Origin of the sequence: Streptomyces flavofungini, from assembly GCF_014650815.1 — a bacterium.
GTDB lineage: Bacteria > Actinomycetota > Actinomycetes > Streptomycetales > Streptomycetaceae > Streptomyces > Streptomyces flavofungini.
The window spans coordinates 171582-229252 of sequence record NZ_BMVR01000001.1; the positions used below are offsets into that span (position 1 = coordinate 171582).

At 73.4% G+C, this 57671-nt stretch carries 43 protein-coding genes and 3 tRNA genes (2 of these 46 cut by a window edge); 24 read left to right on the forward strand and 22 right to left on the reverse strand.

Translation table 11 applies throughout. From position 1 onward, the window contains the following. Positions 1-814, reverse strand: the start of a protein-coding gene (locus IE274_RS00740) for a S8 family serine peptidase (protein ID WP_190113561.1). 2984 nt of this gene lie to the left of the window's left edge; only the first 814 of its 3798 coding nucleotides appear in the window; it begins with the start codon at positions 812-814; the stop codon falls past the left edge of the window. Between the two features lie 233 nt (positions 815-1047). Between IE274_RS00740 and IE274_RS39195 the strand changes: the two genes are divergently transcribed. Genes IE274_RS39195 through IE274_RS00760 form a run of 4 tightly spaced genes read left to right on the forward strand, consistent with a single transcriptional unit; the run spans position 1048 to position 9192 of the window. Then, a complete protein-coding gene (locus IE274_RS39195) occupies positions 1048-1572 on the forward strand; it encodes a CU044_2847 family protein (RefSeq protein ID WP_229909066.1) in 525 nt (174 codons plus the stop codon). After that, positions 1569-3518: a VMAP-C domain-containing protein gene (locus IE274_RS00750; protein WP_190113562.1), complete on the forward strand. Its 1950-nt coding sequence runs from the start codon at positions 1569-1571 to the stop codon at positions 3516-3518. Before IE274_RS39195 ends, IE274_RS00750 begins: the two co-directional genes overlap by 4 nt. Before the next feature lie 27 nt (positions 3519-3545). After that, positions 3546-4661, forward strand: a complete 1116-nt coding sequence (locus tag IE274_RS00755) for an AAA family ATPase (RefSeq protein ID WP_190113563.1) — start codon at positions 3546-3548, stop codon at positions 4659-4661. Next, positions 4648-9192, forward strand: a complete 4545-nt coding sequence (locus tag IE274_RS00760) for an SAV_2336 N-terminal domain-related protein (protein WP_190113564.1) — start codon at positions 4648-4650, stop codon at positions 9190-9192. Before IE274_RS00755 ends, IE274_RS00760 begins: the two co-directional genes overlap by 14 nt. A 7-nt stretch (positions 9193-9199) precedes the next feature. On the opposite strand, the gene IE274_RS00765 is transcribed toward IE274_RS00760, so the two are convergent. Then, positions 9200-10609 (reverse strand): MFS transporter, encoded by a 1410-nt coding sequence (locus tag IE274_RS00765; RefSeq protein WP_372447231.1) that lies wholly within the window; start codon positions 10607-10609, stop codon positions 9200-9202. Positions 10610-10926: 317 nt separating this feature from the next. On the opposite strand from IE274_RS00765, the gene IE274_RS00770 reads away from it, so the two are divergent. Beyond that, entirely contained in the window at positions 10927-11964 is a 1038-nt protein-coding gene (locus IE274_RS00770; RefSeq protein ID WP_190113566.1) for a rod shape-determining protein, read from the forward strand. A 127-nt stretch (positions 11965-12091) separates the two neighbouring features. Beyond that, positions 12092-13654, forward strand: a complete 1563-nt coding sequence (locus IE274_RS00775) for a GAF domain-containing protein (RefSeq protein WP_190113567.1) — start codon at positions 12092-12094, stop codon at positions 13652-13654. A 145-nt stretch (positions 13655-13799) separates the two neighbouring features. On the opposite strand, the gene IE274_RS00780 is transcribed toward IE274_RS00775, so the two are convergent. From IE274_RS00780 to IE274_RS00800, 5 genes are all read right to left on the reverse strand, one after another. After that, on the reverse strand, positions 13800-15866 hold the full coding sequence (locus tag IE274_RS00780) for an ABC transporter permease (RefSeq protein ID WP_190113568.1): 2067 nt from the start codon (positions 15864-15866) through the stop codon (positions 13800-13802). Positions 15867-15935: 69 nt separating this feature from the next. Next, entirely contained in the window at positions 15936-16784 is an 849-nt protein-coding gene (modA, locus tag IE274_RS00785; RefSeq protein ID WP_190113569.1) for a molybdate ABC transporter substrate-binding protein, read from the reverse strand. Between the two features lie 31 nt (positions 16785-16815). Beyond that, positions 16816-17217 carry a TOBE domain-containing protein gene (locus IE274_RS00790; RefSeq protein ID WP_190113570.1) on the reverse strand — a complete coding sequence of 134 codons (402 nt, stop codon included), beginning with the start codon at positions 17215-17217 and terminating at the stop codon, positions 16816-16818. Positions 17218-17372: 155 nt separating this feature from the next. Beyond that, a complete protein-coding gene (locus tag IE274_RS00795; RefSeq protein WP_190113571.1) occupies positions 17373-18170 on the reverse strand; it encodes a TauD/TfdA family dioxygenase in 798 nt (265 codons plus the stop codon). Beyond that, positions 18163-19392, reverse strand: a complete 1230-nt coding sequence (locus tag IE274_RS00800) for an MFS transporter (RefSeq protein WP_229909157.1) — start codon at positions 19390-19392, stop codon at positions 18163-18165. The genes IE274_RS00795 and IE274_RS00800 overlap by 8 nt, the downstream gene beginning before the upstream one ends. 354 nt (positions 19393-19746) lie before the next feature. On the opposite strand from IE274_RS00800, the gene IE274_RS00805 reads away from it, so the two are divergent. The 8 genes from IE274_RS00805 to IE274_RS00840 all read left to right on the forward strand — a co-directional run bounded on the left by IE274_RS00805 (position 19747) and on the right by IE274_RS00840 (position 27669). After that, the gene (locus tag IE274_RS00805) at positions 19747-20775 is read left to right on the forward strand and encodes an ABC transporter substrate-binding protein (protein ID WP_190113572.1); all 1029 of its coding nucleotides are present in this window, start codon (positions 19747-19749) and stop codon (positions 20773-20775) included. Further along, complete coding sequence (locus IE274_RS00810) at positions 20765-22000, forward strand: FecCD family ABC transporter permease (protein WP_229909067.1); 1236 nt, start codon at positions 20765-20767, stop codon at positions 21998-22000. Before IE274_RS00805 ends, IE274_RS00810 begins: the two co-directional genes overlap by 11 nt. Further along, a complete protein-coding gene (locus tag IE274_RS00815; protein ID WP_190113573.1) occupies positions 21997-22848 on the forward strand; it encodes an ABC transporter ATP-binding protein in 852 nt (283 codons plus the stop codon). The genes IE274_RS00810 and IE274_RS00815 overlap by 4 nt, the downstream gene beginning before the upstream one ends. Next, on the forward strand, positions 22848-23651 hold the full coding sequence (locus IE274_RS00820; protein ID WP_190113574.1) for a class I SAM-dependent methyltransferase: 804 nt from the start codon (positions 22848-22850) through the stop codon (positions 23649-23651). The genes IE274_RS00815 and IE274_RS00820 overlap by 1 nt, the downstream gene beginning before the upstream one ends. Further along, complete coding sequence (locus IE274_RS00825) at positions 23648-24469, forward strand: Rossmann-like domain-containing protein (RefSeq protein ID WP_190113575.1); 822 nt, start codon at positions 23648-23650, stop codon at positions 24467-24469. The genes IE274_RS00820 and IE274_RS00825 overlap by 4 nt, the downstream gene beginning before the upstream one ends. Next, entirely contained in the window at positions 24466-25641 is a 1176-nt protein-coding gene (locus IE274_RS00830) for a GHMP family kinase ATP-binding protein (RefSeq protein ID WP_229909068.1), read from the forward strand. The genes IE274_RS00825 and IE274_RS00830 overlap by 4 nt, the downstream gene beginning before the upstream one ends. Then, positions 25604-26596, forward strand: a complete 993-nt coding sequence (locus tag IE274_RS00835) for a pyridoxal-phosphate dependent enzyme (RefSeq protein ID WP_229909159.1) — start codon at positions 25604-25606, stop codon at positions 26594-26596. Before IE274_RS00830 ends, IE274_RS00835 begins: the two co-directional genes overlap by 38 nt. 92 nt (positions 26597-26688) lie before the next feature. Then, positions 26689-27669, forward strand: coding sequence for an NsdA family TPR-like regulatory protein (locus IE274_RS00840; RefSeq protein ID WP_229909069.1), 981 nt, complete (start codon positions 26689-26691; stop codon positions 27667-27669). On the opposite strand, the gene IE274_RS40165 is transcribed toward IE274_RS00840, so the two are convergent. Further along, positions 27666-28886: a hypothetical protein gene (locus IE274_RS40165; RefSeq protein ID WP_307822175.1), complete on the reverse strand. Its 1221-nt coding sequence runs from the start codon at positions 28884-28886 to the stop codon at positions 27666-27668. The two genes, IE274_RS00840 and IE274_RS40165, sit on opposite strands and share 4 nt — an antisense overlap. Before the next feature lie 165 nt (positions 28887-29051). Beyond that, a complete protein-coding gene (locus tag IE274_RS00850; protein WP_190113577.1) occupies positions 29052-29861 on the reverse strand; it encodes a PH domain-containing protein in 810 nt (269 codons plus the stop codon). 477 nt (positions 29862-30338) lie between these two features. Between IE274_RS00850 and IE274_RS00855 the strand changes: the two genes are divergently transcribed. Next, positions 30339-33455 carry a DUF11 domain-containing protein gene (locus tag IE274_RS00855; protein ID WP_190113578.1) on the forward strand — a complete coding sequence of 1039 codons (3117 nt, stop codon included), beginning with the start codon at positions 30339-30341 and terminating at the stop codon, positions 33453-33455. Between the two features lie 907 nt (positions 33456-34362). Here IE274_RS00855 and IE274_RS00860 read toward each other — a convergent pair. Beyond that, complete coding sequence (locus IE274_RS00860; RefSeq protein ID WP_190113579.1) at positions 34363-34770, reverse strand: PIN domain nuclease; 408 nt, start codon at positions 34768-34770, stop codon at positions 34363-34365. Continuing rightward, the gene (locus tag IE274_RS00865) at positions 34767-35000 is read right to left on the reverse strand and encodes a type II toxin-antitoxin system VapB family antitoxin (RefSeq protein ID WP_190113580.1); all 234 of its coding nucleotides are present in this window, start codon (positions 34998-35000) and stop codon (positions 34767-34769) included. Before IE274_RS00865 ends, IE274_RS00860 begins: the two co-directional genes overlap by 4 nt. A gap of 230 nt (positions 35001-35230) precedes the next feature. Here IE274_RS00865 and IE274_RS00870 point away from each other — a divergent pair, with 230 nt between their 5' ends. Beyond that, entirely contained in the window at positions 35231-35473 is a 243-nt protein-coding gene (locus IE274_RS00870; RefSeq protein WP_190113581.1) for a type II toxin-antitoxin system Phd/YefM family antitoxin, read from the forward strand. Further along, complete coding sequence (locus IE274_RS00875) at positions 35470-35916, forward strand: PIN domain-containing protein (RefSeq protein WP_190113582.1); 447 nt, start codon at positions 35470-35472, stop codon at positions 35914-35916. Before IE274_RS00870 ends, IE274_RS00875 begins: the two co-directional genes overlap by 4 nt. Before the next feature lie 1236 nt (positions 35917-37152). On the opposite strand, the gene IE274_RS00880 is transcribed toward IE274_RS00875, so the two are convergent. After that, positions 37153-38631: an MFS transporter gene (locus IE274_RS00880; RefSeq protein ID WP_269821359.1), complete on the reverse strand. Its 1479-nt coding sequence runs from the start codon at positions 38629-38631 to the stop codon at positions 37153-37155. A 659-nt stretch (positions 38632-39290) separates the two neighbouring features. Here IE274_RS00880 and IE274_RS00885 point away from each other — a divergent pair. Beyond that, complete coding sequence (locus tag IE274_RS00885; RefSeq protein ID WP_190113583.1) at positions 39291-40142, forward strand: NAD(P)H-binding protein; 852 nt, start codon at positions 39291-39293, stop codon at positions 40140-40142. Between the two features lie 516 nt (positions 40143-40658). Here the strand turns inward: IE274_RS00885 and IE274_RS00890 are convergent. The 5 genes from IE274_RS00890 to IE274_RS00910 form a co-directional block, all read right to left on the reverse strand. Next, positions 40659-41066 (reverse strand): PIN domain-containing protein, encoded by a 408-nt coding sequence (locus IE274_RS00890; protein ID WP_190113584.1) that lies wholly within the window; start codon positions 41064-41066, stop codon positions 40659-40661. After that, positions 41063-41296, reverse strand: a complete 234-nt coding sequence (locus tag IE274_RS00895; protein ID WP_190113585.1) for a type II toxin-antitoxin system VapB family antitoxin — start codon at positions 41294-41296, stop codon at positions 41063-41065. Before IE274_RS00895 ends, IE274_RS00890 begins: the two co-directional genes overlap by 4 nt. A 406-nt stretch (positions 41297-41702) precedes the next feature. Beyond that, a tRNA-Ile gene (locus IE274_RS00900) sits at positions 41703-41776 on the reverse strand. Between the two features lie 242 nt (positions 41777-42018). After that, positions 42019-42091, reverse strand: a tRNA-Asn gene (locus IE274_RS00905). A gap of 5 nt (positions 42092-42096) precedes the next feature. After that, a tRNA-Asn gene (locus tag IE274_RS00910) sits at positions 42097-42169 on the reverse strand. Between the two features lie 168 nt (positions 42170-42337). On the opposite strand from IE274_RS00910, the gene IE274_RS00915 reads away from it, so the two are divergent. The 4 genes from IE274_RS00915 (at position 42338) to IE274_RS00930 (ending at position 48186) form a co-directional block, all read left to right on the forward strand. Continuing rightward, a complete protein-coding gene (locus tag IE274_RS00915; RefSeq protein WP_190113586.1) occupies positions 42338-42637 on the forward strand; it encodes a YtxH domain-containing protein in 300 nt (99 codons plus the stop codon). A gap of 108 nt (positions 42638-42745) precedes the next feature. Next, positions 42746-44188 (forward strand): xylulokinase, encoded by a 1443-nt coding sequence (locus tag IE274_RS00920; protein WP_190113587.1) that lies wholly within the window; start codon positions 42746-42748, stop codon positions 44186-44188. Between the two features lie 345 nt (positions 44189-44533). Beyond that, the gene (locus IE274_RS00925; protein WP_190113588.1) at positions 44534-46267 is read left to right on the forward strand and encodes an ABC transporter ATP-binding protein; all 1734 of its coding nucleotides are present in this window, start codon (positions 44534-44536) and stop codon (positions 46265-46267) included. After that, a complete protein-coding gene (locus tag IE274_RS00930; protein ID WP_190113589.1) occupies positions 46267-48186 on the forward strand; it encodes an ABC transporter ATP-binding protein in 1920 nt (639 codons plus the stop codon). The genes IE274_RS00925 and IE274_RS00930 overlap by 1 nt, the downstream gene beginning before the upstream one ends. 92 nt (positions 48187-48278) lie before the next feature. Here the strand turns inward: IE274_RS00930 and IE274_RS00935 are convergent, their stop codons facing one another. The 5 genes from IE274_RS00935 to IE274_RS00955 form a co-directional block, all read right to left on the reverse strand. Continuing rightward, entirely contained in the window at positions 48279-49571 is a 1293-nt protein-coding gene (locus IE274_RS00935) for an RNA polymerase sigma factor (protein WP_190113590.1), read from the reverse strand. 208 nt (positions 49572-49779) lie between these two features. Then, on the reverse strand, positions 49780-51684 hold the full coding sequence (dnaG, locus tag IE274_RS00940; RefSeq protein WP_190113591.1) for a DNA primase: 1905 nt from the start codon (positions 51682-51684) through the stop codon (positions 49780-49782). A gap of 132 nt (positions 51685-51816) precedes the next feature. Beyond that, on the reverse strand, positions 51817-53079 hold the full coding sequence (locus IE274_RS00945) for an NAD(P)/FAD-dependent oxidoreductase (RefSeq protein ID WP_190113592.1): 1263 nt from the start codon (positions 53077-53079) through the stop codon (positions 51817-51819). A gap of 178 nt (positions 53080-53257) precedes the next feature. Next, the gene (locus tag IE274_RS00950) at positions 53258-54583 is read right to left on the reverse strand and encodes a deoxyguanosinetriphosphate triphosphohydrolase (protein WP_190113593.1); all 1326 of its coding nucleotides are present in this window, start codon (positions 54581-54583) and stop codon (positions 53258-53260) included. A gap of 107 nt (positions 54584-54690) precedes the next feature. Continuing rightward, complete coding sequence (locus IE274_RS00955) at positions 54691-55827, reverse strand: sirohydrochlorin chelatase (protein WP_190113594.1); 1137 nt, start codon at positions 55825-55827, stop codon at positions 54691-54693. A gap of 586 nt (positions 55828-56413) precedes the next feature. Here IE274_RS00955 and IE274_RS00960 point away from each other — a divergent pair. After that, a complete protein-coding gene (locus IE274_RS00960; protein ID WP_190113595.1) occupies positions 56414-56716 on the forward strand; it encodes a hypothetical protein in 303 nt (100 codons plus the stop codon). 118 nt (positions 56717-56834) lie between these two features. Next, positions 56835-57671, forward strand: partial view of a molybdopterin oxidoreductase family protein gene (locus IE274_RS00965; protein ID WP_268255549.1) — the 5' end (the start) only. Its footprint extends 1320 nt past the window's final position; only the first 837 of its 2157 coding nucleotides appear in the window; the start codon lies at positions 56835-56837; the stop codon falls past the right edge of the window.

Sequence of the window (57671 nt, forward strand, 5' to 3'; positions counted from 1 at the left end):
GGTGCGTGAGGTCGGCGCCGGTGTCGAGGACGGCGACCTGCACGCCCTTCCCGGTGAGCCCGGCCTCCCAGGCCTCGGGCGTACCGATCTGGGCGTTGCTCTCGGCCATGTCCGCCTCGACACGGCCGTCGAGCCAGATCTTCGCGATGCCTCCGCCGAAGTGACCACCGCTCCCCTGCACGGCCGCGCCGTCCCCGGCTGCCGCCCCGCCCTTCCCGGAGGTGAGGGCCCGCCAGAAGGCCGTGCCCCGCGCCGCCTTGAGCGCGGTCCCGCGCACACTCGGCAGCGAGCGCACCTTGTCCGTACCCCGCGGGGCACGCGCGTTCCGCGCCGTCCGCGCCGTGTCGTACGTGACGATCACCGGCGTCGTCGCCTTCGCGCCGCCCCGGCCCACGCCCTGCCGCAGCAGCTCCGTCACGTCGAACAGCCGCTTGTCCAGGGCGCCCGCGCGCAGATGAGGCCGCGCCTCGTCCGGTACGACGGTGACGTGCCCGTCGACCACGGAGGTGCGGACGGCCCCGCTCGCACCGGGCGGCCGCTCCACCGTGACGGTCTGCCTGCCCCCGCCGAGGGAGGTGACGGTGACCTCGTCGCCGGTGATGAGGGTGACGGTCCTCGGGCCCGCGGACTTCCCCGCGCCACGCGGCTGTTGGGCCGTGGCGTCGGCCACCTGGGCGGCGGCCGCAGGGGTGGCGGTGGCGGTCGCCGCGAGGCCGGACGGGAGCAGGGCCAGGGCGAGTCCGGCGGGCAGGATTCTGAGACGGGCGCCGCGGGCTCTGCCACGGTCTCTGGGGGCGCTTCGGGGTCTCGGCATCAAGGCGACCTCTCTTCGTCGGCTCCGGGTGGGGGGTGGCCCGGGTGCTGCGAAGAAGTGTCAGCCGCGTGGTGTTGCGGGAGAGTTGCCGGGGACTGGCGGGAAGCTGCCAGGGCGGCTTCCCGCCAGGTCGGCGGGTCGGCAAGAATGTCGGCGAACGAGCAGCGAGCGAGTGGCGAACCAGCGGCGAGCGAGCGGCGAACGGGCACACACCGGTTTTCTACGGGGGCGACATGGACGGTCTGGTGCAGTTCACGACGGAAGGCGGCGCGCACGTGGTGCTCGCCGACGTCGACGACGACGGCTCGGGCGCCCGCCTGGTGTCGCGCGGCGAAGGACCCGCCCTCGCCGCCCGCACCTTCGAGGCCTCCCTGGGGCCGGTGCGCACCGCCGCCGAGTCGGCCCTGCGGGTGTTCCGCGACGGCGACCTCGCGCCGGACTCCGTGGAGATCGAGTTCGGCGTACGGATGACGGCGGAGGCGGGGGCGGTGATCGTCAAGGGGTCCGGGGAGGGGCATCTGCTGGTGCGGCTCTCGTGGTCGCCGGAGGGGCGTTCGGATGGCTCGGGGAACTCGGGGAACTCTGGGAACGCCGCACCCGAGGCCCGGGGGAACTCTGGGAACGCCGCACCCGAGGCCCGGGGGAACTCAGGGCCCACCGCACCCGAGGCCCGGGGGAACTCAGGGCCCACCGCACCCGAGGCCCGGGGGAACTCAGGGAACGCGGCCTCGAACGGAGAGCCCACGCCCGCCTCATGAGCAGTACGGCCTGGCACGCCCGGGTGGAGTGCGGACGCGAGACCGGCGCCGGGTTCCTCGTGTCGGAGCGGCACGTGCTGACCTGCGCGCACGTCGTGCGGGACAGCGCCGCGGCCGGGGTCGCCGTCTCCTTCCCGCACCGCAGGGAACTCGGCGCGGTCGCGGCCGTCGTCGGCGCGCACGGCGGCTGGAGCGGCCGCGACGACCACTCCGGTGACCTCGCCGTCCTCGAACTCGACCGGGCCGTGCCCATTCCGCCCGCCGGTTTCGCCGCCCCCGACGACGCCTACCTGGAGCCCCGCCCGCGGCTGGTCGCCTACGGCTTCCCGCGCGGGTACGCCGAGGGCACCATCGCCGAGTACCGCGCCACCGCCGCCCAGCTGATCGCCGACGAATGGGTGCAGCTGGAGGCCTGGAGCGCGCACGGCCAGCCCCTCGCGCCCGGTTTCAGCGGCGCCGCCGTGACCCTCGCCGACAGCGGGCTCGTCGTCGGCATGGTGTCGGCGGTGGCCGGGGCGGCCGGGGTCCGCAACGGGCGGATGCTGCCCGCGCCGGTCATGGCCCGCTACTGGCCGCGCCTCGCCGAGCTGATCCCCGTCCCCGGCCGGGGCCGCACGGCCCGGCACCGGCTGCGCGCCCTCGTGGCGGACGCCGAGAAGGCGGGTCCGGCGGCGGGGCGGTCGGCGGCGGCCGCGTGGGCGCCGGAACGGCTCTACCTCGACGCGGTCGGGCCCCTGGGTCCGCCGGTGCCGCCGGGCGGGTTCACGTCGCTGTGGTCGGCGGCCTGGTACGTGCTCTCGGAGGTGGACGTGCCGGGGGCGGTGGAGCGGTTCGCGGACCGGCTTGCGGGGCTGGCGGCGGGGGGCGGGGCCGAGGCCGGGGAGTCGGGGGAGGCGGGGGGCGGGGCCGAGTTACCGGACTCCCGGGAGGTGGGCGCGTACGCGTTACGGGACGCGGCCCGCGGACGAGACGGGCGCACCCCCGAAGTGCCGGGCGCGGCAGCGGCACCGGAGCCCCCGTCAGCGCGGCACCGGCCCGGACGCGCCCCCTCCCCCTGGTCCCCCATCCTCGTCGAACTCGCCCGCAGCGGCGCCGGTGACGACCAGGTCCTCGTCGAGGTGTCCGCGTGCCGCGACGGGCACCGGCACCCGGTGGGCGCGCGCACGCTGGCCAAGGGCCGGGTACGGCCGTACGTCCAGGAGCTCATCGACGAGGCCTTCGGCCAACTCGCGCCGGACGCCGAGGAGCTGATCACCTTCGTACTGCCCCGGGAGTGGCTGAACGAGCCCGTGGCCCGCTGGGAGCGCAGCGCCGACGACCCGACGCCCCTCGGCTGCTCGTACCCCCTGGTGGTGACCGACCGGGCGCGTCGCGCGGGCGGCCTGCGCCACCAGCTCACGCGCACGTGGGAGCGGCTCGACGGCAAGTCCACGACGGTCGTGCACCGGGTCGGGTGCACCGACGGGGAACAGCCCAACAAGCTGCGCTTCCGGCTGCGGAGCGGGGACGTGGACCTCGCGGGGTTCGCCTCGCCGCCCAAGGCGGCGCGGGTGAAGCAGCATTTCGAGGTGTCGCTGAACGCGCCCGCGCCGGTGTTGCTGTGGGCGCGGGTGGGGTGCGAGCACGAGGGCAGGGGGACTGCCGCAGGGACCGGGGGCGGCGGGGACACCGGACCCGCCGACCGCACCACCGCGGCCGCGCCGGACGCCGACGGCACCGCGGCCGCACCCCCGTGCCCCGGCGCCGCCTTCCTCGACCAGCTCGCCGCCCACCTCTCCCTGCTCCCGCCCGCCGAACTCCCCCGCCACGTCCTGGCGTTGCGCGAGAGCGCCGACGCCGCCGACGAACCCGAGCTGCACTGGGCCCGGGACATCCAGCTCCTGTGGGACGACCCGCGCTGCTTCCCGGACGCGGCGGCCGCCCCGCTGCACTCCCCCGTCACCTGACCGTCCCGTACCGAGGAAAGAGTCCGCATGTCCCTGTGGCCCGTGTACACCGGCACGAGCGAGCCGCACGACGGCATCACGCGGCTGCCCCCGCCGCCGCCGTGGCGCGCCTTCGACGGCGGCCCCGTCCTCGACGCCCCGCGCGCGGACCGCTCCGCGACCTCCCCCGACCGCGCGCACCGCGCCCGCACCTACCGCGCCACCGACGAGTGCGTCCAACTCGTCAACGCCGCCCTGTACCTGCGCCGCCCCCTGCTCGTCACCGGCCCGCCCGGCAGCGGCAAGTCGAGCCTCGTCTACGCGGTCGCCCGCGAGCTGGGGCTCGGCCCCGTGCTGCGCTGGAACATCACCAGCCGCAGCACGCTGCACGACGGCCTGTACCAGTACGATCCGCTGTCCCGCCTGTACGCGGCGGGCCGCGCCGCGGCCGACAGCGCCGGGGGCGGCGGCGACTCCGGTCCCGCCGGCGGCGCCCCGGCGCCCGACGCCCCGCCGGCCGCCGACCCCGCCACCACCCCGCCGCCGCCCGACCGTACCGGCATCGAGGACCACCTCCGCCTCGGCCCCCTCGGCACCGCCCTGCTCCCCTACGCCCACCCCCGCGCCCTGCTCATCGACGAGATCGACAAGAGCGACCTGGACCTGCCGAACGACCTCCTGAACGTCCTGGAGGAGGGCCAGTACGAGATCCCGGAGCTGGCGCGCGTCGCCCGGCACACGCCGACCGCGTCGTTGCCCGCCGACGGCTCGGACGACCCCGTCACCGTGGCGAAGGGCCGGGTGCGCTGCCGCGCGTTCCCGTTCGTGGTGCTCACCAGCAACGGCGAACGCGAGTTCCCGCCCGCCTTCCTGCGCCGCTGCGTCACCCTGCGCCTGCGCCGCCCGCACGGCGAGCACCTGGAGGAGATCGTCCGCGCCCACCTGGGCGAACCGGACGTGCACGCCCGCGAGTTGATCGACCGCTTCGTGGCCCGCGGCAGCGGCGGCGAGCTGGCCACCGACCAGCTCCTCAACGCCATCTACCTCACCGGCGCGGCCGGACTGGAGGCCACGTCCCGGGACGAGCTGGCACGGCTGCTCATGCCGTACTTGAGCGAGGGCGCGGAGCACGCGCCGGACGAGGGGTCCGATGCGGGGTTCTGACGCGGCGGGGGGTGCGGGCGGGGCCCCGGACCCGGACGGCTCCGGGCGCGCGGGCGCTCCGGGGGCCGAGGACGGCCGGGGGCGCGCGGGTTCCCCGGGTACCGAGGGCGCCCCGGCGGTCGAGCGCGCCCCGGTCCCCGCCCGCGCCTCCGCCGTCGCCGGGCTCGCCGCCGTCCTCACCGGCGCGGCGGGCGGCGGCGACGGCCCGTCCGCCGCCGAACTCGCCGAACTCCTGTGGCTGGCCCGGCACCTGCGCCCGGAGCCGGGCCCCGGGGCCCCGGACGGGGAGACGGGCAGCGGCACGGCGTCGCAGCCGTGGGCGCGCGGCGGCGCGGGCGCGGGCGGCTCCGCTGCGGCGGCCCCCACCGACCCCGCTCGACCGGACGCGGCCCCACCGGACTCGGCGAACCCGACGGACCCGAAGGACCCCGCCTCCCCCCACCCCGGCCGCACGCCCCCGACCACTCGTCCCGCTCCACCCGCCGACTCCCGCATCCCCCTGCACCTCCCCGCCGGACCCCACCGCCCAGGCACCCCCGGGGACACCTCGGCCGAAACCCAGGCACCCCCAACTCCCCACACCCGCGCGGCAGTCGACGGCACCGCCCTCCACGTGCCCGTACCGCCGATGATCGCCCACCCGCTGGCCCTGCAGCGCGCCCTGCGCCCCCTCGGGCGCCGCGTGCCCGCGCCCGTCGGGCGGGTCCTGGACGAGGAGGCGACCGCGCACCGCATCGCCGCGCTCGGCGCGCACCCGCGCGGCTGGCTGCCGGTGCTGCGCCCGGCGGAGGAGCGCTGGCTGCGGCTCTGCCTGGTGTACGACGACGGGCCGACGATGCCCGTGTGGCGGCCGCTGGTGCGCGAACTGCACGCGGCCCTCGTACAGTCGGGCCTCTTCCGCACCGTGGAACTGCACCGGGCGGCGCCCGACGGCACGGTACCGGCCCGCGCCGCCGCCGCGCCCGCAGCGGGCCGCACCGTCGTCCTCCTGGTCAGCGACTGCATGGGCCCCCAGTGGCGGGAGGGCCGGGCCGGGCGCCGCTGGTACCGGACGCTGCGCCACTGGGCCTCGCGGCTGCCGCTGGCCGTGCTCCAGCCGCTGCCCGAACGCCTCTGGTCCACGACCGCGCTGCCCGCGGCCCCGGGCCTGCTCGCCGCCCCGCACGCCGCCGCGCCCTCCGCGACGTACACCTTCGACCCCTTCGACCCCTACGCCGCCGAGCCGTCCGCCGTCCACCCGGACGCCCTGCCCGTGCCCGTCCTCGACGCGTCCCCGCGCTGGCTGGCGAACTGGTCGTCACTCGTCGCCGACGTGGGCGGGCGCCGACTGCCCGGCTCGGTGGGGTGGCTGGCACCCCGTCCGGCGGCGGCGCTCGGTCCGGACGGGGTGGAGCGCGAGGACGTCACGCTCCTCTCCCCGCAGGACCTCGTCCTGCGTTTCCGCTCGACCGCGTCACCGGAGGCGTTCCGCCTGGCCGGACATCTGGCGGTGGGCGAGCCCCGGCTGCCGGTCATGCGGCTCGTCCAGGCGGCGGTGGAACGGCGCCCCCGCGCCCAGCACCTCGCGGAGGTCATCCTCAGCGGCATGCTCACGGGCACGCCCGACGGGCCACCCGGGTCGTACGCGTTCCGGGACGGGGTGCGCGAGGTGCTGCTCGGGACGGTGCCGAGGTCGGCGCGGGGGCGGACGCGGCAACTCCTCGCCCGGGTGGGGGCGTTGATCGACGAGCGGGCGGGGGTGGCGCCCGGGGAGCTGCGGGCGGTGGCGCAGGGGGTCGGGCGGAGCGCGGGGGCGGTGGCGGTCGAGGGGGAGCCGTTCGCGACGGTGCGTGCGGAGAGTGTGCGGCAGTTGGCGGGGGTGGGGGGGCCGGAGGGCGAGGAGGGGGTCGCGGGGCTGATCGGGGGGCGGTACCGGGTGACGGAGCGGCTCCGGGGGCGCGGTCCCGACCTGCTCGCGCAGGACACCTGGCAGGGCGACCGCACCGTGGTCGTGGCGCGCTACCGCGACGCGTCGCGGGACGCGCTCCGACGCTTCGAACCGCTGTGCCGCGCCCTGCGCGGCCTCAGCCACCCGAACGTGGCCGCCCTGCGGGACGACGGCACGCTGCGCGGGGTGCCGCACCTGATCCTGGAGCACCACGACGGGGAGACCCTGCGCGCCGCGCTCGAACGGCACCGGCACGGACTGCCCGCCCGCCAACTCATCGATGTGGTCCGGCAGTTGGCGGAGGCCGTGCTGGAGCTGCACATACACGGGATCGCCCACGGCAGGCTGTCGACCCGCCGCGTCGTCCTCGCCGACCACGGCCCCGTCCTCTACGGCTTCGACCTGATCGCCTGCGACGACACGAGCCGCGCGGCCGACCTCCGCGACCTCGGCCGCGTCGTGCACCTCCTGCACACCGGCACCTGGATGACCTTGCCCGAACAGCTCACGATCCCGCTCGACGAAGCGCAGGTACTACCGGAGCGCCTGGCGGACGAACTCCGCCAAGCAATGCGGGAGTTGGTGTCGGAGGACGCGGCACTCCAGGTCGCCGGTGCCGAGCGGCTCGCCCGCCTCGCCCCGCGCGAGGAGCACCCGCGCCGCTACGACCTGCTCGGCCCGCTCCGCATCACGCGCGACGGCCACCCCCTGGCCGTCGGCTCTCCCCAGGAGCAGGCCGTGCTCTGCATGCTGCTGCTCCGCGAGGGCGGGACCCTGCACGGCGACGAGCTGGCGGCCGGGCTGTGGAAACCCCCCGTCCGCCCCGACGCCACCCGCCTGGTGCGGACGTACGCGTCCCGCCTGCGCAACGCCCTCGGCCCGCGCTCCGTGGAACGTCACGGTGACGGCTACGCCCTGCCGGTCTCCCCCGACGACGTCGACATCGTGCGCTGCCGGAGACTGGCCGCCGACGCCGAGGAGGCCCGCGCCGCCGGGAACTACGCCCGCGCCCGCACGCTGGTCACGTCCGCCCTCCTGCTGTGGCGCGGCGACCCCCTGCCCGGCGTTCCCGGCCCGGCGGCGCGGGACACCCGCGCACGGCTGCGCCTGCTGCGCACGGCACTGCTCCGCACGCGCGCCGAACTCGATCTGGCAGCAGGTGAGTCGAGCCGGGCCACCGACGATCTCCGGGGCGCGCTCCAGGAGTTCCCCCACGACGAGGACCTCCACCGCCTCCACCTCGTGGCGCTCCAGCGCCAGGGCCGCATAGACGAGGCGATCTCCGCGTACGAGGAGTACCGCACCCGGCATCTGGCGGAACTCGGCGCCGAGCCCCCCGCCGTACTGCGGGAACTCCGCCAGGAGCTGGGCGGCCTGCGCGCGGCGGACGCGGCGGCGGGGACCGCCACCACCCTCGCCTTCTCCTTCACCGCCCGCCCCGGCTGGCAGGCGGACACCCTGATGAAGCTCAGCCGGACCGTCGCCCGGCTGCTCGGGCAGGGCGGCGCCGCGCCGGAGCAGTTCGAGCTGCTGCCCCGCGAGCGCGGCTGGGACGTGCAGGTCTCCGCCGAGGTGCCGCGCGCCCTGCTGCTCACCACGATCCTGCGCGAACTGCCCTTCATCGTGGGCGCGTACCCCGGCCTGGGGCTGCTCGTCACCGTCGGCGGCACCCCGAACCCGGCGGAGCCGCCGCCCGCCGACACCTCTGCCGGGCCGGACGCGGCGGTCGTCGTGATCCCGGGCGACGTCCACGACGAGCTGTACCGCGACGGCCGGGCGGACCTGACGCGCTTCGGGCCGGTGCCGGGATCGACCGCCTGGGTCTGCCGGATCGAGCCCGTCGCGGCCCGCCCCACCGGCGCGTTCCCCTCCCTCCGCGACACCCTCGACCAGGCCGACACGATCATCCTCGGCTTCGACGGCACCCTCACCCGGCTCTACGCCCCCGGCAAGGCCCGCGAGGCGACGCTCCGGCTGCTCGGCCTCGTCGTGGAGCGGCGCGACCCGGAGGCGGCGCTCGGCGGTGAGCCGGTGCCGCGCGTCGGGGGCGGCAGCGAGTACGTCCACCCGCTGGACGTCCTGCGCGCCTTCGCCGCCGAACGCCCCCTCGCCGCCGACCTCGCCGACGAGTTGGACCGCGTCGAGCGGCAGGCCGTGTTCAGCGCGAAGCCGGTGCCGCACGCCGCCGTACTCGTCCGGCTCCTCGCGGACGGCACCGGCTCCGGGCCCGGCTCGCGCCCCCGTACCCGCCCCCGCGCCGTGTGTCTGGTCACCGACACGGCCGCGCGCGCCGTGACCACGTACCTCACCGACCACGGGATCGACATCCCGCCGGAGCGCGTCCACTGCCGCACCGGCGACCTCACCCGGCTCCTCCCCGACCCGGCGGGCCTGCGCCGTGTGCTCGCCCGGCCCGGCACCTCCGCCGCGCGCTGCCTGATGATCGGGGCGACCGTCGCGGAGGCGACCGCCGCCGGAGCCCTGGACGTCCCGTTCATCGGGTACGCGCCCGGCGACCGCGCCCGGGAGCACCTGCTCGCCGCCGGGGCCCGGCACACGGTGGGCGCCCTCTCCGCGATCGTCGACGCCGTCCGCGGGACCTGATCGGCCGTCAGGCCTCCGGTGAGCGCGCGTCGTAGCGCAGAAAGGCCCGCCAGCGTCCCGCGAGCAAGGTCACGGCGAGGACGCACGCGACGCCGCCGCCGACGATCGCCGCCCGGGGCGAGACCGCCTCGCCGACCGCCCCGGCCAGGAAGTCGCCGAGCCGCGGCCCGCCCGCGACGACCACGATGAACACGCCCTGCAGCCGTCCGCGCATCGCGTCCGGCGTGGCCGCCTGCAGCATCGTGTTGCGGAACACCATGGAGATCATGTCCGAGCAGCCGGCGACCGCGAGGAAGAAGACGCCGAGCCACAGGTTCCGGGTGAGGCCGAACACCGCGATCGCCGTGCCCCAGGCCGCCACCGACACCACGATCATCAGGCCGTGCCGGCGGATGCGGCCCTGCCAGCCCGAGAACACCCCGCCGAGCAGCGCGCCCACCGCGGGCGCCGCCGCGAGCAGGCCCGCCGTCTTCGCGTCGCCGCCGTACCAGACCACGGCGATCGCCGGGAACAGTGACCGGGGATGCGCCAGGACCATCGCGCACAGGTCGGTGAAGAAGGTCATGCGGAGGTTGGGGCGGGTGGCGAGGAAGCGCAGGCCGTCCCGGACGGAGGCACGCTGCCGCTTGCCGCCGCCGTCCGCCTCGGCACCGCCCCCGTCACCGGCCTCGGCCCCTCCGCCCCTCGCCGTCTCTTCCGTCCCTTCCGTCCCCGGGCGCATCGCGGGCAGCCGCCACATCGCGTACAGCGCCGCCGTGAACGCCACCGCGTCGATGAGGTACGCCGACTGATAGCCCCACAGGCCCACGAGGAGGCCGCCGAGCATCGGGCCGACGGTGATGCCCGTCGTCATCGTGAGGGAGTTCAGGGCGTTCGCGGCCGGGAGCTGCTCGGCGGGGAGCAGGCGCGGGATCATCGACGCGCGGGCCGGGGCGTTCAGCGCGGCGCACACCGCCTGCAGCGCGACGATGCCGTACAGGAACCACACGTGCTCGTAGTCGAGCAGCGCCCCGCCCGCCAGCGCGACCGACAGGGCACACAGCCCCACCGCCGAGTACAGGCCGACCTTGCGGCGGTCCACGGTGTCGGCGACCGCGCCGCCGTACAGGCCGAAGACCACCAGCGGTACGAGGGTGAAGAGCCCGACCAGGCCGACGGCGAAGCTGGAGCGGGTGATGTCGTACACCTGGAGCGACACGGCGAGCGACGTCATGGCCTGGCCGACCCAGGAGATGGTGTTGCCGACCCAGAGCCGCCGGTAGTCGACGGAGGTGCGGAGCGGGGTCAGATCGGCGAATATGCGCCGCTTGGGAGCGGGGTCGGGGCCGGGTCCTGAGCCGGGGCCGGGGTGCGGGTCGCGGCGCGGGCCGGGAACATCCGCGTGGTCCCCGGCGCCCGGGACCACATCGACGGATATGAGAGGTTCGCCCTGCCCGGCCCGGTCGTCAGGCGCGTCTTCCGCGGATGCTCGTGTCACACGGGATGCTAACCGGCCCACCGGTGTCCCCCTCAACGCCTTTTCGACGCGGGCGGCCGTACCGCGGACCGCACCCTCCCCGACCAGGACGGAACCCGCCCTGGACCACGGCGGCCCGGATCCGGTGGGGAATCACCCGCCCGGCGGCACCCCGCCCGGCGCATCCCAGCGCGCGCCCCGCCCCGGGCCGCCGCACGATGCGAGACAGGACCGCCGTCCGGCGGTCCGCACGGTCTGCGCTCTCGGGAGGATCTGCCATGACCGTCAGCCTGGAACAGCTCCGTCGCTGCCATATCGCCGTCGACCTGGGGGCCGCGCGGACCCGCGTGTACGTGAAGGGCGCGGGCCTCGTCGTCGACGAGCCGAGCGCCGCCGCCGTCAACACCCGCACCGGCGCGCTGATCGCGGTGGGCCAGTTCGCGGAGCAGATGACGGGACGTACGCCCGGATACATCCGCGTCGTACGGCCCGTGTCCGGCGGCACCGTCGTCGACATCGAGATGTGCCAGCGGATGCTGCGGCACCTGCTCGGCGAGAAGCTGCGCCGCACGCTGCGCCGCAAGCCCCGGCTGCGGGCCGCCGCGTGCACGCCGCACGACGCGGACCCGCTGGCGCAGCGGGCGGCGGTCGAGACGATGGTCGGCCTGGGCGCGCGCCGCGTCGAGCTGGTGGACACCCTCATCGCGGCCGCGGTGGGCTGCGGGCTGCCCGTGGAGCGCCCGGAAGCCACCATGATCCTGGTGTGCGGCGCCGCCACGACGCAGGTCGCCGTGCTCTCCCTCGGCTCGATCGTGACGGCCGAGCGGATCCCCGTCGGCGGTGAGGCCATCGACCACGCGATCGTGCAGCACCTGCGCCACCAGCACGAGTTGATGCTGCCCTCGCAGTCGGTACGCCCCCTGCAGCTCGCCCTCAGCGGCAACGGCCTGACCGCGCACGGCCCGGAGTCCACCGAGATCCACGGCCGCGATGTGGCGACGGGCCTCGCCCGCTCGGTGCAGGTGGAGACCGCCGCCGTCCGCGACGCCATCCACACCCCCCTCACCGCCGTCCTCGACGGCATCGGCAAGGTCCTCCGCGACTGCCCGCCCGACCTGGTCGCCGACCTCGCCGACCGCGGCATCATGATGGTCGGCGGCAGCGCCCTGCTCCCCGGCCTCGACCAGATGCTCGTCAACGCGACCGGCATGCCCGTACGCATCGCGGAACGCCCCGACGTGTGCGCGGTCCTCGGCCTCGGTGCGATGCTCGAAGGCAAGATCCAACCACTGGTCCTCGACCCGCTGGCGGGGTGACCGGCGTCGGCTCGGGCGGGGGTGACCGGCTCGCGCCGGAGGGCCCCCGGGGCCGGGGGCCACGCACCGGTACCGGAGGACGTCCGGTGCCGGAGGGACCGCGAGCCGATGGGAGTACGCCGCCGCCATGACCGACGACGTCAGCGGACCGCCGCTGCCGCTGCTCCTGGACGCCGTCCTCAGCGTCGGCACCGAACTCGAACTCCGGGCCACGCTCCAGCACATCGTGGACAGCGCGGTACGTCTGACCGGGGCTCGGCGGGGTGTGCTGAGGGTGAGTGACGCGGGGGGTGGGGGTGCGGGGGACGTGTTCGCGGCGGGCGACATGCCGCTGCCCGATGACACAGCCACAGCCACAGCCACGGCCACCGCCACCGCCATGCCGTCCGGCACGGCCGCGTCCGCCGATGCCCCGTCCGGCGTGGGCCCGGGCTCGTTGAGCGTCCCCATCCTCGTGCACGACAAGGAGTTCGGCACCCTCCATCTCACCGCCGGGGCCGCCGGGGTGTTCAGCGACGCCGACCGCGGGCTGTTGCGGATCCTCGCCGGGCAGGCGGGGATCGCCGTCGGCAACGCCCGCCTGTACGAGACCGCCCGGCAGCGGGAACGCTGGATCGAGGGCGCCGCCGCCGTCACCACCGCCCTGCTCACCGGCGAGGCCGCCGCCGACGCCCTGATGACGGTCGCTCAGCAGGCGCGGCTGCTCGCGGGGGCAGCGGCCGGTGTCGTCCTGCAGCCCACACCGGCGGGCGGGATGTCGATCGTGGCGGCGGCTACGGATGGTGGGGGCGGCGCGGGCGGTGGGCTTTCGCCCGAGCGGCGCCGGCACCCCGCCGCTGCCGCCCAGAACGACCTCATCGGCACCACCATCGAACCCGGCAGCACCGTCCTCGAACAACTCCTCGGCGGCGAACCGGTGTTCATCGAGGACTCCGCGACCGACCCCCGTATGACGACCCGCGTACGGTCCCGCTTCGGGCCCAGCATGATGCTGCCCCTCCAGGCGGGCGGCCGCCTCATCGGCACCCTCGCGCTCCCCCGCCGCCGCGGCGACCACCCCTACACGGCCGTCGAACGGCTCCTCGCCACCCAGTTCGCCTCCCAGGCCGCGCTCGCCCTCGTCCTCGCCGACGCGCAGCAGTCCCGGCAGCGGCTCGCCGTCTTCGAGGACCGCGACCGGATCGCCCGCGACCTGCACGACCTCGTCGTCCAACGGCTCTTCGCCACCGGCATGATGCTGGAGTCGACGCGGCGCAGGGCCGGGGCGGCGCCGGTGGGGACGGCGCTCGATCAGGCCGTGGACGAGTTGGAGTCCACCATCCAGGAGGTGCGGACGGCGATCTTCGCGCTGCAGCAGCCGCCCGCCGACGCGCCGACCACCTTCCGGGGGAAGGTGCTCAAGGAGACGGCCGGGGCGGCCGCGGTCCTCGGCGTCCAGCCGTCCGTCCACTTCATCGGCGCGGTCGACACCCGCGTCACCGACCCCGCCGCGGGACGGCTCCTGCGGGCCCTGCGCCGGGCCCTCGCCGCGGCGTCCCGGCGTATCGCCGTCACGCGGGTCGATGTCGCCGTCGACGCGGGGTGCGTGCTGCCCGACGGGCGGGGTGGGGTGCGGCTCACCGTGTACGACGACGGGGAGACGGACGGGGTGAGCGCGGGGACCACGGTGACGTGGCAGGCACCGCTGTAGCTTCCTCGCCGGGGGCTCCCCGACCCCGCCCCTTTCCCCGAAACCGGTGGCTCCGCCCCCGGCCCCCCCGTATCGGCCTGAACGGCCTCGTCCGCAAGCGCCGGACAGGCTGATGGTGGGCCGGAGGGCGCGAGCAGGGGCCCGCCTACAGCGACACCACCGACACCTCCGTCGCCTTCACGCTGGTCCACACCCGGGCCCCGTCCGCGAGGCCGAGTTCGGCGGCCGCGGCAGGGGTGATCTCGGCGACGAGGTCGGGCGCGTCCGGGGAGGTGATGAGGACGCGCAGACGGCTCCCGGCGGCGGTGATCTCACGGACGGTGCCGGACCACACGTTGCGCGGGCTGCCCGCGGGCTTCTCCCGGTGGACGGACACCGCTTCGGGGGCGATGACGGCGAGCACCCGGGCCCCGGCGTCGAACGGGTCGGCGACGACGAGCCGCCCCCCGCCCGCGAGGGCGAGCACACCGTCGGAGGCCACCGCGCCGGGCCAGGCGTTGCGGCCGAGCATCCGGGCCACCCACGGCGACCGGGGATGCCGGGTGACCTCCGCGGGCGGCGCGTCCTGCAGGGCCCGCCCCTCGTCGAGTACCAGAACCCGGTCGGCGAGGGACACCGCCTCGACGGGATCGTGCGTGACGATGAGGCACACCCCGCCGAAGCCGTCGAGATGCCCGCGCAGGGTGTGCCGCACGTGGGCCCGGGTCGTCTGGTCGAGCGCGGCGAGCGGCTCGTCGAGCAGCAGCAGCCGCGGCCGCGCGGCGAGGGCCCGGGCGAGGGCGACCCGCCCGGCCTGTCCGCCCGACAGCTGCGCGGGCTTGCGGTGCGCGAGGTGCCCGACGCCGAGCCGGTCGAGCCAGGCCCGCGCGGCCCGCCGGGCGGCCGCACGGGGTACGCCCTGGGCCCGCAGCCCGTACGCGGTGTTGCCGAGGGCACTCAAGTGCGGGAAGAGCGCCCCGTCCTGGGGCACCCAGGCGACCCCGCGCCGGTGCGGCGCGAGGGAGGTGACGTCGGTGTCGCCGAGGCGCAGGTCGGCGTGCGCGCGGGGCGTGAGGCCGAGGAGGGCGCGCAGGAGGGTGGTCTTGCCCGCGCCGTTGGGCCCGACGACGGCGATGGTGGTGCCGGGTTCGGCGTCGAGGCCGAGCCGGGTGAAGCCGGTGACGTCCGCGTGCAGCGCCCAACTCCCGCCGGACTCCGCCGGCTTGGCCAGGGGGTCGGCACCGGGCTCCGGCACGTCGTCGGTCAATGACCCGTGCACGGCGTGGGGCTCCCGTACGCCGTCGGCCCCCGCCCCCCGTACCGCACCCGGATCCGGTACGTCTTCGGTGCCCGGATCCCCCGCGTCTCCCCCGGACGTGTCCGGCACCCTCCGCCTCCCGCCGTCCCCCGACGGCCCCCCGCCTCCAGTCCACCGCCCCCGCAACGCCACCAGCACCGCCATCGCGATGGCAAGGAGCAGCAAGGACACCGACGTCGCCGCCTCCGGCGAATCCTGGAGGAGCAGGTACACCTGGAGCGGCAGCGTCTGCGTCGTCCCGGGCAGGTTCCCCGCGAACGTGATCGTCGCGCCGAACTCGCCGAGCGCCCGCGCCCAGGTGAGCGCCGCCCCGGCGGCCAGCCCGGGCGCGACCATGGGGAGGGTGACGGTGCGGAACACCCGGGCGGGGGACGCGCCGAGGGACGCCGCCGTCTCCTCGTAGCTGGGCCGCAGCCCGGCGATCGCGCCTTCCAGGCTGATGACGAGGAACGGCATGGAGACGAAGGTCGCCGCGACGACGGCACCGTAGGTGTGGAAGGGCAGGACGACGCCGAAGGTGTCCTCCAGCCAGGGCCCGAGGAGCCCGCGCCGCCCGAAGCCGAGCAGCAGCGCGACCCCGCCGACGGTCGGCGGCAGGACCATCGGCAGCAGCACGAGCGACCGGACGAGCGCCTTGCCGGGGAAGGGGACCCGCGCGAGCAGCCAGGCGAGGGGCACCCCGAGCAGCAGCGAGAAGCCCAGCGCCCAGAAGGACACGAGGAGCGACAGCTTGAGCGCCTCGGTCACTCCTGGGCTGGTCAGGTGGTCGCCGAGCTGCCCCCACTCCGTACGCGCCAGGACCCCGACGAGGGGCATCAGCAGGAACGCGACGCCGAGCAGCGCCGGTACGGCGAGCACGAACGGCGCGCGCACGCGGCCCCCGCCCGGCCGCGGTCGGCTGCGGAAGCGCTTCATCGGTGGGTCCTGACGTACGGGGTGGGTCAAGGGGGCACAGAGGGGAGCAGGCGGGGCGCCCGGCCGAGGTTACGGCTTCTGGAAGCCCGCCTTCTGGAGGATCTTCTGCGCCTCGGGCGTGCTGAGCCACTTCACGAACGCGTCCGCGGCCTCCTGGTGGCCGGATTCCTTGAGGGTGGCGGCCGGGTAGGACGCCACGGCGTTCTGCGCGTCGGGGATGGTGACGGCGTCGACCTTGTCGGGGGCGGTCGCGGCGTCCGTCTTGTAGACGATGCCCGCATCGGCCTCGCCGAGTTCGACCTTGCTGAGCACGCCGCGCACGCTCGTCTCCTGGGAGACGGGCTTGACCTTGAGCTGCTGCGCGTCGAGCACCTGCTGGCTGTAGCGGCCCACGGGCACCTCGGGGGCGGCGAGCACGACCTTGAGGCCGCTGTCGGTGAGGTCCTTGAGGCTCTTGATCTTCTTGGGGTTGCCGTCGCGGGTGGCGATGACGAGGCGGTTCTTGGCGATGACGGTCGAGGAGCCGACGTCGGACTTCAGGCCGTCCATGGTCAAGGTGTCGGCGGTGACCAGCGCGTCGGCGGGCGAACCCTGCTTGACCTGCGCGGCCAGTTCCTGCGACCCGGCGAAGGAGAAAGTGAGCTCGGTGCCCGGGTTCTTCTTCTCGTACGTGGTCTCGACGGTCTTGAACACGTCGGTGAGCGACGCGGCGGCGAGCACGGTCAGGTCGGCCTTGGGCGCGGCACCGGCCGTGCCGCCCTTGTCGCCCTTGTCCTTCTTGCTGTCGCCGTCGTCGTTGCCGCAGGCGGCGAGCGGGAGGAGCAGCGCGGCGGCGGCCACCGCGGCGGCGGCGCGGCGCCCGGCCCGCGGGGAGCGCAGGGCGCGGGAGACGGTCGCGGCAGGGGAAACGGGGGACATGAGCGGGACTCCTAGGAAGGCGTTCGCGGGTTCAGACGCGGTCGATGTGCACGCTGGTGGACTTCACGCGGGCGGTGGCCTCCACGCCGACCTCCAGGCCCAGTTCCTCCACCGCCTCGCGGGTGAGCAGCGAGACCAGGCGGTGCGGGCCCGCCTGGATCTCGACCTGCGCGGCCACGTCGCCGAGCTTCACGGCGGTGACGATGCCGGGGAAGGCGTTGCGCGCGGACGTGTACGTGTCCTCGTCCTCGGTGGTGCCGGGGCCGTTCTGGGCCAGCTCCACGGAGAACGCCGCCAGGTCGCGCCCGTCGATGACGCGTCGCCCGGCGTCGTCACGCCGGGTGACGACCCGGCCGGCGTCGGCCCAGCGGCGCGCGGTGTCGGGGCTGACGCCGAGGAGCCGGGCGGCCTGACCGATGGTGTAGGACTGCATGTGCAGCACGATAAGCCCGTTTGCCTGGCAGTTGTAAAAGTTCGGGCGAAGCTACATCGCAGATGCGAGGTGGTGTTCCACCGGCTGGACGAAGCCCCAAGGCGGCCGCCGCACCGGCGCCGGGGTGCCGTGGCCGCCCGGCCGCCCGTGGTCCGCTAGCGCGCCTCCGTGCTCCTTACGGTCAGGATCCGCACCGTCCGCTCCCCCGCGTGCCCGTCCCGCCCGTGCCAGCAGCGGTAGTTGTCGAGTACGAGGATGTCGCCCGCGTCGAGCCGGAAGCGCGGCAGGCCGTCCTCCAGGCCGTGCACGGCCCGGGTGAAGCGGTCCAGCATGGCGGTCACGTGCTCGGCGTCCGGGTCGCGGTGCAGCGGCGCCGCGCCGTCCGTGCGCCGCACGACGCGGCGCCCGGTGCGCGTCCACTCCACGTGCCGCCCCACGCGCGGCGTCGCGGGCAGTCCGCGCAGGCCCGCCCACGCCCCGTACAGGTCCACGTCGTATCCCGTCAGGAAGTCCCTCAGCTCGGGGTCCGCCGTCGCGAGACCGTCCACGAACCGGCCCGCGTCCAGCGCGAACGAATGCCCGCCGGACGGGGCCGGGCGCACGCACCGCACGAAGACGTGGTCCTCGTCCGGGTGGCGGCGCCTGCTGGGTACGCCGCCGACGTCCACCCGCACGTCGAAGCTGTCGGCGTGCAGGTGGACGGGGCCGCCGTCCCGGGAGGTGCGCAGCCGCTGCGGGTACAGCTCGCGGAGCCGGGCGCCGAGGACCTGCGCGGCGGCGAGGGTGAGGGGGTCGGCGCCGCCGGTGCCGTACGCGGACAGCACGACGGCGCCGTGCTCGGCGAGCAGCGCGGGCGCCTCGTCGACGCGGCCGGGCGGGACGCGGGGCGGTTCGATGCCGTGGCCGGGTGCGGTGGCCGGCCGGTGCTCGGCGGCCGACAGGTGATCACTCATCTCGTACGCCTTGCCGCGCGAACCCGCGCGCACTCGGCACCAGCGCCGCCGCCGCGGGCGCCGCGAAGCACAGCGCCGCGCACACCGCGAGCACGGGCCGGGGCCCGAAGTGCTCGATGGCCGGGGCGATCAGGGCGAGCCCGGCGGGCGCGAGGCCGTAGGACAGCATGAAGTCGAGGGACGAGACGCGGGCCAGCTTGTCCGGGGCCACCTCGCGCTGTGTCGCGGTGAACCAGGGCACGTTGAACAGCTCGATGCCGATCCCGGCGACCGCGTACGCGGCCACGACGACCGCCCAGTGCACGGGAAGCAGCAGGCTCAGCGGCGCGAAGCCGTACAGGCCGAGGCCCGCGAGCGCGGCCCAGCCCTGCGCGCGGGGGCGCCAGCGGGCGACGACGACGGCACCGCCGAGCGCGCCCAGGGTGTACGCGGTCATGGCGGCCGCGAGGACGAAGCCGGTGTCGTACGTGTCGCGGCTGACCAGCGGGAGCGCGACGCCGGTCGCCGAGTAGCCGGTGGAGATGACGACGGTCAGCGCGCCGAGCCCGGCGAGGAACCAGGGGTGGCGCCGCGCCTCGCGCAGGCCCTCGGCGAACTCCGCGAAGAACGACGGCCGTCGGCGTACGCCCTCGGCGTCCACGCCGTCGACACCGCCCGCGCCGTCCGCGCCGTCGGCCTCCGCCGCCCCCTGCCGTCCCGCGCCCGGCCCCGGCACCAGCGCCGCCACCAGCCACAGCACCCCGATCCCGAGGAGCAGCGTCCAGGTGTCGAGGGCGACCGCGAGCAACGCCGTCAGGGACGGCCCGGCGAGCGTGGTGGCCCGTACCGACAAGGTCATCGCCGCGTTCGCCGCCTGGCGGCGGTCCTCGTCGACGACTTCGGCGGTGAGCGCCTGGAAGGCGGGGCGGCAGGCACCCTGACCCGCGCCCGCGACCACGGCGGCGGCGATCATCAGTGGCAGCGACCGCCCGAGGCCCAGGGCGAGGAGCGGGGTCGCGGCCGCGGCGGCGAGGCCCGCCCAGAGGACGACGCCGCGCCGCGAGTACCGGTCGGCGAGGACACCGCCGACGGCGACGGCGACGAGGAAGCCCGCGGTACGGGCGGCGAGCAGCAGGCCGAGGGTCGCCGCGCCGATGGTGCGGTCGAGGACGGCGAGCCCGAGGACGAAGGGCAGCGCCCAGGTCGCGAGCCCGGACGCGGTGGTCGCGCCCCAGAGCCGCAGAAAGCCCAGATCCCGCAGCACCCCCGGCCCTCGGCCCGCCCCGTCGACCGCATCGGCCCCGTCGGCTCCCTCGCCCCCCTCGGCCTTCCCCACCCCGTCGCCCGTCCGTATCGGCGTAGTCGTCACGTCACGTACTCCTCTCTCCGGCCGTCCGCACGGACCTCTCCCGGCCCCCGGACGGATCTCGAAATCGTTATGCGGCCCCGTCCCGGCACCCAACTGACCTGCGAAGAGCGGTAGTTGACGATGCCCCGTGAGCCGCCGCCGAGCGGCGGAGCCCACCCCGGGACCCTTTAATGAAAATGATTGCCATTACAGTACCCTTATCGCGTCCCACCCGAGACCGGAGGTCCCATGCGTCACCGCCACCCCGCCCGCTTCGGCATAGCCGCCCTCGCCCTCGCCCTCACGGCCGTCGGCTGTTCGTCCTCCGACGGCGGCGGCTCCGCGTCGGACGACAAGGCGGGCGGCCGGGAGACGACCGTCACGAGCTGCGGCCGGAAGCTGAGCTTCGACGTGCCGCCCGAGCGCGCCGTGGCCCTCGACCAGTCCTCGACGGAGGTGCTGCTCGAACTCGGCCTCCAGAACCGCATGGCCGGTACGTCCAACCTGAAGACGAAGATCGCGCCCGAGTACAAGAAGGCGTACGACAAGGTCGACGTGCTCAGCCCGAAGATCCTCACGAGCGAGCAACTGCGCGCCGCGACACCGGACTTCACCCTCGGCGGCTTCACCGACTACTTCACCAAGGACCGCGTCGGCACCCGCGAGGAGCTGGCCGGCCTCGGCCTGCCGTCGTTCGTGAGCGCGGTGGACTGCCCGAAGCAGAACGCCGCCGAGGGCACGAAGTCACCGTTCGAGCTGCTCTTCCAGGACTACCGGGACCTCGGCCGGATCTTCGGCGTCGAGCAGCGGGCCGCGAAGCTGGTCAAGGACCAGCGGGCCACGCTCGCCGAGGCGGCGAAGACCGCGGACCGGGTCAAGGGCAAGCCCACCGTCGTGTGGCTGTACTCCGTGTACGGCGACACCCCGTACGTCGCGGGCAAGAGCGCGATCCCCAGCGAGATGAGCCGGACCGTCGGCGCGAAGAACGCCTTCGACGACATCGACGAGGACTGGCCGACCGTCACCTGGGAGCAGATCGCCGAGCGCGACCCGGACTTCATCGTGATCGGCGACCTGTCCGAACGCGGCAAGCCCGGCGACAGCGCGGCCGACAAGCTGAAGGCGATCCGGGCGAACCCGGTGATGTCGAAGCTCGACGCCGTCGGGAAGAAGCGGTTCATCGAGATCCCCGGCACCGAGATGGACCCGTCGGTCCGCACGGTCGGCGCGCTGCCGCGCCTCGCGGCCGGGATGAAGGACCTCGGGTATGTCCGCTAGCGCGGAGGCCCGTGCGCCGGTGGCCGCCGGGCCGGAACCAGGCGTCGGGGGCCCGGGGGGCGCGGGGGGTGTCGCGGACCTGCTGCACCCCTCGGCCCGCGGGATCCCGGAGTCCACGGCGACCGCCACGCCTGCGGCAAGCACGGCGACCGCGGGGGCGCCCACCCTGGACTCCGCCCCCGCACCAGCTCCAACAGCTCGCCGCTCCCGCCTGTCCGCCCCCTCGACGGCGACCCTCTACCTCCTCACCGGCCTCGCCCTGGTCCTCTCCCTCGTCGTGTCCGTCCGCATCGGCACCACCGACGTCTCGTACGCCGACGTGGTGCGCACGGCCGGGTTCCATCTGGGCCTGGACGTCGAGCCGTTGCCGCGTCTGGTGGACTCGCTGATCTGGGAGCTGCGGGTGCCGCGGGTGGTGATGGCGGCGCTCGTCGGGGCCTCGCTCGCGGTGTGCGGTGCGGCGCTGCAGGCGATCACGCGCAACGCGCTCGCCGACCCGTATCTGCTCGGCATCTCCTCGGGGGCGTCGACGGGCGCGGTCGCGGTCGTCGTGCTCGGTGTCGGGTCCGCCTCGCTCGGGGTGACCGGCGGCGCGTTCGTGGGCGCGCTGGTCTCGTTCGGGCTGCTGATGCTGCTGCTCAGGAAGGGCGGCCTGGACTCGGTGCGGGTGGTCCTGACCGGCGTGGTCGTGTCACAGCTCTTCACGGCGCTGACGTCGCTCGTCCTGATGGCGTCCGGCGACTCCGAGGCGATCCGGGCGATCACGCAGTGGCTGCTCGGCTCGATGGCCCCGGCACGCTGGGACACGACGGCGGTGACGGCCGCGGTGACGGCGGTGGGCCTGCTCGTGCTGTGGCTCAACTCGACGGCCCTGGACGGGTTCTCGTTCGGTACGGACACGGCGTCGTCGCTCGGTGTGGACGTCCGTACGACGCGCTGGGTGCTGCTCGTCGTGACGTCGCTGATGACGGCGGTGGCGGTGGCGTCGGTGGGCGCCATCGGGTTCGTCGGCCTGATCGTGCCGCACGGCGTGCGGTTCCTCGTCGGGCCGCTGCACCGGACGCTCCTTCCGCTGTCGGCGCTGGTGGGCGCGGTGTTCCTGGTGTGGACGGACGCGCTCGCACGGGTCGCGTTCGCGCCGCAGGAGGTGCCCGTCGGGGTGTTCACGGCGCTGCTCGGCGTGCCGCTGTTCCTGCTGGTGCTGCGGAAGCGGGGGGAGCTGTGAGGATCACCGCCGAAGGCCTCGCCTGGTCCGTGGCGGGCAAGCGCATCCTGACCGACGTCGGCCTGGACGTCGCGCCGGGCGAGACCGTCGGCCTGATCGGCCCCAACGGCTCCGGCAAGTCCACCCTGCTGCGCTGTCTCGCGGGGCTGCGCACACCGACGTCCGGCTCGGTCTCGTACGACAAGGAGCCGATCCGGTCGTGGAGCGCGCGCCGGATCGCCCGGCACGTCGCGTTCGTGGAGCAGGCCGCCGACACCGACAGCGATCTGCGGGTCGCCGACGTGGTGGGCCTCGGCCGGACGCCCTTCGGCGACCGGTGGCGCGGCTTCGGCGCGCGGGACCGGGCCGTCGTGGCCGCGGCCCTCGCCCGCCTCGGCCTGACCGGCCTGCGCGAACGCCCCTGGAAGGCCCTGTCGGGCGGCGAGCGCCAACGCGCCCACATCGCCCGCGCCCTGGCCCAGCAGCCGTACGCGATCCTGCTCGACGAGCCGACCAACCACCTCGACGTGAAGCACCAGTTGGAACTGCTCGGCCTGCTCGCGGCCACCGACCAGACGGTCCTGGTCGCGCTGCACGACCTGTCGCTCGCCGCCCGCTACTGCGACCGCCTGCTCCTGCTGCACGACGGCCGCCTGGTCGCCGACGGCCCACCGGCGGACGTCCTGACGCCCGGGCTCCTCGCCGAGGTGTTCGAGGTGGACGCGGTGACGGGGCCGGACGCGCTCGGGCACTTCGCGGTCACCTACCGGGGCCCTGTCGCCGCGCCCCCGGCCGGCCCGCTCCCCTCCCCGTCCACCGACACCCCCTCCCCCGAACCCGCCGACTCCCCCACTCCCAAGGAGATCTGATGGACAGCAAGGCCACCGGAGCCGCCCTGCTCGACCAGCTTCCGCCGCCGCTGCCCGCCGAGCGCATCGTCGCGCTCAACCAGCCCAAGGCGGACCTGCACACCCCCCGCTCGTACACCTGGAACGGCTGGTCCTTCGACGTGCCGCCCGGCGTGTTCATACCCGGCTGGACCAGCCGCCTCATCCACGAGCGGCTGCTCGACGGCCGCATCGAGACGCGCTTTCGCCGGTACGCGGCGATGGGCGCCGGGCTCGGTGTGGAGGCGGTGGCGGCGGGCGTGCGCGGGGCCCGTGAGATCTACGCGCTCGACGTGCACCCCGAGAGCGTCGCCACGGCGGCCCGGCACTACGCCCGGCTGGTCGGCGAGCGCTCGGGCGCGGACCTCGTCCCGGTCGTCGGCGACCTCTTCGCCGGACTGCCCGACGGCGTCCGGCTCGACGTCGTGACGTTCAATCCGCCCGCGGTCAGCCAGCAGGTCAGCGAGGACCCCGACGTCGTACGCAATGTGTGCGTGGGCGCGCCGCTGCTCGCGCGGTTCTTCGCGCAGCTCGCCGAGCGGGAGCTGCTCGCGCCGGGCGGTGAGGTGTACGTGATCGTGTCCAACACCGCCGATCTGCGGGCCATCGTCGGGGACGCGCTGGCCAGGGGCTTCACGGCGGAGGTCGACCATCTGCACGACTGGGAGGACGGCGTGCTGACGTTCCTCCTCAAGTTCGAGCGCGCGCCCCGGTCCGCTTCCCAGTCCGCCCAGTCCACCCAGGCCGCCCAGCCCGCCCAGCTCATCCGCGGAGGACTCGCGTGAAGACCGTCGACGAACTCCTGTCCGCCGTACTCTCCGGTGAACTCGGCCCCGATCCGGCCGAGTTGACCGCGACCAGCGTGTTCTGGATCCACCACGGCACGCGTCTCGCGGGCGGCGATGTCACCTACCTCAACCAGTACGTCCTCGTGCGCGTCGGCGGGGCCTTCGGCGGCTGCGCCTTCGAGGCGGGCGAGATCGACCCGGCCATCTGCCGGGACGCGTCGGGCAGTTCGCTGGCCACGCTGCTCCGGGAGGCGCCGAGGGCGCTGCGGACGGCCGCGCTCGACGCGTACCTGGCCGCCGTCGCCCCGCACCGCGAGGCCCCCGGAGCCGAGCCGGTGACGCTGCCCGCGGGTCCGCCGGAGGTCCGCGCGGTGGCGCGGGACACGGCCATCGCGGGCCTCCTCGACATCGCGCCGGGCGCCAGGGTCGCGCTGATCGGCGTCGTCAACCCGCTCGTCGCGGCGATCCGCGAGCGCGGCGGCGATCCGCTGCCCTGCGACCTCAATCTGCGCACGACCCAGTGGGGCGACCCCGTCAGCGACGACATGCACGAGGTGCTCGCCGCGGCCGACGCCGTCGTCGCCACCGGCATGACCCTCAGCAACGGCACCTTCGACACGATCCTCGCCCGCTGCCGCGAACGCGGCGTGCCGCTGATCGTGTACGCGCAGTCGGGCAGCGCGGTGGCCCGGGCGTTCCTGGGCGCGGGGGTGACCGCGCTGTCCGCGGAGCCGTTCCCGTTCTCCCAGTTCAGCGCCGAGCCGACGGCGCTGTACCGGTACCGGGCGGCGCCGCGTGCGAAGGGCGGGTCGTGACGAACCGGGCGCCGAAGGACGGCCCCGGGACGGGCACGGGCACGACCCCCGGCACGGGCACCACCCCCGGCACCGGCACCGGCCACGCCGCCTGTCACCACGGCGAGATCCTGCAGGGCGTCTTCCTCGACGACCACGGGCGGCGCCGCGCCGGTCTGGTCACCCTGCCGATGGCCGCCCTCGGCACCCGCGCGGAGTTCGTACGCCGCCCGGGGGCCGAGGACGTGACGGTGCTGCCCGCCGACCGCACCAAGGCGCTGCGGGCCGCCACGTACGCGATGGCGGAGTGCGCGACGCACTGCCAGGAGCCGTTGTGCGGCGGCGAGTTGAGGCTCACGGGCGCCATCCCCGTGGGCCTCGGCATGGGCTCGTCGAGCAGTGATGTGATCGCCGCGGTGCGCGCGGTCGCGGACGCGTTCGGCGTGCGCCTCGCGCCGGAGGCCATCGCGCGGCTCGCGGTGCGCGCCGAGCGGGCGTCGGACCCGCTGATGCTGGACGGCCGCCCGCTCCTGTTCGCCCAGCGGGAGGGCCGGGTCCTTGAGGAGCTCGGCGCCGCGCTGCCGCCCGCGGTCGTCGTCGGCTGCGCGCTCGGCGGCGGGCGGCCGGTGGACACCCTCGCGCTGCCGACGCGCGGGTACGACGACGAGGACGTGCGCGCGTACGAGCGGCTGCGCGCCCTGCTGCGGCGGGCCGTCGCCACGGCGGATCCGGTGCTGCTCGGCCATGTCGCGACCGAGAGCGCCCGGCGCGGCCAACGCGTGCTTCCGCACGAGGAGTTCGGGGAGCTGACGGCGATCGCGGGCCGGGTCGGCGCGGTGGGCGTGCAGGTCGCGCACAGCGGCAATGTGGCGGGCCTGCTGTTCGACCCGGCGGCGCCGGACCTGCGGGGTCGGCTGCGCCGCTGCTCCCAGGCGCTCGCGGCGGCGGGCATCCCGGCGACGTACACCTTCGCGACGACCTCGCAGGGCTCCACCCCGCACGCCCCGCGCCTTCCGCCCCGTTCCCCCATCCCCTGCCCGAGTTCACCCATCAGCGAGGAGCCCACCCATGGACGAGAGGTCCGAGAGGGACGAGAGGTCCGAGAGAGCCGAGACGGACGAGCACATCGCGGAGGCGATCGGCCGCCCCGACCTGATACGTGTCGACGAGGGGCTCATCTGCCTGCGCTTTGAGACCATGAAGGTGGTGTCGGCGCTCGCCGCGGTCCGCCATCTGCTCGACACCGGCGCGGTGCGCCGCGGCGACACCCTCCTCGACAGCTCCAGCGGCATCTACGCGTACGCCCTCGCCCTGGCCTGCCACCGCTACGGCATGCGCTGCCACATCATCGGCTCCACCACCGTCGACCACACCCTGCGCACCCAACTCGACATCCTGGGCGCCCACTTGGAGCAGATGCCGCCGAGCGCCGACCTGAAGCTGGACCAGAAGCGGCGGGTCGCCCGCGTGCACGAGATCCTGCGCGCGCACCCCGAGTACCACTGGATGCGGCAGTACCACGACGACATCCACTATCTCGGCTACCGCGCGATCGCCGACCGCGTCCGCGCGGCGGCCCCCGCGGACGGCTCGCCGCTCACGCTGGTCGGCGGGGTCGGCTCGGGCGCGTCGACGGGCGCCCTGGCCCGCTATCTGCGTGCGGACGGCGCGGGCCCGGTGCGGCTCGCGGGCGTGCAGCCCTTCGGCAGCGTCACGTTCGGCAGCGAGCACGTGGCCGACCCGGAGATCATCATCGCGGGGATCGGCAGCTCGATCCCGTTCGCCAACGTGTCGCACGCCGCGTACGACACCGTCCACTGGCTGTCGTTCGACACCGCCCTCTCCGGCAGCGTCGCCCTGCTGCGCCGCCACGCCGTCTTCGCGGGCCTGTCCACCGGCGCGAGCTACGCGGCGGCCCGCTGGGAACACGCCCAGGTCCCCGGCGGCACCACGGTGTTCCTCGCCGCCGACACCGGCCACCGCTACGTCGACACGGTCTTCGCCCGGCACGCCGGTGCCGCCGACCTCGACGACCTGGCGCCCCGCTCGGTGTCGTCCCTGGACGAGCTCGCGCTGCCGTGGTCGCGGATGGAGTGGGACGGCGCGGGGGCGCCCGCCCGGGCGGAGGCGGCGTTCGGGGCCGCTTAGGGGTGGCTCGGGCGGCCCTCCGAGGTCAGGTCCCTGGTTTGGCATGATCAAGGGAGGGCCGGGCCGGGGCAGTGCGGGGAGGAGGGCTGGGCGTGGGTGCGGGCGTGAGTGCGGGCATGGGCGTGGGCCCGGGTCTGGGTATGAGCCCGGGCAGCCAGGACCGCGATGACTTCCGTGATCGTGCTGACCTCGGCGCCCTCCTCGCCGTCACCCGGCGGCTGATCGACCTGGACTCCACCGGGGGCGGGGCCGCCGCCGTCCCCCTGGTGCGGGCGGTCGTGCGCGAGGTGCCCGAGGTGACCGCCGCCCCCGCCGCCCTCGCGGGTGCGGGCAGCGACCGGCTCGCGGTGCTCGCGGAGTTGTGCGAGGTGATCGGCTGGATCCTGTTCGACGCGGGGCACCACGGCGCCGCCCACCGGATGAACGCCCGCGCGCTCGCCCTCGCCGAGCTCTGCGGCGACCGCTGGACGGCCCGCCTCACACTGCTCAACGACAGCATGCTCCTCGCCCACACCGGCCACCCCCGCGCCGCCCGCACGGCCGCCGCCCGCGCCCGGGGCCCGCGCCCGCTGCCGCCCCGGGTGGCGAGCCTGGTCCTGCTCCGCGAGGCCCACGCGACGGCGATGCTCGGCGCCCGCCGCGAACCCCTGGCCCTCCTGACCCGCGCCGAGAGCCGCTTCCTCGACGGCGTCTCGCGCCACGACCCGGCGTGGGCCTGGTGGATCGACGAGGGGGAACTCACCGGCCACCGGGGCTGGATCAGATCCCGGCTACGGGACTTCACCCGCGCCATCCCCCTCCTGCGCGGCGCCGCCACGGCCCCCGGCCCGTCCTACCGCCACCTGTTCACCGCCCACCTCCTGGCCGCCCTGACCGGCGCCGGTGCCTGGTCCGACGCGGAGACACTGATCACGGACCTCGCCCCGCGGGTCACCGGCATCGGCTCGGCGCGCACCGTCGAGGCCCTGTGGGGCACAGCGCGGCGGCTGTACGGCGACGACCGCGCACCGGCGTCCGCGCGGGACGCGGCGGTGCACCTCATGGAGTGCCTGGGGCAGCCCCCGACCACCTAACCCGCAGGGCCCTCACCAGCACCGCCCCCATCGTCACCCTCGTCATCACTCCCCTCATCACCCCTCTCGTCATCCCCGTCGTCGTCCATCAGGCACAGGTCCGGCGGGACGAGGGTCGTCGACTCGACGAGTCCCCGCAGCAGGTTGTGCAGGAGGCTGTTGTCGGAGGGGCGGCCGAGGGAGTTGTCGTGCAGGAGCGCGTGCGGGAAGCCGCTGTCGTGCAGCCGCCGCCGGACGACCTCGACGCGGTACTCGATCCGGCGCTCGCCCCAGTTGCCGTCGGGCCGCAGATAGGCGAGCTGCTCCGCGGCCCGGCTGTACGTCAGGGGGCGCGGCCCCTCCTCGTACAGCAGGTACTCCTGTCCGAGGACGACGAGCAGCAGCCGCTCGTCGTCGTCGAGCGCCCACCGCCTGGGCGGCACGGTCTCCGCACTGCGGCGTGCGACGAGGCCCGGGTCGTCGGGGCCGGTCACGTACAGCTCCACGAGGTGCTCGCGGTAGCCGGAGCCGCGGACGAACAGCGGGGTGTAGCCGGTGGCGATCGGCTCCGGCTCGGTGCTGGCGTGCAGCATGCGGCCGCGGGGCAGCCGGACGAGCTGCTGCCCGGTGTTGCGCAGCCACCACTGGTGCCCCCGGTACGTCAGCTCCCCGTGCCGACGGCTCACCATCAGGTCGTGCTCGCCGACGGCCAGGGCGACCTCCGGCAACTCCCCGCGCCCGAACGCCAGCGTCAGCCCCTGCCGCGGGGGCACCTTGACGGCGCCGGTCACCGAGCGGGCGTGCAGGGTGCCGGGGCGAGCGGGTGCGACGCCACGCGCGAGGGTGGCGTTACGGGCGGGGCTGCTTGGGCGGGGCGGGGCTTGGCGGTTGGCGGCTTGGCGGTTGGCGGCTTGGCGGTTCGCGGACTGGCGGTTGGCGGCTTGGCGGTTCGCGGACTGGCTGGTTGTGGCCTCGGGGTTCGTGGGCTGGCTGGTCGGGTCCTCGGGGTTCGCGGCCTGGCTGGCTGTGGCCTGGCGGTTCGCGGCCTCGCGGTCCGTGGCCTGGCGGTCCGTGGCCTGGCTGTCCGTGGCCTCGGGGTTCATGGCCTGGCTGGTCGCGGCCTCGCTGCCCGTGGCCTGCCTCTTCGCGGCCGCGCGGTCCGCGGCCTCACGGTTCATGGCCTCGCGGTTCATGGCCTGCCTCTTCGTGGCTTCGCTGTTCGTGGCCTCGCTGGTCATGGTCGGTCTCCCGTCGGCCGCGCTCGTGGCGCCCGGGTGCGCGTCCCCCGCCGCCCCGCGCCTTCCCGTCAGTGTGCGCCAGCGGTCCGGGACCCCTCCCGAAGGCCCGCCGGGGCCCACAGCCCCCGGCCCGGCCCGCCCAATGTGCCCTAGTCGGCGTGGAGTTCAGCCACCGCCGCACCCGCGAAGGTGGTGGCGAGACGGCGCAGCCGCTTGTCGGAGGGGTCGCCGCCGACGGTGACGTTCACGGTCTCGACCTCTCCTGCGAAGCACTTCGGCCACGGCGACGACGGCCGCGCAGACCACCCCCGGCACCACCATGATCATCACGGGGGACAGCAGGGCGGCCGCGGGCCCGTCGAGGTCGTCCAGGGCGCCGCCGAGCAGCAGCGCGACGAAGGCGACGGCGGTGACGACCATCGCGCCCGCTCCGGCGGCGATGCCCCGCAGCCACGCGCTGTTGCGGTCGGTGGAGCGGCGCGCCCGCGCGATCCGGGCGGCGGCCTCGGGCAGCGCCGCCCAGTCGGGGCCCCGCCGCAGCTCCCACAGGGCGCGCAGCTCGCGTACGTCCTCGTGCAGGGCGAAGAGGTTGCGGCTGTTGACGTGGGGCAGCAGGACCTGGTGGCCCTGGCGGTCGTAGAGGTGGACGAACTCCCGCGCCACACCGGCGTCGACGGCCGCCGCCGGGTTGCCCTCGACCTCGATGGCCTGCACGTCCCGCCACGCGACGAAGCGCCCGCCGAACGGCCCCCGCGCCTCGACGCCTTCGGGCCCGGTGAGGGTGGCGCTGCGCCGGAACGCGACGCGCGTCAGGGCGTACAGCACCACGAGCAGCACCGGCAGCCCCAGGAGCACCCACAGCGGCGCCCCGGTCCGCGCCAGTTGCGCGAGCCCGGCGGTGATCCCCACCAGGCCGAGCCCCGGCAGCCCGAGCCCCCGCGCGCCCATCCCGACCCGGTACTCGGGATAGTGCACGCCCCCGTTCCCGGGCCCACACCCGCTCCCGGACCCCCGCCCGCTCCCGGGCCCACACCCGTCATCCGCCATCGATCCCACCTGTCGACCTCGTCCTCTCCCTCGCCTCGAACCGCTCACCGCGGACGGCACGCTAGGGGGAGCGGCCCGGGACGGGTCCCGCGCTGCCCGGAAGAACGACCGGCCCCGCGCAGCACCTCGTACGTGGCGAAGCCGCCCGCGCCGGTCAGGTTGCTGAAGCGCCCGTGTGCTCCAACGTTCACGGGGTGCCGCGGTGCGGACGGGCCGTGTGCGCGACGCGGAACGTCCGTGCGGGGCAGGACGGTCCCGGCCGCGGCCGACGGCGTCGGCGGACCGGTCCCCGGGCCCCCGGCCCGGAGGCAGGGCCTTTCAGGTGAAACGTGCGCTTAACGCCTTGTCGTAGCGGTCGAATCCGCCCCCCACCAGCCCACAGTTGACGCGTCCTCAGGTCCCCTCGTGGTCGGAAGTGCTGTGGTCCCCATCGCTCCTCGGTACCGTCGCGCCCTCGTCGCCACGGTGGCCGTGCTCGTCGCGGCCCTCGCGGCGCTCGCCCTCGTGCCCCACGACAGCGAGGCCCGCGCCGACCCTCGGATGAGTGTCCGGCTCGACCCGGGCACGTCGCCGGTGCCCGCGGGCGACCACGTCACGTACAACGGGTTCATCCAGTGCTCGATCCCGGGCGACTGCCAGGACGTGACCGTCACCTTCACGCCCCCGCCCGGCGCCTCCGGCAAGGGCGTCGTGTCGCAGCCCTACCCGCCGGGCGTCACCGGTGTGACCGCGAACGACGACGGCACGGTGACCGTCGCGTACAGCTCCATCGCCAGCGGGCAGAGCTCCCAGCTCACCGTCAGCTGGCCCACCGAGGACTACTGGACACCGCCGGGCGGCCAGCGGGCGGAGATGTCGGCGACGGCCGCCAACGGCGACGGCACCCCGAGCACCGACGACGCCGTCGTCGAGGTGACCGCCGAGCCGAACCCGGCGATCCGCAAGGAGGGCCCCTCCCGCGCCCGGCCCGGCGAGACCCTCACGTACAAGGTCACCGCCACCAACGACCCCCGTAACGCCAACCGCCCGCGCGGCAACCTCGCCCTGGAGAACGCCGTCCTCACCGATGTGCTGCCCGAGGGCGTCGACCTCGTCGACGCCACCCCCGCGGGCTACACCTACGACGCGGCGACGCGCACCGTCACCTGGCCCGTCGACACCGAACCCGACCGGCCCGGCGACCAGTTGGCGCAGGTGAAGAGCTACCCCTACGGCGTCGTGCACGAGATCCGCGTGAAGGTGCGCGACGGCGTCGCCGACGGCACCACCCTCACCGACACCGCGTCCGTCACCGGCGACCCGTACGGGCCGGAGACCGAGAAGATCACCAGGTCCGACACGGCCGACACCGTCGTCGGCTCCGGCGGCGGCGAGGTGTCCGGCACCCTCGACAAGTCCGTCGACCCGCCGCTCGCCGCGAACGGCCAGCGCGTCTCGTACGTCCTGCGCTTCGCCAACACCGGCACCGACGCCGCGGACGCCCGCATCGGCGACACCCTGCCCGCCGGGTTCGACCCCCGGACCCTCAGCCTGTCCACCCCGTCCGGCGGAACCTACGGCGGCGACTGGTCGGTGGTCGTGACCCGGCGCGACGGCAGCACCGAGACCATCACACCGTCCGGGCAGACCATCGACCTCAGCCGGACGGGCGCCCTCGTCGCCGTACGCGTCGACGTGCCGCGCCTGCCCGCGGGCAGCAACCTCGTCGTGCAGATCTCCGGCCGCGCCGACGGCTCCGAGATCCCCGACGGCCGCGGCGACATCGACAACTGCGCCCGCCTCGGCCTCACCGGCGGCAGCGGCACCGCCGAGGAGGAGTCCTGCGCGAGTTTCCACATCGAGCCCGAGGTCTCCCAGCCCGAGCTCGCCAAGTCCACCGAACCGGCACCCGTCGGCCCCGGCGGCGGCCACACCTGGACCGTGACCCTCACCAACGACCGCTACCGCACCGGCTCCTCACCGCTGCGCCCCCGCTTCGTGGACCTCGTGCCCCGCCAGCTCGCCTACGTGCGGGGCTCCTGGAGCCTCGCGGACGACCAGCCCGACTACTGCCCCGCGGGCGACCGCTTCACCGAGACGGTCACCGAGGCCCCCGCGATCCCCGGCGGCCGCACCCGCGTCGAGCTCACCGCCGAGCCCGGCGCCGAGATCCCCGCCGACGACTCCGCCTGCGTCTACACCTTCCGCACGACCGTCGAGCCCGGCGTCGCCAGCGGCACCTACGGCGGCTCACCGGGCGACGCCGACTACGCGGGCAACCGCGCCGGGCTCTACGACGCCGAGCGGCCCATCAACACCCGCACCACCGACCGGCACGACATCGACGGCGACGGCGACACCGGCGAGAACGTCGCCGAGGCCACCGACGACTTCGCGATCGCCGAGTCCTCCGCGCTGTTCGTCACCAAGGAGGTCAAGGGCGACGAGGACGACGCGTTCCAGGGCTCGGCGGAGGTCCCCGGCAAGGAGGACGAGATCGGCCGGTCGACGATCGGCGGCACCGTCGAGTACCGCACCGTGCTCGGCAACATGGGCAACACCACCCTCACCAACGTCGTCGCCTACGACCTGCTGCCCGCCCCCGGCACCACGGGCGTCACCAGCGGCCGGTACGGGGACGACGTCACCAGCCAGTGGCGGCCCCGGCTCACCGGGCCGATCGACGCGGGCTCGGCGCCCGTGACCATCACCTACTCGGAGAAGGCCGACCCGTGCCGCCCCGAGATGGACAACACCCCGGACGGCAGCGCCCCCTTCCAGTGCGGCGGCCGGCCCGACCCGTCCTTCCTGCCCGCCGGCCAGGTCACCGACTGGAGCCGGATCCGCTCGGTCCGCTTCGACTTCGGCGACCATGTGTTCTCGGCCGGAGAGCGCTACGCGCTGCGCTGGACCATGGACGTGCCCGAGCGCGGCCCCGACGGGGAGCCGTTCGAGGGCGGCGAGCGCACCTGGAACAAGGTCGCCATCGCCGGCGACCGACGCCAGCCCGACGGCACGACACGACGGCTGCTCGCGACGGAAGCACCGTGGGTGGTCGACGAGATCCATCCCACCCCGTCACCGTCGCCGTCCCCGTCAGAGTCCCCATCTCCGTCAGAGTCCCCGTCGCCGTCACCGTCGCCCTCGGACTCCCCCTCCCCGTCACCCTCGCCCTCGGACTCCCCGTCGCCTTCACCTTCACCGTCGGACTCCCCGTCCCCCTCGCCTTCGCCGTCGGACTCCCCCTCCCCGTCACCCTCGCCGTCGGACTCCCCCTCCCCCTCGCCTTCACCGTCGGACTCCCCCTCCCCGTCACCCTCGCCGTCGGACTCCCCCTCCCCTTCCCTGTCCCCCTCGGACTCCCCCTCCCCGTCGGACTCCCCGTCCCCCTCGCCCTCGGAGACGACCCCGACACCACCGCTGCCGGACACCGGATCCGGGGACATCTGGATGGTGTCGGGGATCGCCGCGGCGCTGCTCGCGGCAGGCACGTTGCTCGCGGCGATCGCACACAGGCGACGAGAGGCACGCGACGAGCTGTGAGGTGAGCCCTCGCGGGGCCGGTCCCGGGAGCCGGGGCGCGGGAAGCGCGCCCCGCACATTCACACCAACGAGTCGATCACCGCGGAACGCCCGGCTGACGCCGGGTCCCGGCAGCACGCGACCCCGGCCGACAGCATCGGTCCGGGGTCGGAGAAGGCCAGGTCAGATCGTTTCTGCACCCGTGCCGGGTGGTGGGGCGGGCGGGACTCGAACCTAACCGGGCGAGCCATCTCACCTGCGGTTTTGCCGGGGAACCGGACATCTCTAGCTGATTCGATCACGCCTGGTCCTCTTCAGTCCCGCTCGATCCGGCGCGGTGAGGCAATCGCCTCACCGGCTACCGAGGCCCGTTCGAGCCGCAATGCTCGGCTTGGAGCGGAGAAGGCTCCTCTCTTAGGGCAGGCACCTGCACGCCCTCACTGGGTGCACTCCCCGGTGCGGCTTCGCCATCGGACCGCACCGGCAGCAGACACAGAGTTGCACCGACGGCTTGGGATCCCGCAGGTGCAACTACAAAGTTCTGTCCGGACGCCTGGTGGCAATTCATAGATATTGAGGCGGAATATCGGTGTCTGGCAAAGTATGGAGAAACCCACTGCCAGCCGCCTGAAGCCGCAGGTCACGGCCTGTGATCCCCGCACCTGCGGGGGTGGTCCCGACAGCAAGGCGTGGCCGACCCGGCTCGCCCTGTGGTCCCTGCGCCTGCTGGGGTGGTCCCACGACCGGGTTGCCGGTGGTGATCTCGATGAAGTGGTCCCCGCGCATACGGGGGTGGTCCCAGGGTGACCTCGGACCGTGCGTCGCTTCCACGCCGGCGCCTCGACCCGTCAGCTGAAAGGTGAATGCAGATGGTGGGCCGCTTTGGCTGGGCGATGGAGCAGCAGGCAGGGATCCGTCTTAACACCGGTCAGGCGCGTACGTCTCGTTGCTGCACTTCCTTGAGGACCGCCGCCACGGTGGCGAAGTCGTTGTCCACGTGGAGCACCGTGTGGCCGTGATGGACGGCGGTCGCACACACCAGGAGATCGATGGCTCCGGCGGCGCGGTGTTGCCCGCGCTGGGTGAGCTTGTACTGCGCGGTATCGACCCAGCGCCACGCGTCCTTGGGCACCGGCGAGAACCGGCAGAGACCATCCAGCTCTTCGGCCAGCTCATCACGGTGCGCCGGACTGGCCGCCGAGCAGAGGAACTCCGCCCTCGTGGGCCCACAGACATGGAACACGCCGGCGGCGATGTGCCCTTCCCAGGGCCGCAACGCCCCCGGCGTACGGAAGAGGCGCCACAGGGCGGAAGCATCGAGAAGGTACGTGATCACCCGAAGGCAGCCCGCCGGGCGTCCTTGGCCGCGGCATGAGCAACAGCCGCAGCCTCGAACTCACCCCGCTCACCCCGCGCGGCCAGCCTCTCCGCAGCCTCCAGCCGCTTGAAGCGCGCCACATAATCCCGCAGAGCCGCGTTGACCGTCTCCTTCTTCGTCGAGACACCCATCAACCGCATCGCCTCGGCCAGCGCCTCATCATCGAGATCGATCTGAGTAACAGACATACCCGCCACCCCTCACCACGAGTCCATGACGTACATAACCAAGCCACATCACCAACATTCCTCACGGCAGCCCCTCACACACGAGACAGACCCGACCCGACCGCCGGGCTCGGAGCGTGGGCCGATGTGCGGGCAAAGCATCTGGCCGCACATCGTGGCGCCTTGCCAGTAGGTGAGGCGCCGCCCTCTTCGCCCGAGGATGGAGCCTGCGCAGTAGTAACATGTACTACATGGAGACCACAGCCCGCGAGTTCAATCAGAAGTCCTCGCAGATCCTCGCCGCTGCAGCACGGGGCGAGACCGTCGTCGTCACCAAGAACGGCGTCGCCGTCGCGCGCCTCGTCCCGATCCTCGACGAGGACATCCCCCCGTACCCCACGGATCCCATGGGACCCATCGACCTGCCGGAGCTCGACCTTCCTGACCTCACCAACGATGAGATCGACGACGTGCTCAGGGGGATGGGTTCGTGAGCCTGGTCGCCATCGCCGACACCAACGCCCTCTACCGCCTGCTCGACCCGAAACTCACCGGGTACGAGGAGCACAAAGAGGCGCTGGCAGCCATCAGTCATCTCATCGTCTCCCCCATGGTTCTGGCCGAACTGGACTACCTGATCGCGGCAAGGGGCGGGCCCCGCAAGGCTTTGACCGCGGCCCGGTTCATCGAACGCAACACGGCCACCCGTCGGTTCGAGGTGCCCTCTGTCTCCGAGCACCTGAGCGCAGCGATCGCTGTCGCCGAAGGGTACGCAGACGCTGACGGAGGGAAGGGCATTGGATTGACCGATGCAATGAACGTGGCCCTGGCTGCCGCGTACCGAACCGACGCCGTGTTCACCACGGACCGCCACTTCCGCATGGTCCGACCCCTGACCGGCCACAAAGCCTTCCGGCTCATGCCCGACGACCTGTAAACGCTAGGGCTGACGTCGCCGCGAAGCATGCCGAGATCGCTCGCCAACCTCAGAAAGACCTGACGGGTAAGCCTCTCGGGTGGATCCACTCGGTGTGCTCCCGGCCGCCGCGCCGGAACCGGGCGACGCTGCGGCTGCCCCGACAGTGGGACCGACACACCCGCAAGATCGGTGTCGCCGCCTGCGATAGCTCTGCCGAACAACCGCACCAGCCATATCGACCGCGTCGCCCCCGGGGCTACGGCTACCTCGGCGAGCTAGTGGCTCCACCCGGGGCACGCGGCGTCATGCGCCGGAACTGGGGACAACGCGCGGTGATCGACATTGGTGATGACGAGCATCGCTTCCAGCGATTCCGGTGTGGTCAGTGGGCCGTCCGGTCGATCCCGGCCGACGCTACCCTGCCCGCCACACTCACCACGATCGCCGATCCAATGCCGCCGCCTGCGCTCAGAGAACCGGCCAGGTTCACAGTCCAGGACCTCGATCTGGTGACCAAGGTGCCGGGTTGTGCGTGCCCTCTCGGAGCAGGGTGCTCTCCGCGCGTGCGGGGGTGGTCCCTGGCTGGCTGGTCCGGATGGGCCCGGCCAGCCGTGGTCCCCGCGTGTGCGGGAGGGGTGGTCCCCGCCGGGCACCCGGCACGGGGTAGGCGCTCGTGATCCCCCGTGGTCCGGGGCCCGCTGAGAAGCTGTCAACGCTCTCCTTGACTGCCGCACCGGCCCCGGCGCATGTCCGGCAAGGGGTTCGCCCCTCCTCCTCGTTGGAGGAGGGCGCGTAGCTCATCGCTCTCGATTGATGAGGCTTGTTGAACTTCCCCACCCTGCGCTCGAGGGTGGGACAGACCTGCTCACCTTGACTCCCCACCTGAAAGCCGCCGATATGGCGTCGGGCGCATCAGGTGATGCTTGCTGCCCGTCCTGCCCCGGTCGACGGAACTTCGTCCGGTCTTGGCCCGCCCTTCAACGCGGGGGCGGGAGAGCTGTCGACCGCGGCCCGGGGGAAGTCCGCGGCGTTCGCGCTGCGGAGCTCGGCGAGGAGGCCCTCGTGCAGCCGGGGCCACATTCCCGCGTCGGCCCACTCGGACCACTTGGCCAAGCGGCGTCAGCAGGTCATGCCGGAGCCGACACCGAGTTCCTGCGGCAGGTGCTCCGAGGCGATCCCGGAGTGGAGCGCGAACGGGATGCCCTGGAACACCATCCGATCCGGAGTGGTCCGACGACCTCGGAGATCACTTCGTTAGGGTTTCTCAGGCGTCCTGGCCATGGCCGCGACCAGCGCTGCAAGGAGCAGGACGCCCGCCGACCACCAGGCCGCGACGGTAAAGCCGTGCACCATACCCTCCTCCAGGCCCTGGCTCCGGGACGGGTGGGCGTCGATGTAGCGGGTGGCGGCGGACGACGCGATCGTGTTCAACAGGACGGTGCCCAGGGAGCCGCCGATCTGCTGGAAGGTGGAGACGGTCGCGGACGTCACTCCGGCGTCCTTCGGGGCGACCCCGGCGGTCGCCGTCGCGTAGACCGGCATGAACGTCAGTCCCATGCCCAGGCCGAGCAGCACCAGCGCGGGCAGCACCCCGGTGGTGTAGGCGGAGTTCATACTCAGGCGGGTCAGGAGCAGCATGCCGACGGCCGCGAGGAGCATGCCGGGGGCCATCAGGTTTCGGGGGGCGGTGTGGGGCAGGAGCCGGGCGGCGATCTGCGTCGCGCCGATGACGATCGTGACGGACATCGGCAGGAACGCCAGTCCGGTCCGTACGGGTGAGTAGTCGAGGATGGCCTGGAGGTAGTAGGTCAGGAACAGGAAGGCGCCGAACATGGCGACGGTGGCCAGGCCCATCGTCGCAAGCGCCGCCGCACGGGTTCTGTCCCTGACGATGTGCAGCGGCAGCATCGGATGCTTGGCGTGGGACTGCCACCACACGAAGACGGCGAGCAGGACCACACCGGCCGCGAACAGGGTCAGGACCAACGGGTCGGCCCAGCCGGCGGATTCGGCGTCGCTGGAGCCGTACACGATCGCCACGAGCCCGCCGGAGGCGAGCAGCGCGCCGGGGACGTCCAGGCGCACCCCGCGCTGGCCGGGGCTGTCCTTGAGGAGGGCCAGCGCGCCGCCGAGGGCGGCCAGCGCGATGGGGACGTTGACGTACAGGCACCAGCGCCAGGTCGCGTACTCGGTGAGCAGGCCGCCCACCAGCAGCCCGATGGCGCTGCCGCCCCCGGCGAGCGCGCCGTAGATCCCGAACGCTCTGCCGCGCTCGGCGGGGTCGGTGAACGTCGTCGTCAGCAGTGACAGTGCGGAGGGGGCCAGGACGGCCGCGCAGGCCCCTTGCAGGGCCCGCGCCGCGAACAGCGTCCCGGGGCCGTCGGCCGCACCGCCGAGCGCGGAGGCGGCGGCAAATCCGACCAGGCCGATCATGAAGGTGCGTTTGCGGCCGACCAGATCGGCGATCCGGCCGCCGAGGAGGAGCAGGCCGCCGAAGGCCAGGGAGTATGCGGTGATCACCCACTGCCGGTTCGCATCCGACATGCCCAGTCCGTTCTGGACGGAGGGCAGGGCGATGTTCACGATCGTGCCGTCGAGAATCACCATGAGCTGGGCGCCTGCGATGACGGCGAGGGCCCACCACCGCTTCGGATCGGGCAACTCGGCCGCGTTCGCGGTGGTGTGGGGGACCGGCGTGGGCACGGTGCGCCCGGGGGAGGACTTCTTGGTCAAGGCGATCACATTCTGTGTCGGAGGCGTAGGAGCAGACGCGCGGTCCTACACCCCGGGACGCGACACAAGGGATCGCGAGAGCAGCGGACACCACCATGAGGTGCCGCAAGGGGGGAGAGTCCTACCGCGCGCCGAACGGGGGCACACGGCCGGGGGCAACTATGGCCGCAACACTCGTTGTGCAGTTCCAGTCCATGTTTCCCACCTCCTCCCGGCCGGGCACGCGGTACGCATCGACGCCGAACGCGCCGAATGGTGCGGCGGGGGCCCCGCCGCACATGACCTCCGACAGAGTAGGTCAGCCAGCCGGGGACGCAAACGGATTTACCCACGCGGTACGGGCTCCTCACGCTTCGACAAGCAAAGGTCGCGCCGTGCCCAGCCGAGAAGGCTGCGGCTACGAAGCCCTGACCGTTCTCTCGCGGCTGGTGACACGGTTCCTACCGGCGTCCCCGACCCTCGTTGCCACTGGGGAAGGAAGAGCATCACTGGCTGAATTCACAGATCCTCATCACGCGAACAGGACCGAAAGCGCATCAACTCCAGGCTCTGTGACCACGCTTGGGAACCTGCAGCCCCCCGCTTCGGCCCGTGCTTGACCTGAACCTCGGTTGATGTACGAGAGTCGTGTCATCGAACGGCGAAACGAGGAGTTTCCGATGACACAGCCCAGAATCCTGGTGACCGGCGCGACGGGAAAGGTCGGCGGCGCGGTGGTGGCCCAACTGCACGCGGCGGGCGTGCCCGTACGGGCGCTGGTGCGAGGGGAGGCGGACTTCCCTGAGGGCGTGCAGGCGGTACGCGGCGATCTCGGTGATCCCGCGTCGCTGGACACGGCACTGGAGGGCGTCGATACGGTCTTCCTGCTGTGGCCGTTCCTGAGCGCCGAGGGCGCGTCGGACGTGATCGACGCGATCGGGAAGCACGCTCGACGGGTGGTGTACCTGTCGTCCGCCGGGGTCGAGAACGAGCAGGAGGAGCCCGGCGAGGCGATCACCATGTTCCACACGGAGCTTGAGCGGCTGATCGAGGCATCGGGCCTGGAGTGGACGGCCCTGCGGCCCACCGGGTTCGCGAGCAACACGCTGGGCTGGGCGGAAGAGGTCCGCACCACCGGTGCGGTACGGGCGCCGCTGGCAAGGCTGGCCCGCCCGCTGATCCACGAGGCGGACATGGCTGCGGTCGCCGTCGAGGCACTGACCACCGATGCCCTGCTCGGTGCCCGCCCCCTGATCACCGGCCCCGAACTGGTCACCCAGGAGCGGCAGGTGGCGCTGATCAGCGAGGCGATCGGGTGCCCGGTGCGGTTCGAGGAGATCACTCTGGACGAGGCCGCCGAGCAGATGCGGGCCGCTGGCTACCCGGCGGAGCTGGTGGAGGCCATCGTGCCGGCCCAGGCCGAGATGCTCGCCCATCCGGAGCCGGTCAACGATGAAGTGGAGCGCATCACGGGCACCCCGGCCCGGTCCTTCCAGGAGTGGGCGGTGGACCACGCGGCGGACTTCCGCTGAGGGGGACGTCCGTACACGCGGGCACGGACGCCGAAGCGGAGTGGTCACTGGCGGGACCACCACGAAGTATGAAGTCGGAGCGCCCGCCCATTGCCGCTGAGGAGCAGGCCCGCTCCCGCTGCCTGTCGTCGGCCGCGTTCCCCGCCCGATGCACCAGACAGGTACAGCTGTGACCAGGAAACTTGCCCGGCGCGACCGGCTCGGCTGTACCTACGTGCACCAACGGGACCTCGGATCAGGGGCGGCAAGTCCTTTGCGGACGTGCTCACCTCGTCCGCCCGGACCTTGAGCGCCTTCGCCAACTGGTCGAGCTGGTGCGTGGCCTGATGGAAACCCTGCATGCGCCGATCCATAGGCAGGGGCGCTTCGCCGAGAGGAGGGTGAAGGCCCCGGCAGGCGCCGCGGTGAAACGGTACCGCGCACCCCGCGATGTGGGTCTGCGAGAAGCGGACGGTGCTCGGCTCCGCGGCGCGGCTGGCCGTCCTGGCGCAGTGCCTGGACCGACGGGGCTCACGGTCAGGCGCGTGCGTCCCGCTGCTGTACTTCCTTGAGGACCGCCGCCACCGTGGCGAAGTCGTTGTCCACATGGAGCACCGTGTGGCCGTGATGGACCGCTGTCGCACACACCAGGAGATCGATGGCACCGGCGGCGCGGTGCCGCCCGCACTGGGTGAGCTTGTACTGCGCGGCATCGACCCAGCGCCACGCACCCTTGGGCACCGGCGAGAACCGGCAGAGACCATCCAGCTCTTCGGCCAGCTCATCACGGTGCGCCGGACTGGCCGCCGAGCAGAGGAACTCCGCCCTCGTGGGCCCACAGACATGGAACACGCCGGCGGCGATGTGCCCTTCCCAGGGCCGCAACGCCCCCGGCGTACGGAAGAGCTGCCACAGGGCGGAAGCATCGAGAAGGTACGTGATCACTCGAAGGCAGCCCGCCGGGCGTCCTTGGCCGCGGCATGAGCAACAGCCGCAGCCTCGAACTCACCCCGCTCACCCCGCGCGGCCAGCCTCTCCGCAGCCTCCAGCCGCTTGAAGCGCGCCACGTAGTCCCGCAGCGCCGCGTTGACCGTCTCCTTCTTCGTCGAGACACCCATCAACCGCATCGCCTCGGCCAGCGCCTCATCATCGAGATCGATCTGAGTAACAGACATACCCGCCACCCCTCACCACGAGTCCATGACGTACATAACCAAGCCACATCACCAACATTCCTCACGGCAGCCCCTCACACACGAGACAGACCCGACCCGACCGCCGAGTTCGGAGCGTGGGCCGATGTGCGCGATACACCCCTCACCGGACGCCCACATCCCGAATGAAACGGTCATTTCGCCGGAAGGGCCGGGGGGTACAGATGTTCCGTGGGTGAGCCGTGGGACCGCCAACCACGGATCCCACGGAGGTGTCCCCCTGAAACCCCAGGCCACGAGGGGATCAGAGACCCGGCGGGCCGCACAGGCGCACGATTGCCTCACCGAGGTGAGGCAATCGCCTCACGCAAAACACCCGTCCAACCGCGTTTTCGCAGGTCAGAACGTTTCTTCGCAAGTCCTTCAGTGGGGCGGGTGGGACTCGAACCCACGGCCGACGGATTATGAGTCCGCTGCTCTAACCGGCTGAGCTACCGCCCCTAACGGCGCGTCGCGCACATTTGTGCGCGCCGTCTGCCGCAGCATAGCCGCTCATACGATCTCCTGCTCCGGCTGGTCGGCTATGCACGACCATGAGGACCCCGCTGCGGCCCGCGCGGTTCCATCGGGGGCGAAACAGGCACGTACGAAGGATCGTTGGGGGCGGGGCCCGAGGGGCCGGGCGCATGCGAGAGGGCCCCCGCCGCGCCGCGAACGAACGCTTCAGGGGCCCTCTCGTACAGCTCTCCCGACTGGACTCGAACCAGTAACCTGCCGGTTAACAGCCGGCTGCTCTGCCAATTGAGCTACAGGAGATCGCGCTCCCCCGACTGGACTCGAACCAGTAACCTGCCGGTTAACAGCCGGCTGCTCTGCCAATTGAGCTACAGGGGAATGACTCTTGGTGACGGAGTCACTGCAACAATGTCACCTACCTGGGGATTCCCGGGCGGCGTGCGCTTGCTGCGACACATACATTAGCGCAAGCAGGGGGGTGCTCCGCCAATCGGTATCCCCCGCGACCGACGTCGGGACAGTCGAGGCAAGGGAAGGGTGGCCGTCATGCGCTACCGGCTCACATTCGTGGCAGGTCTGGCTCTCGGGTACGTGCTCGGGACCCGGGCCGGACGCGAGCGTTACGAGCAGCTGAAGAAATCGGTTCGTGAGATCTCCCAGAACCCCGCCGTCCGCAACACCGTGGAGTCCGCGGCCCAGCAGGGCCGGGGCGTCGCGGGCAAGGCCTTCCACTCGGTGTCGGAGAAGGTCGGCGACCGGATGCCGGACTCCGTGGCCGAGCGGGTGCGGTCGCTGCGCGAGCGCGGGCAGGGTGCGGAGGACGACTGGGGCACCAGCAATACGTAGGCGGTGCGCGGCGGGCGCCGGGCGTGCCGCCGCGCGGTCACCTGCGACGACGAGCCCCGTACGGACAGCCGTGCGGGGCATCGTCCGTTGTGCGGCAGAATCCTCGGCATGGGGATAGTCGCGGGGTTGGACAGTTCGCCCGAATTCACACGCATCGTTGTCTGTGACGCCGACACGGGTGCCGTACTCAGGCAGGGCTATGCCCCGCATCCGGTGGAGGCTCCGGAAGGCGGCGGGAAACCGACGGACGTCGACCCGCAGGCCTGGCTGCTGTCCCTCGGCGAGGCGGCGGGCGGCGGGCTGCTCGAAGGCGTGCAGGCGATCGGCGTGTGCGCCCAGCAGCACGCGCTGGTGCCGCTCGACTCGCAGGGCAACACGGTGCGGCCCGCCCTCGTCGGCAACCACCCGCGCGCGCAGGTCGCCGCCGCCGACCTCGTCGACGGGCTCGGCGGGCGGCAGGCGTGGGCCCAGGCCGTGGGCTGTGTGCCGCAGGCCCCGATGCCGGTGACGAAGCTGCGCTGGCTGGCCCGGCACGAGCCGGAGGCCGCGCTGCGCACCCAGATGCTCATGCAGGCCCACGACTGGCTGGTGTGGCAGTTGCTGGGGCGGCCCGCGCGGCGCACCACCGACCGGGGCGGGGCCTCGGGCACGGGGTACTGGTCGGCGGCGACCGGCTCGTACCGTCCCGATCTGGTGGAGCTGGCCCTCGGGCACCAGGCGATGCTGCCGGAGGTCATCGGTCCGGCGGACGCCGCGGGTACGACGCCGGAGGGGCTGCTGATCTCCGCCGGTACCGGCGAGACCATGGCCGCCTCCTTCGGGCTCGGCGTGCAGCAGGGCGACGCCGTCGTCTCCCTCGGCGCCTCCGGTTCCGTGATGGCCGTGCACCACGAGGCGCTGGTCGACGCGAGCGGGACGATCACCTCGCTGGCCGACGCCACCGGCATGCACCTGCCGGTCGTCCACACCCTCAACGCCGTACGGGCCCTGCGCGGCACCGCCGAGATGCTCGGCCTGCCCGACCTCGAAGCGCTCTCCGACCTGGCCCTGAAGTCGACGCCCGGCTCCCACGGACTCGTCCTGCTGCCCTATCTGGAGGGCGAGAAGACGCCGAGCCTGCCGCATGCCGCGGGCACCCTGACCGGCCTTCGGCGCGAGTCGATGAAGCCCGAGCACCTGGCGCGGGCCGCGTTCGAGGGCATGCTGTGCGGGCTCGGCGACGCCCTCGACGTGCTGCGCGGGCGGGGCGTGGAGGTGCGGCGGGTTTTCCTGCTCGGGCCCGCCGCCGACCTGCCCGCGGTGCGGGCGATGGCGCCGATGCTGTTCGGTACGCAGGTCGTGGTCGTACAGCCCGCCGACTACGCCGCGATCGGCGCGGCGCGGCAGGCCGCGTGGGCCCTGACCGGGCAGTTGCCGCTGTGGCAGGGCGCGGTCTCGCAGGTCTTCGAGCCCGGCGAGGAGCTGGCCGTCGGCCAGGCGGTGCGGCAGCAGTACGTGACGGTGCGGGAGCAGGCGCATCCGGGGGCGTTCTCGGGGACTCCGGTCGCCTGAGCCGCTCGTTTCAGCCCGAGCCGTTCCTTTCGGTACGAGGACCGCTCTTTCCGTACGAGGATGGCTCAGTACGAGGACCCCTCTCCGCGCGAGCCGCGTGGAGAGGGGTCGTTCGTTTTCCTGCGGAAGCGGATTCCCCGCGGCAGCGGATTCTCGCGGAAGCAGACATTCCGACGCGTTGCGTGAGCGAACGGAAGCGTTCAGTGTGCCCAGTTCTTGACCAAGGCTGATTTTTGACCGGGTCATGGGTTAATCGGTTGCACGGGGGCGGGGGCAGTGGCGCAGGATGGTGGGCGACTTCGTCGACGCCTCCCCCCCCATCCAAGACTCAGCCGAGAGACGAGCGTGCTCATACGACTCCTGCGGACCCATCTGGATCCGTACAAGAAGCCCATCGCCTTGCTGGTGCTGCTGCAGTTCCTGCAGACCTGCGCCGCGCTCTATCTCCCCACCCTGAACGCCGACATCATCGACAACGGTGTCATCAAGGGGGACACCGGCTACATCCTGTCGTTCGGTGCCCTGATGCTGGCCGTCACCGTCGGCCAGATGGTGTGCAACATCGGCGCCGTCCTGTACGGCGCCCGCACCGCGGCCGCGGTCGGCCGGGACGTCCGGGCGGCCGTCTTCGACCGGGTGCAGTCGTTCTCCGCGCGGGAGCTGGGCCAGTTCGGCGCGCCCACGCTGATCACGCGGACGACCAATGACGTCCAGCAGGTGCAGATGCTGGTGCTGATGGCGTTCACGCTGATGGTGTCGGCGCCGATCATGTGCGTCGGCGGCATCGTGATGGCGCTCGGCCTGGACGTGCCGCTGTCGGGCGTGCTGCTCGCCGTGGTGCCGGTGCTCGGCATCAGCGTCAGCCTGATCGTGCGCCGCCTGCGGCCGCTGTTCCGCACCATGCAGGAGCGCCTGGACACGGTGAACCGGGTCCTGCGCGAGCAGATCACCGGCAACCGCGTCATCCGCGCCTTCGTCCGCGACTCCTACGAGAAGGAGCGCTTCCGGGGCGCCAACGCCGAGCTGACCGAGGTCTCGGTGAGCACCGGCAAGCTGCTCGCGCTGATGTTCCCGATCGTCATGACGGTGGTGAACCTGTCGTCGATCGCCGTCGTCTGGTTCGGCGCGCACCGCATCGACAGCGGCGGCATGCAGATCGGCGCGCTCACCGCGTTCCTCGCCTATCTGATGCAGATCGTCATGTCCGTCATGATGGCCACCTTCATGTTCATGATGATCCCGCGGGCCGAGGTGTGCGCCGAGCGGATCCAGGAGGTCCTGGACACCGACACCAGCGTGGTGCCCCCGGCTGAGCCGGTGCGGGAGCTGCGCGGACACGGCCACCTGGAGCTGCGCGGCGCCGGATTCCGCTACCCCGGCGCCGAGGAGCCCGTCCTCAAGGCCATCGACCTGGTCGCGCGCCCCGGCGAGACGACCGCCGTGATCGGGTCGACGGGCAGCGGCAAGTCGACGCTGCTCGGCCTGGTGCCGCGGCTGATGGACGTCACCGAGGGCGAGGTCCTGGTGGGCGGCGTCGACGTGGGCACCGTCGAGCCCGCGCTGCTCGCCCGCACCGTCGGGCTCGTACCGCAGAAGCCGTATCTGTTCGCCGGGACCGTGGCGAGCAATCTGCGGTACGGCAATCCGGACGCGACCGACGACGAGCTGTGGCACGCCCTTGAGGTGGCGCAGGCCAAGGAGTTCGTCGAGGGGCTCGCGGAGGGGCTCGGCGCGCCGATCGCGCAGGGCGGCACCAACGTGTCCGGCGGCCAGCGGCAGCGGCTGTCCATCGCGCGGACGCTGGTGCAGCGGCCGGAGATCTACCTCTTCGACGACTCCTTCTCCGCGCTCGACTACGCCACCGACGCGGCGCTGCGGGCCGCGCTCACGCACGAGACCCGCGAGGCGACCGTCGTGATCGTCGCCCAGCGCGTGTCGACCATCCGGGACGCCGACCGCATCGTGGTCCTCGACGAGGGCCGGGTCGTGGGCACCGGACTCCATCACGAGCTGATGGAGAGCAACGAGACCTACCGGGAGATCGTCCTCTCCCAGCTCACGGAAGCGGAGGCCGCGTAATGGCCGGTCTTGGCGGACCGATGATGGGGCCGGACTCCCGGTCCATGGACTTCAAGAACTCCGGGAAACGGCTGCTCGCGCAGTTCCGGCCGGAGCGCACCACGATGTACGCGATGCTCGCGGCCGTCGTGATCAGCGTCGCCCTGTCCGTGCTCGGCCCGAAGATCCTCGGCCACGCGACCGACCTGGTGTTCGCGGGCATCGTCGGCCGGGACATGCCCGCGGGCGAGTCCAAGGCCGACGCCATCGAGCGGCTGCGCGAGCACGGCGACGGCGGCATGGCCGACATGCTGTCCGGGCTCGACTTCACGCCGGGCGAGGGCATCGACTTCGGCGCGGTCGGCTCGGTGCTGCTGTTCGCGACGGTCGCGTTCCTGGCCGCGGGCCTGATGATGGCCGTGGCGACGCGGCTCTCCAACCGGGCCATCAACCGCACCGTGTTCCGGCTGCGCGGCGACGTGCAGGCGAAGCTGTCGCGGCTGCCCCTGTCGTACTTCGACAAGCGGCAGCGCGGCGAGGTCCTGAGCCGCGCCACGAACGACATCGACAACATCAACCAGACGCTCGGGCAGACGATGGGCCAGCTCATCAATTCGCTCCTGACCATCGTCGGCGTGCTCGCGATGATGTTCTGGATCTCCCCGCTGCTCGCCCTGGTGGCCCTGGTGACCGTGCCGCTGTCGTTCGTCGTCGCGACGAAGGTCGGCAAGCGCTCGCAGCCGCAGTTCGTGCAGCAGTGGAAGTCCACGGGCGCGATGAACGCGCACGTCGAGGAGATGTACACCGGGCACACCCTGGTGAAGGTCTTCGGCCGCCAGGAGGAGTCCGCGAAGGCCTTCGCGGAGCACAACGACGCGCTGTACGAGGCGTCGTTCAAGGCGCAGTTCAACAGCGGCATCATGCAGCCGCTGATGTTCTTCATGTCGAACCTGAATTACGTCCTCGTGGCCGTCGTCGGCGGCCTGCGCGTCGCCTCCGGCTCGCTGTCCATCGGCGACGTGCAGGCCTTCATCCAGTACTCCCGCCAGTTCTCCATGCCGCTGACGCAGGTCGCCTCGATGGCGAACCTGATCCAGTCCGGCGTCGCCTCCGCCGAGCGGATCTTCGAACTCCTCGACGCCGAGGAGCAGGACGCGGACCCGGTGCCGGGCGAGCGTCCCGCGGATCAGCTCGGGCGCGTGGAGATGGAGCACGTCTCCTTCCGCTACGAGAAGGACAAGCCGCTCATCGAGGACCTGTCCCTGGTCGTGGACCCGGGCCACACCGTCGCCATCGTCGGCCCCACCGGCGCGGGCAAGACGACCCTGGTGAATCTGCTCATGCGGTTCTACGAGGTCACCGGCGGGCGCATCACCCTCGACGGGGTCGACGTGGCGCGGATGTCCCGCGACGAACTGCGCGGCGGCATCGGCATGGTGCTCCAGGACACCTGGCTGTTCGGCGGCACCATCGCGGAGAACATCGCGTACGGCGCGGCCAAGGACGTCTCGCGCGCGCAGGTCGAGGAGGCCGCGCGGGCCGCGCACGCCGACCGGTTCATCCGGACGCTGCCCGAGGGGTACGACACGGTCATCGATGACGAGGGGACCGGCGTCAGCGCCGGGGAGAAGCAGCTCATCACCATTGCCCGGGCGTTTCTGTCCGACCCGGTGATCCTCGTCCTCGACGAGGCGACCAGTTCCGTGGACACCCGTACCGAGGTGCTCATTCAGAAGGCCATGGCTCGGCTCGCGCACGGGCGTACGTCGTTCGTCATCGCGCACCGCCTGTCGACGATCCGCGATGCGGACACCATCTTGGTCATGGAGGACGGGGCGATCGTCGAACAGGGGACGCATGACGCCCTGTTGGCGGCGGAGGGCGCGTACGCGCGGTTGTACGCCGCTCAGTTCGCGCAGGCCGTGGCGGAGGTCGACTAGCGCCGTCGGGGCTTGGGAGTTCTGCGCGTGCCGGTCCGGCTGTGGCTGGTCGCGCAGTTCCCCGCGCCCCTTTGGGGCGCCTCCGTACCCCGCTAGTCCAAGTAGCCCCTGAGCTGGTCCGCGAAGGCGTGGTCCCGCAGCTTGTTGAGGGTTTTCGACTCGATCTGGCGGATGCGTTCGCGCGTGACGCCGAAGATCCTGCCGATCTCCTCCAGGGTGCGGGGCCTGCCGTCCGCCAGGCCGTAGCGGAGCTGGACGACCTTGCGTTCGCGTTCGCCGAGGGTGGAGAGGACCGCCTCCAGGTGTTCGCGCAGGAGCAGGAACGCCGCGGACTCCACGGGGCTCGTCGCGTCGCCGTCCTCGATGAGGTCGCCGAGCGCCACGTCGTCCTCCTCGCCCACGGGCGCGTGCAGCGACACCGGTTCCTGGGCCAGGCGCAGGACCTCGCTGACGCGTTCGTGCGGCAGGTCCAGGTGGGCGGCGACCTCTTCGGGCGTCGGTTCGCAGCCGCGCTCCTGGAGCATGCGGCGCTGGACGCGGACGACGCGGTTGATGAGTTCGACGACGTGCACGGGTACGCGGATGGTGCGGGCCTGGTCGGCGAGGGCGCGGGACATGGCCTGGCGGATCCACCAGGTGGCGTACGTCGAGAACTTGTAGCCGCGGGCGTAGTCGAACTTCTCCACCGCCCTGATCAGGCCGAGGTTGCCCTCCTGGACGAGGTCGAGCATGGTCAGGCCGCGGCCCACGTACCGCTTGGCGACGGAGACGACCAGGCGCAGGTTGGCCTCGATGAGGCGGCGCTTGGCCATCCGGCCCAGCACGACGAGCTTGTCCAGGTCGAGGGCGAGCTGGGAGTCCAGGTCGGGGGTGCCCGCCAGTTTCTCCTCGGCGAACAGGCCCGCCTCGACGCCGCGCGCGAGCTCGACCTCGTCGGCGGCGGTGAGCAGGGGTATGCGGCCGATCTCGCGCAGGTACTGGCGGAACAGGTCGGACGAGGGGCCGCTGGTGTCGGCGCGGCTGCTGCGGGGGCTCGGCACCTCGACGACCTCGACGACCTCCTCGGGCTGCTGCTCGGGGGCCTGCTCGACGGGCTCGGGCAGTTCCGGATGGAGCGGCGCGTGGCCCTGCGGCGGCACCACCGCCGCGATGACGTCGGTGTCCACCGCCGCGGCCACGGGCGCGGCGGTGTCGGTCTCGGTGAGGGTCTGGGTCTGCACGGGGGCGACCTCCAGGGTGATCGCTGCCGCGGGGGACGGCAGCGGTACAGCGGGACCGGCGTCGACGGCCTCGCCGCTGTCCGTCCCGAACACGATGTGTGGAACCGCGGGAATGTCGGACCCGCTGTCTGCTGCGGGCCGGCCGCGCTCCGAGGACTCAGGCACCGCACCCCAGTGTGGAGTACGACACACGGCCGCCACGAGGGGCGTGCGGGGACTTTTTGAGTCCGGTGCGTGACCAGGTGGTTACCCGACGGGTATCCGGCCCTGGCCGTGCCATGCGGCCCGTCGTGGGGTCCCCCCTGTTCTTCAAGAGCTCGGGGGAGTTCGAGGACGGGCCCGCGGGGCGACAGCCGCCCACCGGGCCGGTGGGCTAGAGCGCCGCCGCGCCCTGCTCCCGCAGCGCACGCCCGTACTGCTGCAGCACCCACAACTCGTTCTGCACGGCGGACAACCGCTCCGGATCCCCGTGGCTCCCCGCGAGCCGGGCGAACGTGCCCTGGACGTCACGGACCCGCCGGTCCACCGCACGCAGCCGCACCTGGACGAGCTGCTCCCCCGCGTACATCTCGTCCACCGTGCGGCGCATGATCGCCTCCACGGCCAGCTCCGTGACCATGGCGCGCACCGCGTCGTCGGGGGCGGCGTCACGGACCCGGACCAGATAGTCCTGCGGGTCCTGGATGCCGAACTCGGCGCCGCCCGCGTCGAGGATGGCCTGGCGCACGGCGGCGTAGGGCGCGGCGGTGAACTCGTCGACGCCGTACGCGTCGAAGGCCGGGGAGACCAGGTTCGGGTGCTGGAGGGCGAGCTTGAGGAGCTCGCGCTCCGTGGCGTACACCGGGTTGCGCAGGTTCAGGGCGGGGCCCGCGGGGCCCTGCCGGACGGCCGGGGCGGGTCCCTGCGGGGCGGCGCCGCGCTGCGGGACGGGGCCCTTGCCGCCCCGGTCGCGCGCCCAGCGGGCGAGCTGCGCGACGCGCTTGACGACGAACTGGGTGTCGAGGATGCCGAGCATGCCCGCGAGCTGCACGGCGACCTCGTGCTGGGCGCCGGTGTTCTTGATGCGGGCGACGACGGGCGCGGCCTCGTCCAGGGCGGCGGCACGGCCCGCGGGGGTCTCCAGGTCGTACCGGGCGACGATCTGGCGGAGCGCGAACTCGAACAGCGGGGTGCGGGGCTGGACGAGGTCGGCGACCGCCGCGTCACCCTTGGCGAGGCGCAGGTCGCAGGGGTCCATGCCGTCGGGGGCGATGGCGATGTACGTCTCGGCGGCGAACTTCTGGTCGTCCTCAAAGGCGCGCAGGGCCGCCTTCTGGCCGGCCGCGTCGCCGTCGAAGGTGAAGATCACCCGGGCGGAGCCGTTGTCCATGAGCAGGCGCCGAAGGATCTTGATGTGGTCGCCGCCGAAGGCCGTGCCGCAGGTCGCGATGGCGGTGGTGACGCCCGCGAGGTGGCAGGCCATGACGTCGGTGTAGCCCTCGACGACGACGGCGCGGCTGGCCTTGGCGATGTCCTTCTTGGCGAGGTCGATGCCGTACAGGACCTGGGACTTCTTGTAGACCGGGGTCTCGGGCGTGTTCAGGTACTTCGGGCCGTTGTCGTCGTCGCGGAGCCTGCGGGCACCGAAGCCGACGACCTCGCCGCCGATGTCGCGGATCGGCCACATCAGGCGGCCGCGGAAGCGGTCGATGGGGCCGCGGCGGCCGTCCTGGGAGAGCCCGGAGAGGATCAGTTCCTTGTCCGTGAAGCCCTTGCCGCGCAGGAAGCGGGTGAGGTGGTCCCAGCCCGCCGGGCTGTAGCCCACGCCGAAGTGCGCGGCGGCGGCCTGGTCGAAGCCGCGCTCGGCGAGGAACTTGCGGCCGATCTCGGCTTCGGGGGACTCCAGCTGGGCGCTGTAGAAGTCGGCGGCGGCCTTGTGGGCCTCGATCAGGCGGATGCGTTCGCCGCGCTGGTGGGACGGGTTGTACCCGCCCTCCTCGTAACGCAGCGTGATGCCCGCCTTGCCGGCGAGGCGCTCCACCGCCTCGGAGAAGGTCAGGTGGTCGACCTTCATCACGAAGGTGAGGGTGTCGCCGCCCTCCTGGCAGCCGAAGCAGTGGAACAGGCCCTTGCTGGGGCTGACCTGGAACGACGGCGACTTCTCGTCGTGGAAGGGGCAGAGGCCCTTGAGGTTGCCGCCGCCCGCGTTGCGCAGTTGGAGGTACTCGGACACGACGGCGTCGATCGGGACCGCGTCCCGAACCGCCTTCACGTCCTCGTCATTGATCCGTCCAGCCACGCGGGAATTCTACGGCCAGGCGACGACACTCCAGGTGCCGCCGTGGGCGGCGGTCGGCCCGCGGCCTCGCCCCCGGCCGTCACACTGGCCGAAACTCGTCGCTCTTCCCCTCACTCCAGCGTCACTCCAGCCTCACTCCAGAAGCGACGTGAGGGGTCGGGACGGGTCGGAGAGGGCCTCCTGGTCGGGGCGGGCGCCGCGGCGGATGAGCTCCTGAACGGACTCGGTGACGTCCCACACATTCACGTTCATGCCCGCGAGCACCTGGCCCTCGCGGAGCCAGAACGCGATGAACTCGCGCTTGGCCGCGTCGCCGCGGATCACCACTTGGTCGTACGAGCCCGGGGGCGCCCAGCCCGAGTACTCCAGGCCGAGGTCGTACTGGTCGGAGAAGAAGTACGGCACGCGGTCGTACGTGACGTCGCGGCCGAGCATGGCGCGGGCGGCGGCCGGGCCGCCGTTGAGGGCGTTGGCCCAGTGCTCGACGCGCAGCCGGGTGTCGAAGAGGGCGTGGTGGACGGCGGCCACGTCACCGGCCGCGTAGATGTCGGGGTCGGAGGTGCGCAGGGACGCGTCGACGGCGATGCCGCCGCCCTCCGAGCGGTCCACCAGGGCCAGGCCCGCGGACTCGGCGAGCGCGGTGCGCGGGGCGGCGCCGATGGCGGCGAGCACGTCGTGCGCCGGGTGCTCCTCGCCGTCGTCGGTACGGGCGGCGAGGACCATGCCGTCCTGGCCGGTGATCTCGGTGAGGCGGGCGCCGAAGTGGAAGCGGACGCCGTGCTCGGCGTGCAGGTCGGCGAACATCTGGCCGATCTCCGGGCCGAGGACGGCGTGCAGCGGCGACGGCTCGGGCTCGACGACGGTGACCTCCGCGCCGTACTCCCGCGCGGCCGCGGCGACTTCGAGGCCGATCCAGCCCGCGCCCGCGATCACCAGATGGCCGTTGTCGCGGCCGAGCGCGGCCAGCACGTGCCGCAGCCGGTCGGCGTGCGCGAGGCGGCGCAGGTGGTGCACGCCCGCGAGGTCGGTGCCGGGGACGTCCAGGCGGCGCGGCTCGGCGCCGGTGGCGAGGAGCAGCTTGTCGTAGCGGATGACGGCGCCGTCGCCGAGGCGGACGGTGTGCGCGGCGCGGTCTATGGCGACGACGGTCTGGCCCAGGTGCAGCTCGACGTCGGAGCTCGCGTACCACCCGGGTTCGTGCACGAAGACGCTGTCGCGGTCCTCCTTGCCGAGGAGGTAGCCCTTGGACAGCGGCGGCCGTTCATAGGGGTGGTCGCGCTCGTCGCCGATGAGGATCACCCGGCCGGTGAAGCCCTCGGCCCGGAGCGTCTCGGCCGCTTTCGCGCCCGCGAGGCCCCCTCCGACGATGACGAACGTCTGATCCGCGTCGACCACTTGATGCCTCCTCGAAACCTTCAGCTCATGGGAGCGTCCCGCACGGAGCGTGAGGACGGAAGGGGGTGCGCGGCCCCCTGGCCACTTTCCGTCACGCCCCCTTTGCGCCTAAACCGGCGCCGCTCTCGCGGAACTGGTTACTCACCGTTTCGGTTCCTCAACCTATGGGTTGCGCTGGTCATTGCCTAGGACGACCGCCTGTGAGCCGGAGGTGCAGGGACCGTGCCGCGGCGTCCGTGAGGGACGCGATCTGGTCGATGACGACGCGCTGGGCCGCGCGGTCGTCGGTCGCCGCGTCGTACAGCGCGCGGAACTGCGGGTCGAGGCCCTCGGGGGCGCGGGCGGTGAGGGCGGCGGCGAGTTCGGCGACGACGACGCGCTGATCGGCGCGGAGCCGCTCCTGGGCGGGGCGCTGCATCACGTAACGGTCAGCGACGGCCTTGAGGACCGCGCACTCCAGGCGGGTGGCGCGGGGGACGACGAGTTCGGCGGCGTACCGGGTGAGCGGACCGGTGCCGTACCGCTCCCGGGTGGCGCTCTCCGCGGCGAGGCAGAAGCGCCCGATGAGCTGGCTGGTGGCGTCCTTGAGCCGGGCCTGGGCGACGGCGGACCCGTCGTAGCCGTGCGGCCACCACTCCTGCTCCTGAAGCCGGTCGAGGGCTTCGGCCAGCTCCTCGGGATCGGTGTCCTGCGCCACGTACCGTCCGACGGCGACGGCGAAGACGTCCTGCCGTTCGGGCTCGGCGTGCAGCAGGTTCGGGTCGAGGTGCCCGGCGTGCAGACCGTCCTCGACGTCGTGCACCGAGTACGCGACGTCGTCCGACCAGTCCATGATCTGCGCCTCGAAGCAGGTGCGGTGCCCGGAGCCGGGATGGGCCGGAGCCTCCTTGCGCACCCAGTCGAAGACCGGCCGGTCGTCCTCGTACACCCCGAACTTCACCGAAGACGGGTCGGTCGGATGGGACCCGCGCGGCCACGGGTACTTGGTGGCGGCGTCGAGTGCGGCACGCGTGAGGTTGAGCCCCACGCTGACCAGCTCACCGTCCCTTCCCCCCGGCATGAACCGCTTCGGCTCGATCCGGGTGAGCAGCCGCAGCGACTGGGCGTTCCCCTCGAACCCCCCGCACCCCTGCGCGACTTCGTTGAGCGCCTGCTCCCCGTTGTGCCCGAACGGCGGGTGCCCGAGGTCGTGCGACAGGCACGCGGTCTCCACCAGATCCGGGTCGCACCCGAGCGCCGCCCCCAGCTCCCGGCCGACCTGCGCGCACTCCAACGAGTGCGTGAGCCGCGTCCGCGCGCTGGCGTCCCACGCCTGGCTCTTGGCACCGGGCGTCACGACCTGCGTCTTGCCCGCGAGCCGCCGCAGCGCGCCCGAATGCAGCACCCGCGCCCGATCCCGCTGAAAGTCCGTACGCCCCTGCCGTTTGTCGGGCTCGGGCGCCCAGCGCTCGACAGCTGCCTCGTCGTAGAAAACGGTGTGCGGGTGCGGTGCGGTGCCTTCCATGCACCGACAGTAGACGGCGTGGGGGGCGGGGTGCGCGGGGGCCTGGCGGCGGGGGCCGGGTCGGGGGGCGGCCGGGGGCCGGGTCGGGGGGCGGCCGGGGGCCGGGGTCAGGCGGACGCCAGTTGCCGGTGTGCCACGGGAGCGGCCGACCGTGCCTGGTCGTAGCGGTGCAGCAGCAGGGCGGCGAGGGCCGGGTGCGCGCCGAGCGGGGCGGCGGCGAGCCACGGTGCGGCGTCGGCGACCTGGGTGGCGAAGCGGCCGGGCGCGGTGAAGTACGAGGCGACGGCGGCGTGCCGCACCCCGCGCGCCGCGAGGGCGCGCAGGGCCGCGGGCACGGTCGTCGGGGTGTGCTCGGTCGGTGCGGCGTACGCGGGCACGACGGGGACGCCGAGGCGGCGTGCCAGCAGACCGGCGGCGCGGCGGGTGTCGACGGCGGAGTCCGGGTCGCGGGAGCCCGCGGCGGCGAGGACCACACCGTGGCCCGCCACCGCGGCCCCGACGGGCCAGCCCGCTTCGGTGAGGCGGGTGTGCAGGGCCTCGATGAGGAGGGGGTGGGGGCCCAGAGGGGCGGCCAGGCGGAGGGGGCGGGCGGACCCGAGGGCCGCGGTGGCTGCGGCGGCGGTGGCGGCTGCGGCGGGGATGTCGTGCTTGACGTGGTAGCCGCGGCTGAGGAGGAGCGGTACGAGGACGGCGCCGGGGCCGTCGGCGGGGAGGCCGCGCAGCGTCTCGTCGAGGGCGGGCCCGTTCAGCTCGATGTGCCCGAGCCGCACGTCCAGACCGGGGCGCAGCGAGCGGACGAGGTCGAGCAGCGCTGTCACCGTGCGGTGGGCGCGGGGGTCGCGGCTGCCGTGGGCCACCAGGACGAGGGCGGGAGGGGAAGCGGGGACGGGGGTGGGCGGTGGGGCATGCGGCGCGGGGGCGGGAAAGGTGGGGACGGGGGTGCGGTCGGGGTCCGTTCGGCGGGACCCCCTGAGGGTGACGCGCCCGAGGCAGGCGCCCAGCTCGCTGGTGATGCGGGTGATGAGTTGGGCGGTGGTGTCGAGCGGCGTGGTGGGGTCGAGCGGCGTGGTGGGGTCGAGCGGCGTGGTGGGGTCGAGCGGCGTGGTGGGGTCGAGCGGCGTGGTGGGGTCGAGCGGTGTGGTGGGGTCCGGCGGGGCGACGGTGTCCGCTGAGGCGATGGGGTCCGGCGAAGCCGTGGGGTCCGGCAGGGCCGTGGGGTCCGGATGCGGGTTCGACGGCGTCATGGACCGAGGATGGCGGGGGCAGGTTGCGGTCCCGTTGCGTCGCCGTGACGAGTGTTTTCGGGGGGCTCACGGGCGGGGGTGGAGGGTTGTCAGGTGCGGGGGGCCGGGGCTGGCCTGCTGGTAGGGATGGTGGGGTCTTGGGGTTGGTCGGGTGCTGTGCCCTGGCCGGTGGGAGGGGTGACTGCCACCTCCGGGGAGGGTTTGCAGGCATGCGACTGGGATGTCGGTATCTCGCAGAGTGCGCGGAAGCCCTATAGCGGCACGGCGAAGGCGCAGGTCGCGGCGGTGGTCTCCGCGCCTGCGGGGATGCCCCCGCCCGACTCGGCCCGTGAGGCGCTGGTCGACGTGGTCCCGTGCGTACGAGCCGAACAGGACACCGGCCAAAGCCGCTAGGGCCGGCTGCATCCGGCCCGAGGCGGCAGCGGCGCCGTGTCGGGACCATGGCCGGAGTGGGGATTCGGTGATCGGCCACAGGAGTGGACGAATCCGAAGGCGGACCCGCGCGGGGTCGACACGGACGAGATGTGCGGCGCCGGGCCGCTAGGCTCCGGGGCTGATTCGTCCAGGCGCCAGACAAGGACCCGCCATGCCCCGCGCTTCTGTACTGATGTATGCCGCTGCCACCGCCGTGGCCCTTACGCTGCCGTTCGCGGGGCCCGTCGTCGCCGCCGAGCCCGGCGGTTCTCTGACGATCAACGGCACCACGTACAACGACCCGCGCCCCGGCTGCTACCCCAGCAACGCGCCCAACGCCCTGGTCGTCAACAACACCGGGGTCGACGCCTACGTGTACGCCGACCCGCACTGCCGGGATCTGAAGGAGCTCCAGGTCGTCGCGCCTGGGGCCAGCGGTTACGTGTCGGGCGGCCAGGGCGTTCACATCATCTGAGGTCTGCGCAGCCCCCTCACACCACCCCCCGCCCCGGCCGGAGGTCGCCGTACCCCCCGCGTAACCCGCCGGCCCGTGGCGTGAAACATGTGCGGCCGAGGGTGGGGGCATGCACCCCATGGCCGCACCCGAACGGACCCCGCCCGAGCCGACACCAGGTCCCGCCGCGCCGGGCGGCGGCCCCGCCACCCCCACCCCCACCCCCACCCACTGCCCCTACTGCGCCCTCCAGTGCGGCATGGGCCTCGTCGAGGGGAGCGCGGGGGTGGAAGTCGTCGAGCGGCCCGCGTTCCCCGTCAATGGGGGCGCGTTGTGCGGGAAGGGGCGCACGGCGCCCGCTGTGCTGTCTTCGCGGGTGCGGTTGACCGGGCCACTGGTGCGGTCCCGCGTCAGTGGGGAGCTTGAGCCCGCCGGGTGGGAAGAGGCGCTGGATCGGGTGGCCGAGGGGCTCGCGCGGGTTCGGGGGGAGTACGGGGCGGATGCCTGCGGGGTGTTCGGCGGGGGTGGGCTCACCAATGAGAAGGCCTATGCGCTGGGGAAGTTCGCGCGGGTCGTGCTGGGTACCTCGCAGATCGACTACAACGGGCGGTTCTGCATGTCGTCCGCCGCTGCCGCCGGAACGCGGGCCTTCGGGCTCGACCGAGGGTTGCCGTTTCCGCTCGCCGACGTCGCCCGGACCGGGTGCGTGATCCTCGTCGGGTCCAATCTCGCCGAGACCATGCCGCCCGCCCTGCGGTATCTGACGGAACTGAAGGAGAACGGCGGTACGTTGATCGTCATCGATCCGCGGCGTACCCGGACCGCCGAGCAGGCCGACCTGCACCTCGCCCCGCGCCCCGGCACCGATCTCGCCCTCGCGCTCGGGCTGTTGCACCTCGTGGTGGCCGAGGGGCGTACCGATGAGGCGTACATCGAGGAGCGCACGACCGGGTGGGAGGAGGCGCGGGCCGCCGCC

Coding starts and splice junctions, on each gene's coding strand:
- IE274_RS39195 (WP_229909066.1), top strand. CDS start 1,048: ATGGACGGTCTGGTGCAGTTCACGACGGAAGGCGGCGCGCACGTGGTG.
- IE274_RS00750 (WP_190113562.1), top strand. CDS start 1,569: ATGAGCAGTACGGCCTGGCACGCCCGGGTGGAGTGCGGACGCGAGACC.
- IE274_RS00755 (WP_190113563.1), top strand. CDS start 3,546: ATGTCCCTGTGGCCCGTGTACACCGGCACGAGCGAGCCGCACGACGGC.
- IE274_RS00760 (WP_190113564.1), top strand. CDS start 4,648: ATGCGGGGTTCTGACGCGGCGGGGGGTGCGGGCGGGGCCCCGGACCCG.
- IE274_RS00770 (WP_190113566.1), top strand. CDS start 10,927: ATGACCGTCAGCCTGGAACAGCTCCGTCGCTGCCATATCGCCGTCGAC.
- IE274_RS00775 (WP_190113567.1), top strand. CDS start 12,092: ATGACCGACGACGTCAGCGGACCGCCGCTGCCGCTGCTCCTGGACGCC.
- IE274_RS00780 (WP_190113568.1), bottom strand. CDS start 15,866: ATGAAGCGCTTCCGCAGCCGACCGCGGCCGGGCGGGGGCCGCGTGCGC.
- modA (WP_190113569.1), bottom strand. CDS start 16,784: ATGTCCCCCGTTTCCCCTGCCGCGACCGTCTCCCGCGCCCTGCGCTCC.
- IE274_RS00790 (WP_190113570.1), bottom strand. CDS start 17,217: ATGCAGTCCTACACCATCGGTCAGGCCGCCCGGCTCCTCGGCGTCAGC.
- IE274_RS00795 (WP_190113571.1), bottom strand. CDS start 18,170: ATGAGTGATCACCTGTCGGCCGCCGAGCACCGGCCGGCCACCGCACCC.
- IE274_RS00805 (WP_190113572.1), top strand. CDS start 19,747: ATGCGTCACCGCCACCCCGCCCGCTTCGGCATAGCCGCCCTCGCCCTC.
- IE274_RS00810 (WP_229909067.1), top strand. CDS start 20,765: ATGTCCGCTAGCGCGGAGGCCCGTGCGCCGGTGGCCGCCGGGCCGGAA.
- IE274_RS00820 (WP_190113574.1), top strand. CDS start 22,848: ATGGACAGCAAGGCCACCGGAGCCGCCCTGCTCGACCAGCTTCCGCCG.
- IE274_RS40165 (WP_307822175.1), bottom strand. CDS start 28,886: ATGACCAGCGAGGCCACGAACAGCGAAGCCACGAAGAGGCAGGCCATG.
- IE274_RS00865 (WP_190113580.1), bottom strand. CDS start 35,000: ATGTCTGTTACTCAGATCGATCTCGATGATGAGGCGCTGGCCGAGGCG.
- IE274_RS00870 (WP_190113581.1), top strand. CDS start 35,231: ATGGAGACCACAGCCCGCGAGTTCAATCAGAAGTCCTCGCAGATCCTC.
- IE274_RS00885 (WP_190113583.1), top strand. CDS start 39,291: ATGACACAGCCCAGAATCCTGGTGACCGGCGCGACGGGAAAGGTCGGC.
- IE274_RS00895 (WP_190113585.1), bottom strand. CDS start 41,296: ATGTCTGTTACTCAGATCGATCTCGATGATGAGGCGCTGGCCGAGGCG.
- IE274_RS00915 (WP_190113586.1), top strand. CDS start 42,338: ATGCGCTACCGGCTCACATTCGTGGCAGGTCTGGCTCTCGGGTACGTG.
- IE274_RS00920 (WP_190113587.1), top strand. CDS start 42,746: ATGGGGATAGTCGCGGGGTTGGACAGTTCGCCCGAATTCACACGCATC.
- IE274_RS00930 (WP_190113589.1), top strand. CDS start 46,267: ATGGCCGGTCTTGGCGGACCGATGATGGGGCCGGACTCCCGGTCCATG.
- IE274_RS00950 (WP_190113593.1), bottom strand. CDS start 54,583: ATGGAAGGCACCGCACCGCACCCGCACACCGTTTTCTACGACGAGGCA.
- IE274_RS00955 (WP_190113594.1), bottom strand. CDS start 55,827: ATGACGCCGTCGAACCCGCATCCGGACCCCACGGCCCTGCCGGACCCC.
- IE274_RS00960 (WP_190113595.1), top strand. CDS start 56,414: ATGCCCCGCGCTTCTGTACTGATGTATGCCGCTGCCACCGCCGTGGCC.